The sequence below is a fragment of the Trichocoleus sp. FACHB-40 genome, from assembly GCF_014695915.1.
GTDB lineage: Bacteria > Cyanobacteriota > Cyanobacteriia > Cyanobacteriales > FACHB-T130 > Funiculus > Funiculus sociatus.
Genome location: NZ_JACJPF010000110.1, coordinates 1 through 56,824, shown reverse-complemented (window position 1 = coordinate 56,824; position 56,824 = coordinate 1). Strand labels below are relative to the sequence as shown.

58 protein-coding genes and 2 pseudogenes are annotated in these 56,824 nt (G+C 45.3%); 33 read left to right on the top strand and 27 right to left on the bottom strand.

From position 1 onward, the window contains the following. Positions 1-265: 265 nt before the first annotated feature. From uvrA to H6F63_RS26835, 4 genes are all read right to left on the bottom strand, one after another. Complete coding sequence (gene uvrA, locus H6F63_RS26850) at positions 266-3,268, bottom strand: excinuclease ABC subunit UvrA (protein WP_190640357.1); 3,003 nt, start codon at positions 3,266-3,268, stop codon at positions 266-268. Between the two features lie 109 nt (positions 3,269-3,377). Further along, complete coding sequence (locus H6F63_RS26845; protein WP_190640356.1) at positions 3,378-3,947, bottom strand: Uma2 family endonuclease; 570 nt, start codon at positions 3,945-3,947, stop codon at positions 3,378-3,380. A 94-nt stretch (positions 3,948-4,041) separates the two neighbouring features. Next, positions 4,042-5,493, bottom strand: coding sequence for a serine/threonine-protein kinase (locus tag H6F63_RS26840; RefSeq protein WP_190640355.1), 1,452 nt, complete (start codon positions 5,491-5,493; stop codon positions 4,042-4,044). 138 nt (positions 5,494-5,631) lie between these two features. Next, positions 5,632-7,764, bottom strand: coding sequence for a serine/threonine-protein kinase (locus H6F63_RS26835; protein ID WP_190640354.1), 2,133 nt, complete (start codon positions 7,762-7,764; stop codon positions 5,632-5,634). A 104-nt stretch (positions 7,765-7,868) separates the two neighbouring features. On the opposite strand from H6F63_RS26835, the gene H6F63_RS26830 reads away from it, so the two are divergent. The 4 genes from H6F63_RS26830 (at position 7,869) to H6F63_RS26815 (ending at position 11,238) form a co-directional block, all read left to right on the top strand. Beyond that, a complete protein-coding gene (locus H6F63_RS26830; RefSeq protein WP_190444617.1) occupies positions 7,869-8,051 on the top strand; it encodes a hypothetical protein in 183 nt (60 codons plus the stop codon). 156 nt (positions 8,052-8,207) lie between these two features. Further along, the gene (locus tag H6F63_RS26825) at positions 8,208-10,148 is read left to right on the top strand and encodes a serine/threonine-protein kinase (RefSeq protein ID WP_190640353.1); all 1,941 of its coding nucleotides are present in this window, start codon (positions 8,208-8,210) and stop codon (positions 10,146-10,148) included. Positions 10,149-10,313: 165 nt separating this feature from the next. Continuing rightward, complete coding sequence (smpB, locus tag H6F63_RS26820; protein ID WP_190426023.1) at positions 10,314-10,781, top strand: SsrA-binding protein SmpB; 468 nt, start codon at positions 10,314-10,316, stop codon at positions 10,779-10,781. 151 nt (positions 10,782-10,932) lie between these two features. Next, positions 10,933-11,238: a WGxxGxxG family protein gene (locus H6F63_RS26815; RefSeq protein WP_190640352.1), complete on the top strand. Its 306-nt coding sequence runs from the start codon at positions 10,933-10,935 to the stop codon at positions 11,236-11,238. Positions 11,239-11,317: 79 nt separating this feature from the next. Here H6F63_RS26815 and H6F63_RS26810 read toward each other — a convergent pair whose 3' ends face one another. The 5 genes from H6F63_RS26810 to H6F63_RS26790 form a co-directional block, all read right to left on the bottom strand. Beyond that, on the bottom strand, positions 11,318-12,751 hold the full coding sequence (locus tag H6F63_RS26810) for an IctB family putative bicarbonate transporter (RefSeq protein WP_190640351.1): 1,434 nt from the start codon (positions 12,749-12,751) through the stop codon (positions 11,318-11,320). A 103-nt stretch (positions 12,752-12,854) separates the two neighbouring features. After that, the gene (locus H6F63_RS26805; RefSeq protein ID WP_190640350.1) at positions 12,855-14,459 is read right to left on the bottom strand and encodes a GAF domain-containing sensor histidine kinase; all 1,605 of its coding nucleotides are present in this window, start codon (positions 14,457-14,459) and stop codon (positions 12,855-12,857) included. Between the two features lie 270 nt (positions 14,460-14,729). Next, complete coding sequence (locus H6F63_RS26800) at positions 14,730-15,470, bottom strand: GUN4 domain-containing protein (RefSeq protein WP_190640349.1); 741 nt, start codon at positions 15,468-15,470, stop codon at positions 14,730-14,732. A gap of 124 nt (positions 15,471-15,594) precedes the next feature. Continuing rightward, positions 15,595-16,089 carry an adenylyltransferase/cytidyltransferase family protein gene (locus tag H6F63_RS26795; RefSeq protein WP_190640348.1) on the bottom strand — a complete coding sequence of 165 codons (495 nt, stop codon included), beginning with the start codon at positions 16,087-16,089 and terminating at the stop codon, positions 15,595-15,597. Positions 16,090-16,173: 84 nt separating this feature from the next. Beyond that, positions 16,174-16,860: a response regulator transcription factor gene (locus H6F63_RS26790; protein ID WP_190444623.1), complete on the bottom strand. Its 687-nt coding sequence runs from the start codon at positions 16,858-16,860 to the stop codon at positions 16,174-16,176. 867 nt (positions 16,861-17,727) lie between these two features. On the opposite strand from H6F63_RS26790, the gene H6F63_RS26785 reads away from it, so the two are divergent. Beyond that, on the top strand, positions 17,728-18,465 hold the full coding sequence (locus H6F63_RS26785; RefSeq protein WP_190640347.1) for a PEP-CTERM sorting domain-containing protein: 738 nt from the start codon (positions 17,728-17,730) through the stop codon (positions 18,463-18,465). 100 nt (positions 18,466-18,565) lie between these two features. Then, entirely contained in the window at positions 18,566-19,990 is a 1,425-nt protein-coding gene (locus H6F63_RS26780; RefSeq protein ID WP_190640346.1) for an NADP-dependent isocitrate dehydrogenase, read from the top strand. A gap of 184 nt (positions 19,991-20,174) precedes the next feature. On the opposite strand, the gene H6F63_RS26775 is transcribed toward H6F63_RS26780, so the two are convergent. The 7 genes from H6F63_RS26775 to H6F63_RS26745 all read right to left on the bottom strand — a co-directional run bounded on the left by H6F63_RS26775 (position 20,175) and on the right by H6F63_RS26745 (position 26,527). After that, positions 20,175-21,281 carry a hypothetical protein gene (locus H6F63_RS26775; RefSeq protein ID WP_190640345.1) on the bottom strand — a complete coding sequence of 369 codons (1,107 nt, stop codon included), beginning with the start codon at positions 21,279-21,281 and terminating at the stop codon, positions 20,175-20,177. A gap of 322 nt (positions 21,282-21,603) precedes the next feature. Beyond that, the gene (locus tag H6F63_RS26770) at positions 21,604-22,767 is read right to left on the bottom strand and encodes an LptF/LptG family permease (RefSeq protein ID WP_242017495.1); all 1,164 of its coding nucleotides are present in this window, start codon (positions 22,765-22,767) and stop codon (positions 21,604-21,606) included. Positions 22,768-22,861: 94 nt separating this feature from the next. Then, a complete protein-coding gene (gene lptB / locus H6F63_RS26765; protein WP_190426051.1) occupies positions 22,862-23,590 on the bottom strand; it encodes an LPS export ABC transporter ATP-binding protein in 729 nt (242 codons plus the stop codon). A gap of 80 nt (positions 23,591-23,670) precedes the next feature. Then, entirely contained in the window at positions 23,671-24,207 is a 537-nt protein-coding gene (locus tag H6F63_RS26760; RefSeq protein WP_190640372.1) for an LptA/OstA family protein, read from the bottom strand. Positions 24,208-24,357: 150 nt separating this feature from the next. Further along, positions 24,358-24,777 (bottom strand): DUF309 domain-containing protein, encoded by a 420-nt coding sequence (locus H6F63_RS26755; RefSeq protein ID WP_190426054.1) that lies wholly within the window; start codon positions 24,775-24,777, stop codon positions 24,358-24,360. Between the two features lie 136 nt (positions 24,778-24,913). Further along, positions 24,914-25,276 carry a ferredoxin thioredoxin reductase catalytic beta subunit gene (locus tag H6F63_RS26750; protein ID WP_190426056.1) on the bottom strand — a complete coding sequence of 121 codons (363 nt, stop codon included), beginning with the start codon at positions 25,274-25,276 and terminating at the stop codon, positions 24,914-24,916. A gap of 96 nt (positions 25,277-25,372) precedes the next feature. Next, entirely contained in the window at positions 25,373-26,527 is a 1,155-nt protein-coding gene (locus tag H6F63_RS26745; protein ID WP_190640344.1) for a DUF58 domain-containing protein, read from the bottom strand. A gap of 279 nt (positions 26,528-26,806) precedes the next feature. Between H6F63_RS26745 and H6F63_RS26740 the strand changes: the two genes are divergently transcribed. Continuing rightward, positions 26,807-28,021 carry a PilT/PilU family type 4a pilus ATPase gene (locus H6F63_RS26740; protein ID WP_190640343.1) on the top strand — a complete coding sequence of 405 codons (1,215 nt, stop codon included), beginning with the start codon at positions 26,807-26,809 and terminating at the stop codon, positions 28,019-28,021. Positions 28,022-28,130: 109 nt separating this feature from the next. On the opposite strand, the gene typA is transcribed toward H6F63_RS26740, so the two are convergent. Together typA and H6F63_RS26730 are read right to left on the bottom strand one after the other, a co-directional pair. After that, positions 28,131-29,921: a translational GTPase TypA gene (gene typA, locus H6F63_RS26735; protein ID WP_190640342.1), complete on the bottom strand. Its 1,791-nt coding sequence runs from the start codon at positions 29,919-29,921 to the stop codon at positions 28,131-28,133. A gap of 63 nt (positions 29,922-29,984) precedes the next feature. After that, entirely contained in the window at positions 29,985-30,161 is a 177-nt protein-coding gene (locus tag H6F63_RS26730; protein WP_190640341.1) for a hypothetical protein, read from the bottom strand. Between the two features lie 605 nt (positions 30,162-30,766). Here H6F63_RS26730 and H6F63_RS26725 point away from each other — a divergent pair. After that, positions 30,767-32,311, top strand: coding sequence for an ATP-binding protein (locus H6F63_RS26725; RefSeq protein WP_190640340.1), 1,545 nt, complete (start codon positions 30,767-30,769; stop codon positions 32,309-32,311). Between the two features lie 76 nt (positions 32,312-32,387). Here the strand turns inward: H6F63_RS26725 and H6F63_RS26720 are convergent, their stop codons facing one another. From H6F63_RS26720 to H6F63_RS26710, 3 genes are all read right to left on the bottom strand, one after another. Then, complete coding sequence (locus H6F63_RS26720; RefSeq protein ID WP_190640339.1) at positions 32,388-33,368, bottom strand: aldo/keto reductase; 981 nt, start codon at positions 33,366-33,368, stop codon at positions 32,388-32,390. 22 nt (positions 33,369-33,390) lie between these two features. Then, entirely contained in the window at positions 33,391-33,882 is a 492-nt protein-coding gene (locus H6F63_RS26715) for a DinB family protein (protein WP_190426082.1), read from the bottom strand. A 61-nt stretch (positions 33,883-33,943) separates the two neighbouring features. Then, complete coding sequence (locus H6F63_RS26710) at positions 33,944-34,333, bottom strand: MerR family transcriptional regulator (RefSeq protein WP_347276841.1); 390 nt, start codon at positions 34,331-34,333, stop codon at positions 33,944-33,946. A gap of 267 nt (positions 34,334-34,600) precedes the next feature. Here H6F63_RS26710 and H6F63_RS26705 point away from each other — a divergent pair, with 267 nt between their 5' ends. From H6F63_RS26705 to H6F63_RS26625, 17 genes and pseudogenes are all read left to right on the top strand, one after another. Next, complete coding sequence (locus H6F63_RS26705; protein ID WP_190640338.1) at positions 34,601-35,590, top strand: serine/threonine-protein kinase; 990 nt, start codon at positions 34,601-34,603, stop codon at positions 35,588-35,590. A gap of 98 nt (positions 35,591-35,688) precedes the next feature. Continuing rightward, complete coding sequence (locus tag H6F63_RS26700; RefSeq protein ID WP_190422852.1) at positions 35,689-35,829, top strand: hypothetical protein; 141 nt, start codon at positions 35,689-35,691, stop codon at positions 35,827-35,829. Between the two features lie 20 nt (positions 35,830-35,849). Next, entirely contained in the window at positions 35,850-36,485 is a 636-nt protein-coding gene (locus H6F63_RS26695) for a hypothetical protein (RefSeq protein ID WP_199298305.1), read from the top strand. A gap of 104 nt (positions 36,486-36,589) precedes the next feature. Next, positions 36,590-37,159: an HD domain-containing protein gene (locus tag H6F63_RS26690; RefSeq protein ID WP_190640370.1), complete on the top strand. Its 570-nt coding sequence runs from the start codon at positions 36,590-36,592 to the stop codon at positions 37,157-37,159. A gap of 674 nt (positions 37,160-37,833) precedes the next feature. Further along, complete coding sequence (locus H6F63_RS26685) at positions 37,834-38,082, top strand: hypothetical protein (protein ID WP_190422848.1); 249 nt, start codon at positions 37,834-37,836, stop codon at positions 38,080-38,082. Positions 38,083-38,344: 262 nt separating this feature from the next. Beyond that, positions 38,345-38,728: a DUF2267 domain-containing protein gene (locus H6F63_RS26680; protein WP_190640337.1), complete on the top strand. Its 384-nt coding sequence runs from the start codon at positions 38,345-38,347 to the stop codon at positions 38,726-38,728. 104 nt (positions 38,729-38,832) lie between these two features. After that, positions 38,833-39,933 (top strand): DJ-1/PfpI/YhbO family deglycase/protease, encoded by a 1,101-nt coding sequence (locus tag H6F63_RS26675; protein ID WP_190640336.1) that lies wholly within the window; start codon positions 38,833-38,835, stop codon positions 39,931-39,933. A 95-nt stretch (positions 39,934-40,028) separates the two neighbouring features. Further along, positions 40,029-40,250: pseudogene (locus H6F63_RS26670) on the top strand (SDR family oxidoreductase); the annotation flags it as partial. 93 nt (positions 40,251-40,343) lie between these two features. After that, positions 40,344-41,060, top strand: a complete 717-nt coding sequence (locus H6F63_RS26665; RefSeq protein ID WP_190640335.1) for an SRPBCC family protein — start codon at positions 40,344-40,346, stop codon at positions 41,058-41,060. Between the two features lie 81 nt (positions 41,061-41,141). Further along, the gene (locus tag H6F63_RS26660; protein ID WP_190640334.1) at positions 41,142-41,546 is read left to right on the top strand and encodes a hypothetical protein; all 405 of its coding nucleotides are present in this window, start codon (positions 41,142-41,144) and stop codon (positions 41,544-41,546) included. A 386-nt stretch (positions 41,547-41,932) separates the two neighbouring features. Further along, positions 41,933-43,102: a zinc-dependent alcohol dehydrogenase gene (locus H6F63_RS26655; protein ID WP_190456904.1), complete on the top strand. Its 1,170-nt coding sequence runs from the start codon at positions 41,933-41,935 to the stop codon at positions 43,100-43,102. Between the two features lie 72 nt (positions 43,103-43,174). After that, a complete protein-coding gene (locus H6F63_RS26650; protein WP_190640333.1) occupies positions 43,175-43,603 on the top strand; it encodes a hypothetical protein in 429 nt (142 codons plus the stop codon). Positions 43,604-43,864: 261 nt separating this feature from the next. After that, complete coding sequence (locus tag H6F63_RS26645; RefSeq protein WP_190422834.1) at positions 43,865-45,034, top strand: zinc-dependent alcohol dehydrogenase; 1,170 nt, start codon at positions 43,865-43,867, stop codon at positions 45,032-45,034. A gap of 9 nt (positions 45,035-45,043) precedes the next feature. Next, positions 45,044-45,226: a hypothetical protein gene (locus H6F63_RS26640; RefSeq protein WP_190422832.1), complete on the top strand. Its 183-nt coding sequence runs from the start codon at positions 45,044-45,046 to the stop codon at positions 45,224-45,226. A 154-nt stretch (positions 45,227-45,380) separates the two neighbouring features. Beyond that, on the top strand, positions 45,381-45,722 hold the full coding sequence (locus tag H6F63_RS26635; protein WP_190456909.1) for a cupin domain-containing protein: 342 nt from the start codon (positions 45,381-45,383) through the stop codon (positions 45,720-45,722). A gap of 337 nt (positions 45,723-46,059) precedes the next feature. Further along, positions 46,060-46,935, top strand: a complete 876-nt coding sequence (locus H6F63_RS26630) for a manganese catalase family protein (protein WP_190640332.1) — start codon at positions 46,060-46,062, stop codon at positions 46,933-46,935. Positions 46,936-47,301: 366 nt separating this feature from the next. Then, positions 47,302-47,508, top strand: a complete 207-nt coding sequence (locus tag H6F63_RS26625; protein WP_190422826.1) for a hypothetical protein — start codon at positions 47,302-47,304, stop codon at positions 47,506-47,508. Between the two features lie 24 nt (positions 47,509-47,532). On the opposite strand, the gene H6F63_RS26620 is transcribed toward H6F63_RS26625, so the two are convergent. Further along, entirely contained in the window at positions 47,533-47,700 is a 168-nt protein-coding gene (locus H6F63_RS26620) for a hypothetical protein (RefSeq protein ID WP_190640331.1), read from the bottom strand. A gap of 3 nt (positions 47,701-47,703) precedes the next feature. Between H6F63_RS26620 and H6F63_RS26615 the strand changes: the two genes are divergently transcribed. Beyond that, a complete protein-coding gene (locus H6F63_RS26615) occupies positions 47,704-48,048 on the top strand; it encodes a type II toxin-antitoxin system RelE/ParE family toxin (protein WP_190640330.1) in 345 nt (114 codons plus the stop codon). After that, positions 48,020-48,346: a transcriptional regulator gene (locus H6F63_RS26610; RefSeq protein ID WP_190640329.1), complete on the top strand. Its 327-nt coding sequence runs from the start codon at positions 48,020-48,022 to the stop codon at positions 48,344-48,346. The genes H6F63_RS26615 and H6F63_RS26610 overlap by 29 nt, the downstream gene beginning before the upstream one ends. 104 nt (positions 48,347-48,450) lie before the next feature. Here H6F63_RS26610 and H6F63_RS26605 read toward each other — a convergent pair whose 3' ends face one another. Continuing rightward, positions 48,451-48,717 carry a helix-turn-helix transcriptional regulator gene (locus tag H6F63_RS26605; RefSeq protein ID WP_242019038.1) on the bottom strand — a complete coding sequence of 89 codons (267 nt, stop codon included), beginning with the start codon at positions 48,715-48,717 and terminating at the stop codon, positions 48,451-48,453. A gap of 189 nt (positions 48,718-48,906) precedes the next feature. On the opposite strand from H6F63_RS26605, the gene H6F63_RS26600 reads away from it, so the two are divergent. From H6F63_RS26600 to H6F63_RS26580, 5 genes are all read left to right on the top strand, one after another. After that, a complete protein-coding gene (locus tag H6F63_RS26600) occupies positions 48,907-49,137 on the top strand; it encodes a hypothetical protein (RefSeq protein ID WP_190640328.1) in 231 nt (76 codons plus the stop codon). Positions 49,138-49,144: 7 nt separating this feature from the next. Then, positions 49,145-49,507: a hypothetical protein gene (locus tag H6F63_RS26595; protein WP_199298302.1), complete on the top strand. Its 363-nt coding sequence runs from the start codon at positions 49,145-49,147 to the stop codon at positions 49,505-49,507. 92 nt (positions 49,508-49,599) lie between these two features. Continuing rightward, positions 49,600-49,824 carry a hypothetical protein gene (locus H6F63_RS26590; protein WP_190640327.1) on the top strand — a complete coding sequence of 75 codons (225 nt, stop codon included), beginning with the start codon at positions 49,600-49,602 and terminating at the stop codon, positions 49,822-49,824. After that, positions 49,791-51,803, top strand: coding sequence for a hypothetical protein (locus tag H6F63_RS26585; protein ID WP_190640326.1), 2,013 nt, complete (start codon positions 49,791-49,793; stop codon positions 51,801-51,803). Before H6F63_RS26590 ends, H6F63_RS26585 begins: the two co-directional genes overlap by 34 nt. A 146-nt stretch (positions 51,804-51,949) precedes the next feature. Continuing rightward, a complete protein-coding gene (locus H6F63_RS26580; protein WP_190640325.1) occupies positions 51,950-52,618 on the top strand; it encodes an HAD family hydrolase in 669 nt (222 codons plus the stop codon). A 117-nt stretch (positions 52,619-52,735) separates the two neighbouring features. Here the strand turns inward: H6F63_RS26580 and H6F63_RS26575 are convergent, their stop codons facing one another. The 3 genes from H6F63_RS26575 to pdxH all read right to left on the bottom strand — a co-directional run bounded on the left by H6F63_RS26575 (position 52,736) and on the right by pdxH (position 55,150). Further along, a complete protein-coding gene (locus tag H6F63_RS26575) occupies positions 52,736-53,161 on the bottom strand; it encodes a translation initiation factor (protein ID WP_190640324.1) in 426 nt (141 codons plus the stop codon). 153 nt (positions 53,162-53,314) lie between these two features. Continuing rightward, the gene (locus H6F63_RS26570; RefSeq protein WP_190640323.1) at positions 53,315-53,827 is read right to left on the bottom strand and encodes a hypothetical protein; all 513 of its coding nucleotides are present in this window, start codon (positions 53,825-53,827) and stop codon (positions 53,315-53,317) included. A gap of 678 nt (positions 53,828-54,505) precedes the next feature. Further along, positions 54,506-55,150: a pyridoxamine 5'-phosphate oxidase gene (gene pdxH / locus H6F63_RS26565; protein ID WP_190640322.1), complete on the bottom strand. Its 645-nt coding sequence runs from the start codon at positions 55,148-55,150 to the stop codon at positions 54,506-54,508. Positions 55,151-55,353: 203 nt separating this feature from the next. Between pdxH and H6F63_RS26560 the strand changes: the two genes are divergently transcribed. Continuing rightward, positions 55,354-56,436 carry an AI-2E family transporter gene (locus H6F63_RS26560; RefSeq protein ID WP_190640321.1) on the top strand — a complete coding sequence of 361 codons (1,083 nt, stop codon included), beginning with the start codon at positions 55,354-55,356 and terminating at the stop codon, positions 56,434-56,436. A gap of 290 nt (positions 56,437-56,726) precedes the next feature. Here the strand turns inward: H6F63_RS26560 and H6F63_RS31220 are convergent. Beyond that, positions 56,727-56,824, bottom strand: a pseudogene (locus tag H6F63_RS31220) (IS982 family transposase); the annotation flags it as partial.

The following is a 56,824-nucleotide window of genomic DNA, read 5'->3' as shown; positions in this document are numbered from 1 at the left end:
ACGTTTATAAATTAATGTTACTCGCGTACCCCTTTCTCTTGACGTTCTGGAATTAGTTTATCTAGTAAACTGTGAGTTTATTCAGAGCTAGGGGGTGTAGGGAATGCGATCGCTAATTTTGGAGATAACTTACATTTCAATACTTCTATAGGAGGTATTAGCCCCCCCTCTACAAGAGGGCGGGTTGGGGAAAGGTAAATTTGTATTGCACCGAAGTGGGAATCGCTATAGCTTTCTCAAAACCGGTTATTTTTGTTAAAAACTGTCATTTTGCTGGATGCTGCTGTAACACCTGCTTGATATATTGTCCCGTATAAGACCTTGGATTCTCTGCTACTTTCTCTGGGGTACCTACGGCAATTAATTCTCCACCTTTATTACCACCTTCTGGCCCCAAGTCAATTACCCAGTCAGCGCAACGAATTACATCTAAGTTGTGTTCAATCACCAAAATTGAATTCCCTTTGTCTACTAAACGTTGCAACACATCTAGCAACTTGTGAACATCATAAAAAGATAAACCTGTCGTCGGTTCATCTATTAAATACAGCGTCTTTCCTGTAGCGCGACGAGAAAGTTCTGATGCTAACTTCACCCGCTGCGCTTCACCGCCGGATAATGTGGGTGCGGGTTGTCCTAAGCGAACGTAACCTAGTCCGACATCAAGCAAAGTTTGCAATCGCGTTGCTGCTTTAGGGATGTTTTTAAAAAACTCCAGGCTTTCTTCTACTGTCATGTTGAGAACATCGGAAATAGACTTGCCTTTATACTTTACTTGTAGAGTTTCCCGATTGTAGCGATCGCCTTTGCAAACTTCGCATTGTACATAGACATCCGGCAGGAAGTTCATCTCAATTACGTTCACGCCCTGTCCGCCACAAGCTTCGCAACGTCCACCCTTAACATTGAAAGAAAACTGCCCTGGTTTGTAGCCTCTCGCTTTCGCTTCAATTGTTTGGGCAAAGACATCGCGAATCGCATCAAAAACACCCGTATATGTAGCAGAATTAGAACGGGGAGTTCGTCCGATGGGAGATTGATCGATGACAATCGCTTTATCAATCGAGTTGAGTCCTTTGATAGTATCTAGCTGTTTCGGGAAAGGAACTTTGCGGGTGAGTTGGTGTTGTAATGCTGGGTAAAGTAATTCGTTAACTACGGTTGATTTTCCGGAACCAGAAACGCCAGTGACACAGACAAGTTTACCCAAAGGAATTTCGACATCTATATTCCTTAAGTTGTTACGGTAGGCATTTTTGAGAACAAGCGATCGCCCGTTTCCATTTCTCCTCTGTGCTGGCGTTTCAATTACCTGTCTTCCTGATAAATATGCACCAGTCAGAGACTCTTCTGCTGTTAATAATGTCTCCAAATCGCCTTGGGCAATAACTCTTCCGCCATGAACGCCTGCACCGGGGCCAATATCAACAAGATGGTCAGCAGCACGTATAGTTTCTTCATCATGCTCTACCACAATTAATGTATTACCCAAGTCGCGTAGTTTGGTCAAAGTTTGCAGCAATCTTCCATTATCTCTTTGATGCAGTCCGATACTTGGTTCATCCAAAACGTAGAGTACCCCCGTGAGTCCAGAACCAATCTGAGTAGCGAGACGAATTCGTTGTGCTTCTCCCCCAGAAAGTGTCATCGCCGGACGGTCGAGGGTGAGGTAATCTAAACCAACATCAAGGAGAAATTGCAATCTAGCTCTGATTTCTTTTAAAACTAAATCGGCGATTTGGGTTTGGCGATCGCTTAACTTTAAATTATCAACTCGTTCCCGACATTGCCCAATATCAACACTCGTTAAATCGGTAACTCTATATTGTCCCAATCGCACAGAAAGCGCTTCTGGTTTCAATCGCTTTCCTTGACATACTTCGCAAAGCTGATCTACTAAATATGGCTCCAGCTTTTGTTTAACCAGTTCCGAATTGGTTTCGTCATACTGTCTCTGAAGCATCGGAATTACTCCAGCGTATCGTCTATATTCGTTACGGTCTTCTATCTTGATAGATTTATCAGAACCGTACAAAATGATGTGTTGCTGTTCTGAATTTAACTTGTTCCAGGGTGCTTGGATTTCAAAACCATAAGCTTGTCCAACGCTGTACAGTAGCGAAAGATAGTAAGAGTTATCTTTTTCTGACCAAGGTGCAATAGCTGCATACACTGGCGAATTAGGATCTGGTACTAATAATTCTGGTGAAAATGTCCGCAAGTTACCCAAACCGTGACACTTAGGACAAGCACCGTAAGGCGAGTTAAATGAGAACAATCGCGGGGAAAGTTCATCCATCACCGCACCATGTTCTGGACATGCAAAGTTTTCTGAGAATACTATTTCGTTGCTTGGTTGCTGATAGGAATTCTCCCCATTTGTAGAAGTATCTTGCACATTTTCGCTTTTTGGGGTATTTTCAGCATAAGAAGTATTTGTTTGCTCGGATTGTTTAGGTACCGATGTATCATTTAGAAGGTCGATAACCGCAATTCCACTGGCATGACGCAGACAGGTTGCCAGAGAATCGACTAAACGCTCCTGAATACCAGGTTTTTTAATCAACCTGTCAATGACAATCTCAATGGTATGAGTATAATTTTTATCAAGTTCAATAGAATCGGAAAGTTGAAAAACCTCGCCATCGACGCGGACGCGAGCAAATCCTTCAGAAACTAGACTGGAGAGCAATTTTTGATGAGTGCCTTTCTTACCGCGCACCACGGGCGCTAGAATTTGGAAGCGGGTGCCGTCGGGCAGTTCCATGATGCGATCGCATATCTCATCAATCGTCTGCGGTGCAATTGAGCGATCGCATATCGGACAATGCGGTTCGCCAGCGCGTCCAAACAACAGTCGCAGGTAGTCGTAAATCTCCGTCACCGTGCCAACTGTGGAACGTGGGTTGTGAGAAGTCGATTTTTGGTCAATGGAAATTGCCGGACTTAAGCCTTCAATCGCATCTACATCGGGTTTATCTAACTGCCCTAAAAATTGCCGTGCATAGGCACTTAGAGACTCAACGTAACGCCGCTGCCCTTCCGCAAAGATGGTATCAAAGGCAAGGGAAGACTTACCACTCCCGGAGACACCAGTAAAGACAATCAAGCGATCGCGCGGCAATTCCAAATCAATATTTTTCAGATTGTGCTGCCTAGCGCCGCGAATGCGAATTTTATTTTGGTTTTCCTGATTTACGCCCTTGGGATGATGCCCATTTGGGGAATGGGTTGGTAGAGCATCTGAAAGATTTACACGGTCAGACATGAGGGCAGGGGGAAACAGTGCTTAACGATCTTAACGCTGTCTTTTGCAAAACTTTGATGACTTATCCGATTCCTGAAATGATGGGTAACTGAAAGTCAGTAGTAAGCCATCAACTAAGTTCTAAGACATCCTCATACAGCGCGGCAATGAGACAGCTAAAATTAACACTAGCCAATTCAACTTCTTCGTCTTTGCCGTAGGGATAGAGAACCCAACGCCCTTCCGAATTGCGACGAAAACAATCTACACTTACCTTTTCTTGATTTATTAACACATATTCTTGGAGCGTTTCCAACGTTCGATAGTCGGCAAATTTATCACTTCTATCAAAAGCTTGTGTTGTTGGAGACAGCACTTCAACAATTAAGCAAGGGTATCGCTTGAAATCATCAGGATTCCTATCCCGCTCATCACAAGTTACCATCACATCGGGATAATAAAAAATATTGGCTTGTTCAATGCGGGCTTTCATGTTCCCTGCATAAATACAGCAGCCTCTACCTCGAACATGGCTTGTTAGCCGATTTACCAAATTTATACAAATTGTCTCATGTGCATCGCTTGCACCTGCCATTGCATAAATTTCCCCTTGCCTATACTCATGTCTGATTGGACTTATCTTCTCACCTTCCAAATAATCTTCTGGGGAAACGTAGATATCGCTTTTACTAACGGTCATATTTTATAGCTTCTTTATGATGCTTTTATTTTAAGCGATCGCTTTTAAAATTACTTGGCAAGGAGAAGCTATCGCCTTTACATCTGCAAAAATTTTATCTATGTTTAGTGCCATCAGGCATAATTGCACCCTTGAAATTTGCATTCCGTAGCTTGGTATCTAACTTGGCACCCTTCAAGTTAGCACCCTCCAGGTTAGTACCCTCTAGGTAAGCATCTTTCAAGTTAGCACTACCCAAGTTGGCACTTCCCAAGTTGGCACTTCCCAAGTTGACTCCCCGCAGGTTAGCAAACTCTAGGTTGGCACCCTGCAAGTGTCCACTCGCCAAGAACGCACCACGCAGGTTCGCACTACCCAAATTGGCACTTCCCAAGTCAGCACTTCCTAATTTGGCAAACTCCAGGTTGGCACTTCCCAAGTTGGCACTTCCCAGTTTGGCATTATCCAAATACGCTTCCTGTAAGTTAGCATTTCCCAGGTTGGCAAACTCTAAGTTGGCACCTTGTAAGTTGGCATCTCGCAAGTTAGCATTCCCCAGGTTTGCACCCTTCAAATTGACACCGTGGAGATCGCACTTTTCACATTCTTTAGTTTCCAATAACCGCTTAACCAAAGTTTCCTGCCGGGGAGTTGTCAAAGCTGGGTAAATCATCATAACCCCCAAACCGGCGATAATACCGATGCTGGCTAACCCCAATACAGCGGCTTTTTTTCTACTTTTTATGCTACTGCCGACAACATCAATAGGCTTAAGTGCGGTCATCGCAACAATAGCATCATCGAAGCGATTATTCAGGTTTGGTTCCACCATTTTTGTTAGCCATTCCACAAAGCTTGAACTTAGCTGAGGAACCAATTTCTTAAAATCAAAACGATAGTCATCATCAATTAAGTTACCAATAGCAACCGAACGGGTGCCAGTAAGTAAGCAGATTAGCGTTACACCTAAACTATAGAGGTCTGATGCCTTTGTGAGAGGACGACCAAACTGTTCTTCCGGCGGCATAAAACCGGGAGTTCCTGCTGCCACACTGCTCATTGCCACTTCCCCACCCCGAATTCTCGCCAAACCAAAATCAACTAGGTAAGCATTTAATTGCTGGTCAACCAAGATATTTTCAGGTTTGATATCTCGATGAATAATTGGCGGGGTTCGCCTTTGCAGGTAAGCCAAAATTTCTAATACGGAGAGAGCAATTTGCTTAATTTCTTCAGGATTAAAGCTGCATCTTTCTGCTAAAGATGGCGCGTTTTTATATTCCTGCACCAGGCAAAAACCCACTGAAGTTTCAAAGGAATTTAGGTATTGAGGAATGCGGGAATGCTGCATCTGTTGCAGCACTTCAATCTCGCGCTGATAAGCTTTAAAACTCGACCAGTCACCAGCTGCATCTGCAAAACGAAACTCTTTGATTACTACCTGTTGATCCGAGTTGAGGGCGGTAGCTTGATAGGTAATACGTCCTGCTTCCCGGTTGCGCCCCAATTCTCTGATGACTTGATAACCTAGCTGGGAAAAGTCTGGATAGTTACTCATTTGATTCATCGCTGTCTCTCAATCTCGGCGCAGCAAATTAATACTGATGGAGTGCATCTCAATTTTGTAAAAACGCCTAACAAGTAACCTCGCGCGAGGCTTGAGCCTGTGGGAAATTTATTTGAGATGCTCCTCTATTGCTTCCTGTCAAGAGTCAGCTTTTCCGGATTTATCTGACTTTTTACCTGCTTTTGGAGTCAACTTTTCTGGCTTCATTTGACTCTCCACCTGCTGTTTAGCTTCTATTGCTTGCTGGTAATCTGGCTTGTATCGAATTGCCTTCTCATAGGAAGACAGCGCTTCTTCGTATTTTTGTAAATTAAATAGCGCATTGCCGCGACTGAACCAGCTTTCGTAGTGTTCTGATCTAATACCAACAGCTCGGTTATAAGACGCGATCGCATCCTCGTATTTTTTCAAATTATACAATAGATTCCCTAGATTGTACCAAACTATATAATCATTATTATTTAATCTAAGCGCTTTTTGATAAAAGCCTAATGCTTCTTCGTAACGTTCCAATTGATGCAGCGCCCAACCTCTCGCGTACCAGCCTTTGTAGTAGCTTGGTTGAATTTTATTCACTTGTTTATATGAATCAATCGCTTCTTTATATTGCTGCAAATTAACTAAAGCGTTGCCACGACTGTACCAAGCATTGTAATTATTCGGCTGAAATTTAACAGCTTTCTCATAAGACTCAACAGCATCTTGGTAGCGTTGCAAGCTGATGAGCGAATTCCCGCGATTGTGCCAAGCTTGCGCGTAGTCAGATTTGAAATCAATCGCTTTGTCGTAAGACGCGATCGCATCCTCATACTTCTGCAAATTATGCTCTGCCCATCCTTTACTATACCAAGCTTGATAATAATCTTGCTTAAATTTAACTGCTTTATCAAAAGAGTCTATCGCTTCTTCGTATTGCTGTAAATTAGTCTGTGCTTCTCCTTTACCATTCCAGACTTCAGGCGAGTTCTGCTTAACTTCCAAAGCCTTGTCAAAAGAATAAATTGCTTCTTTGTATCGCTGCAAGTTATCCAAGACATAACCTCTACCAGCCCAAGCTTCAAAAGAAACTGGATTCAGTTGAATTGCTTTATCATAGGCATCAAGTGCCTCTTTGTACTTCTTTAAATTTAACAGAGATTTACCGCGGCCATTCCAAGCCTCAAAGTAATCTGGACTAATTTTAAGAGCTTTGTTGTAAAGCGCGATCGCTTCTTCATTCCGGTTTAACTCAGATAGCGTCTTGCCTCGATTATATAAATCAGTTGCATTAGAAGAATTAACAAAATTTACCAAATAAAATCCGCCCACTGTCCCCAATCCAAGCAGAACAGTTAATATTAAAACATTTCTCCAAACCGAGACTGATTTTTTAGCTTTCTTCTGAGTTGTTGGACGAACTGGCGTTTTAGCAACTGGCGAAACCATCATCGTGACACCAGTAGGAATCTTCAAATCTTTAAGTGCTTGCAATCCTTCAGATGCTGATTGGTAGCGCTGCCGAAAATCATAACGCACCATCTTGTCTAAAACATTCCCCAGAGCATTGCTAACTGATGAATGATTACGCCAGATGATTTCCCCAGTATCCAGATCGGTTTTTAACTGATTAGGAAATATCCCAGTGAGAGCTTGAATCCCAATCATTCCCACAGCGTAAATATCGCTAGTTAATTTAGGGTGTCCGTTAGCTTGTTCGCTGGGTAGATACCCTTGCGTACCAATAGCTACAGTCAAGTTACTCTGTATACCATTAATTATCTGAGTGCTGATTTGTTTTACTGCACCAAAATCAATTAAAACTAACTTATCGTCTTCCTGACGACGGATTAAGTTACGGGGATTAATATCACGGTGAATTACATTTTGTTGATGGACAAATTCTAAAATTTCTAAAATATCTTGTAAAAGGGAAACAACTTCATCTTCACTCAACTGTTTACCGGGAGTGAGTTCCTCGCTGAGGTTATAGCCTTCAATAAATTCTTGAATTAGATAAAACTCTTGATTTTCCTCAAAGTAAGCAAAAAGGCGGGGAATTTGAGCGTGATTTCCTAATTGATACAAAACTTTGGCTTCAGTATCGAATAAACGCCTTGCTATTTCTAAAGTCTGCGGATTGGTTGACTGAGGCTTAAGTTGCTTAACAACGCACGGAGGATTGCCAGGGAGATACATATCTTTAGCAAGGTAAGTTTTACCAAACCCACCTCCTCCCAAGGAGTTGATGATTTGGTAGTGTCCTCCTAGTATTTGTCCTAAAGTTAAGTTCATGCAGTTTCGTGACAGTTGGCGTTAAAGAAGGGTCTTGCAAAAAATCGCGCAACGGCTGAAAACGATTTTGGCACAGAACAACGCGCCTAACTCCACCTACACGGGTGAAAACAATTAATCAGACACCGCAAGTAAGCTTTGCGCTTTCATCCGCCCTAATTATTGGATGTTACAGCTTATTGGAAAAAAGTGCTGAGTGGGAGGACGTGAGAGAAGGTTTACGCAAGCGATCGCGTCTTACCGAAAAAATACTAACCCAGCTTGCGAGGGCATTGTACGGCGTTTAGGGCGATTTCCTTGCTGTTGCTGGGGTTCTGGGTATGCAACCCGCAAGCGATCGCTTTCCACAAGATCCGGAAAGACAGGGAAATTCCCGAAAAAATATATATATATTCTAGATGTGCGTTTAAAAGCCACTGTATAAGGAGCTGGCAATCCACCCAATGATCGGCAAAATAGTAAAAAGTCGTTACCAAATTGTCCAGCTCCTGATCTCTGGGGTTTTTGGGCAAACCTATATTGCTGAAGACCTTCACCAAACAGGCAACCCCAGATGTGTTCTCAAACACTTCAATTTTGCCACTCCAGTCCCCAACCTCTCTTCAATTACAAAGCGTAGGTTTATCTGTGAAACCGAAACTTTAAAGAAACTAAAAGATAACGAGCATATTCCCCAACTATTAGACTACTTTGAAGAAAACCAAGAATTTTTCTTAGTGCAAGAATTCATTCAAGGTCATCCGCTGAGTGCGGAACTGCCAATCAGCAAAGGCTGTGTCAAACGGTGGACTCAAAGTCAAGTTGTACAGATGCTGCAAGATATCTTGTGCATTCTTGACTTTGTTCACTCTCAAGGTATCATTTATTGCGATATTAAACCGAACAATATCATTAGACGCTCCGGAGATGGCAAGTTATTTCTAACAGATTTTAGCGCAGTTCAATCGCAGCATTTTACTATAGATAAAGCCCAGAGTAACACTACCCTGGCTATTAGTGGGTTGGGGTATATTCCCGCCGAGCAACTGATAGGACATCCCCACCCAAATAGCGATATTTATGCTCTGGGAATGATTGCCATCCAAGCACTGATAGGTGTGGAACCAGCCCAACTAACAGAAGATCCGGTTACGGGGGAGGTGATTTGGGAGCATCATTTGCCGCTAGAAGCAATGTATGAATCACCTCTAAATGAGTTAATTTCGGTGCTAAAAAAAATGGTACGCTATCACTTTCGCACCCGCTACCAATCAGCATTTGAAACATTACAGGCGCTGCAACCGTTAACCGTAAAGATTTCGGAGCCAGAAGTCCTAGAGGCGGACTGTATCCGAATGTCGGCTGGTAGGCAAGAAGTGTTGAGCCGAGCCGTAATTGTGGAAGCGGGTTTACGCCGCCTCTTACCCTTCTCGAAAGTATGGGGCGGGGAAACGGCGAGTATACAAGAAGTGTTAACAAACCCGCCCGTAGAGAACTCTGAAGCACTTGTTAGGCAAAATTTATTTAACCCAAATGTAAAAAAAATTCCTACTTCTCCTGTTCTTACTGGAGTTACTATAGGTATTGCAGCTAATAGTTTAGTAATTGCGGGTGGAGTATATTCTTTGCTGCAAGCGTTTCCCTCAGAATCAACATCAGGAACTTTAGTAACGGCGCAGGAAAAATATCAAAATGGAGATTTCAAAGGCGCGATCGCGCTGGCTAAGTCCATTCCTTCAAAAAGTACCGTCTATCCAGAAGCTCAAGCCGCTATCCAAGAGTGGAGCCAAGATTGGCATACCGCCGCTACTCAATTTAAAGCCGCTGAACAAGCATTTAAGGAAAGCCGATGGTTAGATGTCGTAGTTGCCGCTCGTAAGATTCCTGATGTTCCTTTTTGGGAAAAGAAAGCCGAGCCAATCCTCCAAAAAGCGCAACCCAAAATAGAAGCAGAAGCAAAACAATTAATTCAAAAAGCCTATGAAAAAGCTTCAGAAAAAGACTTTACCAGCGCTGTTAACTATCTGAAATTAATTCCTAAAGATACGGCAGATGTAACAATTCAACAAAAATTGGTAGAATATACTGAGAAAGAGCGGATTAAATCTGAATATTTGTTACAACAAGCATACGAAAGAGCCGCCCAAACAAATTTTGCTGGTGCCTTAAACTATCTCCAACAGATTCCTCAAGACACTCCCACCTACGCTCAAGCTCAAGCCAAAATTGCTGAGTACACCAAAAAGCAGCACATCCAGACTGAGGCTCAAAAGGCTGCAATATCAACCGCCAAGTCTTCTTCAGCCAACAAAGTGTCATCCAGCAGCAACACCAAGGAGAAGTATCAAGATATTAACCCTGGTAGCCGCCTCCAAGAAGTTACTATTAAAGTCCGTTCCCGATAGTTATGCAAAGCAGGGACTGGCGACTGAGGAAATTATTCTCGTTCCTAGTTATAGACTGAAAACCGAGATAATCAGGAGAATTTGCCTGTCTCCCTCTTCTGGGTTGTTGCGATCGCTTGCATTTTAAGGCTACGTTAAGACAAGTTTTTCCACAGCTGGGTTGCGATGAGTGAAAAGAACGAAGGTATTAAAATTATTAGCGATAACCGACAAGCCCGTTTCCTCTATGAAATTTTGGAAACCTATGAGGCTGGAATTGAGTTAACTGGTACAGAAGTTAAATCGATTCGCCAAGGTCAGGTTAATCTGCGAGATGGCTATGCTTTGATTCGCAATAGTGAAGTATGGCTGATAAACGTCCACATTTCGCCGTACAAGGGTATCGGCGAATTTTTCAACCACGACCCCAGGCGCACGCGCAAACTGCTGCTGCACCGACAGGAAATCCGCAAACTGATTGGCAAGGTGGAACAGCAGGGCTTAACTTTAGTTCCTTTGAAAATGTATTTAAAGCGGGGTTGGGTGAAGCTAACAATTGGGCTTGGCAAAGGGAAAAAGCTGCACGATAAGCGCGAAGACATCAAGAAACGTGAAGATAAACGCGATATGGAACGAGCCATGAAAAATTACTAAACTCAGAAAGTGGGGAAAAAGTGCATCTTCTATATCTATAGTTAGAGGGAACAACCAGCTAACTTTATAGCCACAGATTGATTCTATTTTTGGGGAAGAAGTCTACCTTTATAAGTTAGGAACTCACAAAGCACTTTACTTAATTTAACTTATGAAGCGTTCTAATTTGTCGAAAGTTGTTGGAGCTGGCGTTCTCACCGTGAGTATGGCACTTCTCCCCTTAACTATGCCCGCCTCTGCTCAAACAAATCCCGATAATACAACTACTGTAGACCCCGCTACTTCGGGCCAAGATGTTGCTGTTGAGAACGAAGATGATGGTTTCGATTGGGGCTGGCTGGGCTTACTTGGTCTGGCTGGTTTAGCTGGGCTGGCTGGCCGCAAGAACCATGAGCCGACAGCATACCGCGACCCCGATCCAGCAAGTCGCACTGGTAGTACTGGATATAGAGAGTAAAAAGATTAAAATTAAAAAAAAAAGCAGAAAGACGAAAAAATCTTTCTGCTTTTTTTTTCATAAGAGAAGGAGAAAATTATCAAACGCGATCGCTATATCCCGAACTCCTGGGCAAAGTGCGATCGCTTGCAGGGGAGACAATGTAATAACTAGCAATTAACGCCACCATCATCCACCAGAGAGTATTAACTTCCGGTCGGTACCAGACTGTATCTACCAACCCGTGTCCCAGCAAACCCAACATAGCCGCAATCGCCGCCATCAGCCAAAACCCGTCGCGTCTTTGTACTTCCCGCAACCGAGTGAGTTGTAACCATCCCTGGTTAAAGGTGACAATTAGCAGCCACATAAAACTGGTAAATCCGATAAAACCAGTTTCTACAAGCAATTCCAGAAAGATAGAATAGGCACTCAAAGCGTTATAACGAGGAAGCTGATACACCGGATAGATTTTATTGAAGACAACATTACCAGGGCCAATACCCAGAATCGGGTAATCCCAGATCATTTCTTTCACCGCACTCCAGACATTGAGCCGAAAATTATTGCTGCTATCCTTGCGACCACTAAACATACTGAAAACGCGATCGCGTAATGGTTCCACAAATAGTAACGCCAACAATACTACAACCGCCGAACTTCCCAATAACAACGGTAGCGACCAAGTTCGCCAGAAAGGAGACATCTGGATACTCCACCAGAAAACCACCATCATCCCAAACGCGCCCAGCAAAAATATTAAGGCAATCCAACCGCCGCGGCTAAAAGTTAAAACCAGACAGGCAGAGTTTACCACAAACATCGTCAACGCTAAGGCTTTGGGAACCCAACCACGCCAAACGAAAACAGCTGCCAAAGATAAAGCGATCGCAGGCAACAGATAAGCTGCCAGTAAATTAGGATTACCCAGGTAACTGTAAACTCGCGTAGTTTGAGACATGGGAGACGTGGGATCTGTCCAAGTTGCCAAAGCTTCTGCCCCAAAAAACCACTGCCGCAACCCATATACACTGACAATCAACGCCACGTGCAAGTAGACGGTAATAAGTATTGAGCGCAGACGAGGCGATCGCAACACCCGCGCCATCAGCGCAAAAAACAGCAAATATAGCGTTAGCTTCGACCATCCCTTAAAAGCTGCTTCCTTCTCCGGAGACAAAGCCGTTGCTATCGTAGCAATACCCCAGTACAGCAAAACCAGCCAGTGAATAGGTGTCACCTTTGGGGAGCCTTGGACGTACCCCCGATCATCCGAGAGTGTCAGCAGCGCCCAAAAACCAGCACCAGCAGCCATTAACACGCCGATCAGTACATTTGACACGAAAGGAGCTAAAACAAACACTAAAGCTACCAACACAGCTCCTATCGCTTGCTCCCACTGCATCAGCCAGCTACTTTGCCGCCAAGATCGCAGGATACCAACCAACCGATGTAAATAGCTGGTGCTTTGCCACTGATAAAGCGGCAAATTGGACATGGTAAATCGTTGCCAAAGAGTTATGTAATTGGTCATTTGCTAATTGCTAATTGTTTAAGCGCTAATTGCCATTAGCCATTAGCCGTTAGCAATTAGCCATTACCTATTCCCAAGTACATAGTCTATAGCCCATTGTCAGTCAATCGTCAAATGTTTCTTCACTCTCCATTGGCGGCAAGCTGACAACATAGCGATAACCTGCGTCTGGAGAGCCTTGAACAGAAATTTGTCCGCCATGAATTTCCGCCAACAGACAGCTGAGTAAAAGTCCAAGATTTTCGCGAGAGTTGCTATTGCTCTGTTGCTGCCCAGATACTGGTTCCGGACTGGGAGGATTAGCGGTACCAGTACCATTCAGCAGCATTGGATTAGCTGCTTGGAGGCACGACATAGATGATTGCGATTGCTGAGTGTGGGTGATGCTGGCTTGCAGCGACGCTTCTGAGCGCTCCGAGAGCGTCGAAACTTCTGAATGCGAGTAAAACTCAATCTGAGGCAGACCATCTCCTAACCAAGGGTGAGAAACCCAGACAGAAATGTTCAGCCTTTCGCCTTTGCGAGAGACATGAATGCGAACCACACCACCCGCACTGCCTGAGTTAATTAAATTAAAAATCAGGTAGTAGAGAATTTGCCGCACCTTATCCTTATCCAGCAACCAGATGCGCTTACCAGGTTCTATTGATAAACGAATCTGTTGCTGCCGCCCAGACGCAAACTGTTCCAAGCTATTAATTGCCTGCTGACAGAGCATTTCAATGTCCACAGACGTAAAATCGAGTTTTTGGCTACCTTCATCTAGCCCTCCCAGAGACAAAATTTCATCCACTAGCGAAACTAAGTGGCGTCCGCTGTGGTGGATAATTTCCAGATACTCCTTCTGCTTAGTTGTTAATGGCCCGTAAACTTCGCGACCCAAAACACTCGCCATCCCCATCACCGAAGTTAGTGGGGTTCGCAGTTCCTGGGACAGCTGAGATAGCAGTTTAGCTTTAACAGAGGTAGTTGCAGATGGGTTGGGGGCTGAACGGGTCAGGGAAAGCAAATCGCTCGAATTCAGGGGAGTAGCGGCGTTGTATCCTAAGTGATCGTATGAGTCTGGTGGGGCGTGTAGCGACGATTTAGCAAACCATTGACTGCTGGAGCTGATACGCTGTGGCGAATCCACTTGCCGCGTTCCCAGAAGCAGAAGGTTTCGCTCATATTCGCTCAGGCTCCAGCGTGCCATGAGTGCCAAGAATTCAATATCTTTGCTGGTAAAACTACGAGGCACTAAATCCATTACTGCCAGCGTACCCAGACAAATTCCATCAGATGTCAGCAGTGGGGTGCCTAAGTAGGAACGGATGCCGTAGTGCTGCACCAGCAAACTCTCAGCAAATATTGGCTGGCAAAGCTTGTCATTAGTATCGTAAATTGCCAATACCTGATGACTATCTACTACATAAGCGCAGAAGGTTTCATTGCGTGGGATTTGCCGCGAAGTCGCTAGCTCGTTCATCAGTCCCACTCGCGATAAACCCACAGCTGACTTGAGCCACTGGGTTTCTTGTGCTATTAAACCCAAAAAGCAGATTGGCGCTTCCAAAAAGCGGGCTGCTGTTTGTGTAGCTTCCTCAAAAACTGGAATTATTTCTGTTTCCAGTAGCCCCAACTCTCGCAAAGCCTTGAGTCTTTGTTGTTCTCTAACTTGTGGTGTCAAACCATCCAAACGGCAAAAAAGTCTACTTTCTGGGCCTACCATTACTATCCCTACCCCCATACACGTTGCTTGTATGACATCATTAATAATTTCCAGCTATATTTAGCGTTCCCGAATCAAGCCAATAATCAACACGTTCAGGAAAGATTGCCTAAAAAGCTGAACAAGCAAGGATGAAGATAGGTAGGATGCGTTAGGTTAAAGAGCGATCGCAACATTGCTAACTTAGTCGGTCTTCGAGAGCGCTGCTATCGGTTGACGCGAACCACATAATAGCGTTAACGCTGACGAAATGCGATCGCTCTTTAACACTCAAGATTCAGGACTTTTATTCAACCAGGCGGGATGAGATAGCAATGAGGCAATTACCCGGACACCTCGCAGCTGATTGGACAGAGGCAGATGACCTTTAGGAGCGGACAGATCCCAGGTAAACCCGTTGGGGTATCGAGTCCAGTTGTTTCCGTTCTTCCAGCCGATTTTCGGCCAGAATTTTAAGAAGTTTTTGCCGACACCCAACCAAATTTCGTGCTGCACTCCAAAGCCAAATTTCCCTTCTGAGTAGACGAACCACAGGTTATTGATGGTTTGCAAATCCTTAATGGGGAAGTTTTCTACTTCAGTAAAGTACAACCATTTTCTCTGCACGGCATCAACGCCTGCTAATTCACACATTTTTTGCAGGGTGATCCGGTCAGCTGAAAGAAAGTCCTGTTTTTTGAGCAGCTGTTGCAGGGGTGTGTAGTCGATGCCGCGTTCTGAGTTTAGCGGTACGATCCCGTTAGGGAAATGGGTTTGCAGAAATTCATCTGCGACTTTTGAGTTGGCGCTCTCAAGGGTCTGGTAGGCTTTGAAAGCAACCAAAGTGGCAGGGTTTGACTTGCTTTGAAGTAAAAATTCCATCAGTACCTCTAAACCGGATTCTCCAGCTTTTATGAGTTCCGGAATGAGTTGTAGTTGCCCTGCTGGAGAACCCGACTCGAACTTGAAGCGGAGGGCGGCGATGTCGTTAGAGGTGGTGTCTGGTAGATCGGCAGTCTTTGGGTCAATCATGAAGCAAGTTTCAGTCTGTTGTCTTTTTTCCGTAAGCGTTTGAACGTTTGAAGATTGGAGACGCTGGAGGCGTCGTGAGAACGAGAATCCCTACCCAACGTTTCAAAGTTTCAATGACCTATAACTATTGACTTGAGTGCAGGATGCGGTCAATAAGTGCTGTGGTCGAGGTAGGAATTTCCACTTTGACTAATTCTATCCGCCCCCCGTATGCCAAAACAGCTGGTGCTTCTGGCAGGGTTTGTGTGCTGTAGTCGCCTCCTTTGACATAAATATCAGGTTTGAGTGCTTCAATTAAGCTAGTGGCGGTTAAGGTGTCGAAAATCACTACCCCATCGACGGACTTTAGGGCAGCGAGAACTTCTGCGCGCTGCTGTTGGGGAACTATAGGTCGAGGAGGCAATCCCTGTTTGTGCGGTTTGATGGCACTGACTGAGCGATCGCTATTTAACCCCACCACAAGCGATCGCCCGAAGGACTTTGCTATTTGTAAATATCTCACATGACCTGCATGGAGTATATCAAAGCACCCGTTAGTAAATACTAACGGTCTCCATTGCGACTGATCCTTCGCGATCGCTTGACTTATTTTACTCAATGTGTAAACGCTGGTAATCATGGCTAATAGTTAATAGCTAATAGCTAATGGGTAATGGCTCATGGCTTTTAACAATAAGCAATGAACAAGCAACTAGCATTTCCTCTATAGTTGCTCCTCATTGCTGGGACGGCGGTATCCGCGTTCAAAGGCAAAGCGAACCAGTTGAGAGCGATTGTCTAGCTCCAGCTTACCGAGGATGTTACTCAGATGGGTTTGAACTGTGCGGGGACTGATGAACAAGCGATCGCTAATTTGTTTGTTGGTAAAACCTTGAATTACCTCCCAAAAAACTCTTTGCTCTGCTGGGGTTAAGGGCAGTGACATCACTGGGGGAACATCTGAGTATTGTGATTTCTCTTCAGCAGGGGCAGCGCTGGTAGCCAGCTGCTGCATTAACCGTACCATTTCTGCATTGATGCGGCGCGATCGCTCTAGCTGTGCCTCAATTTTTGCAACTAATTCCCGTGGATCGAAAGGTTTTGTCAGATAATCATCTGCTCCTATTGTGTGTCCTTGAATTCGGTCTTCTAATTCTCCTTTTCCTGATAGAAATATAAACGGCACTAATTGTCCTGAAGGTATCCCTCGCAGACGGCGGCAAAATTCCAGACCGTCCATTTCTGGCATCATGACATCACTAACCACTACATCCGGTGCATCTTGTTCAAAAACAGTTAATGCCTCCATACCAGAACTTACATCCTGAACCTGATACCCTTGGGTTTGCAGGTAGCGTGTCAAGACGGTTCGCAGGGTTCTGTCATCATCAACGACTAATATTTTTTTCATCGTTATTCTAGAGGGCCCTTACCATCCATATCAGCCATGCTCTGCAAACTGGATTATCCCGCTTTATCGTGAGTTGTGTTATTGGAAAGTACAGAGGCTGGTTGTGCAGCATATATCTTTTTTATATCAGCTTGTAAATAATCGGCAGCGTTAGCAGTGTCTCAACCAGTGGTAGTGAAACTGGGGTATAAAGAGGTATCGCACGGGGGCGATCGCGCTCGATCTACCCTACTTCAGCATAATGGCTGATGTCTGACTGCGCTCAATGCTGCATCGAAAACCATTCGACAGCAAAAAATGGCTGTTATGAGCTATAATATTTTTCCTACTTTGTCAGCGCTTTCTGGCTTTAAGTTGATAAAAATGAAGCAGGCGCGATGTTCTAGCTGAAATACTCGCAGAAAACCACTGAGTATTTTTGCTTAAGCATTTGGTTGAAAGCGCAGTAGCTTAAGCAACCACTACCAAATTGTTCTCTAAAACTAATGCTGATATTGCAGCATTAACCCCATATTTTTTAACATTTAAACTTTCCCCACTTCACCAAAATGGCGGAAATTATCAAATATATCTTAGATTACCTCTCCAAATTCGCTCGGATATTTATGCCCCAAAACTTCCCAATAAATACTTAAAGTAAGTATTTATAACTTCCGCAGAATTACTTAGTTTTTTAAAGCAACCTTGTTTTACTTTATTGCCCTTTGCCACATAGCTGATTTCTACTCTGATTTACTAAATAGTTAAAATAAATAAATAAAACATATTTTTTGGGAGAAAAATCCCCAATATGCACTTGTAAAATGCGCCTAAAAAGTGGCATAATTTTTGTAGCAAAGACTACAAAAAATCAAGTTAACAAAGTATATGACAACCTGCCATACATTTGTCACCCTGTCCCTTGCCGCACTGGGACTAATAGCATCGCCTCATGCAGCTAGTGCTTACAGCCTCAGCCATTTGGACACAGATACAGACTATAATGCGCTGATCGATCAACTTTCCTTTGTTCCCGAAGGTCGAATAGGGTCTAACTCAATCGGTGGAACGACTTACGAACTCGATATCCATGACATTGTTAATAATAATTTTGTCATTTTGGATCGGGATGAATTTGTCTGGTCAAATGGCACAGCAACACCTTTTACCCTTGCGTACCAAGCAGCTACCCAAAATGTCAGCTACACCGTAGGAGGTAAAACCTTAACCTCGACCGCCACCGGCCCCTTTACAGACATTTTAATCCGCACCAGAGCTACCAAGCCCAACTCCAAAATTGAAGTTAACAATTTATTCCTAAACGGACTTGCCCTGAATAATTCTTCTGTTGCGGATGCAAATGGAGACAGCTTAGACTATCTGCGAATTAGAGGTCTATCTGATAAAACAGATTTTCTCCTCACTGGACAATCAATTATGAGTTGGTTAGGAGCAACCCCCTCTCAATCCCAGCTTGCCTATCAAATCAAAGTTGGCACGACAGTAGAGGGGCCATTGTCAGAATCAGAGTCAGTTCCAGAGCCAGCCTCTATGTCCCTATTTTCCTTGATTGTCGGTGGCATTGCCTGGATGAGGAGCGGGCGGCGTAGCAAACAAAAAGCTTAAAATTCAAAAAAGCTTGACTTGAGCGATCGCAAGCTTTGATGATCTGGTAGCCTTCAAAAAAGCATTGTCTGGCTCAGACTAGACTCAACAAGAGTGTAATATGTACGAAAAGATCGCTCCCCCCGAAACAGGCTCCAAGATTACCTTTAAAAATGGGGAACCCATTGTCCCAGATAACCCAATCATCCCCTTCATTCGCGGCGACGGCACGGGAATAGACCTCTGGCCCGCATCTCAAAAAGTCTTTGATGCCGCCGTCAAAGAAGCCTACGGCGGTAAACGGCAAATTAGCTGGTTTAAAGTCTACGCAGGTGATGAAGCCTGCGAAAAGTACGGCACATACCAGTATTTGCCCCAAGACACCCTCGACGCGATTAAAGAGTATGGGATTGCCATCAAAGGGCCACTGACAACGCCAATTGGAGGAGGCATTCGGTCGCTGAATGTGGCATTGCGTCAAATTTTCGACCTCTACTCCTGCGTTCGCCCCTGCAAGTATTACGCAGGTACGCCCTCTCCCCACAAAACTCCAGAAAAACTAGATGTCATCATCTACCGAGAAAACACAGAAGACATCTATCTAGGAATTGAGTGGCGACAGGGCAGCGAAATTGGCGACAAACTGATTAAACTGCTCAATACTGAGTTAATCCCCGCGACACCCGAACACGGGAAAAAGCAAATTCCCCTCGACTCTGGCATCGGCATCAAACCAATTAGCAAAACGGGTTCCCAACGTTTGGTGCGCCGTGCCATGAAAAATGCCCTGCGACTCCCCAAGAACAAGCAGCAGGTGACGCTGGTGCATAAGGGCAATATCATGAAGTACACTGAGGGCGCTTTCCGCGACTGGGGCTATGAACTGGTAACTACAGAGTTTCGCGGCGAGTGCGTTACTGAACGGGAATCTTGGATTCTGAGCAACAAAGAGCGTAACCCAGATATTAGTTTAGAAGAAAACGCCCGTCAGATCGATCCTGGGTACGATGCCCTTACGGAGGAGAAAAAAGCCCAAATCTGTCAGGAAGTTGAAGATGTCCTCAACTCCATCTGGCAAACTCACGGTAACGGTCAGTGGAAAAACTTGGTGATGGTAAATGACCGAATTGCGGACAGCATTTTTCAACAAATTCAGACGCGACCGGATGAATATTCCATTCTCGCCACGATGAATTTGAATGGGGATTATCTCTCTGACGCAGCTGCTGCGATTGTCGGCGGGTTGGGGATGGGGCCTGGAGCCAATATTGGCGATCAATGTGCCATCTTTGAGGCTACTCACGGTACTGCTCCTAAACACGCTGGTTTAGACCGGGTAAACCCTGGTTCGGTGATTTTGTCGGGGGTGATGATGCTGGAATTTATGGGCTGGCAAGAGGCAGCGGATTTGATTAAGAAAGGGCTTGGTGAAGCTATTTCTAACCGCGAAGTGACTTATGATTTAGCGCGGTTGATGGAACCACCAGTAGAGCCACCTCTGAAATGTTCTGAGTTTGCAGAGGCGATTATCAAACATTTCAATTGATAGTTGTCAGCTGTCCTGATTAATTGAAAGAGTTTTGAGTTATTAATTTTAAATTAGTAACTCAAAACTGGAATTTCACTGACTTAAGAGTTATTTATTGGGTACTGAGTAAGCGTTACCTAACGTCTTCCTAATATTTGTTTGGGCTAGGTGCCTCAACCCATCCTTCCCCAATTATTCCTTTTTAAGGATTGGTAAAAGTGTTTATCCGGCCCCCACCAAGGGATCTCCCTGTAACCGGACGGGGAAAGTTGCTAGTAGGCTGAGTTACCGGATTCGGTTGCACTCCCGAATTACCAACGTTGGAATTATTACCCACGTTGGAACTAAATCCAGAGTTGGTGCCAATGTTGCTTCCCTGATTGGGCAAACCAGATGGGTATTGTCCGTAATTATTGGTGGTTATGGGGGCGGGTGGCGCTACGGGTATGGGTGCGACTGGCACTACTGGCGCTGGCTGGGGTTGGGTAAAAGAGGTGTAAGCATTCGGATTAGGATTAGTTGTTGTGGTTGGGGGAACGCTATAGCCTGTTGTGGTAGGTAAGGTAGTTGTTGTCGTTGGCGGTGCCATCTGTCCACTGTAGGTAGATGTCGGGGTTGCCTGCGCGGACTCAGATACATTTGCAGGTGGCTGACTCGTAGACAATAAAGGTGTTGATGTTTGGTTTAAACCTTGTTGCAGCGGGCTTCCAGGCATCGCAGCTTGGGATGGTTTATCACCATTGAGCGCTTTAAACCCAGCTGCTGGGCTAGAAGTTGCGGATGTTGCGGATGTTTCAGTTTGCTGGTTGCTGGGTGTTGCTCCTAAAAGGGGGCCACTATTGGAAAGGGGGCCAGCATTTAGTAGCTCTTGGGCTGATGTAGCAAAAGGATTGGTGGAGTTTTGCGGATCTTTGGGTGCTATTTTGAGCAATTTAGATGTTGATTCTGTATTAGGCGCAGCAGTTTTGTTACGAGTTAACTGTTCAAATAAACCTTCTTCCTTGGGAGTTTGCGGTTTCTGCTTTTGCTTGCCTGCTCCTTGGGGATTGGTCGGGTTAAATTCTTGAATTAATACAGGTAAACTATCAATATCAGCGCCGATAGCACTACTTTCTTCTGAAAGGCTTTGTTCATTCTCGGTTGCTTCATCGCCACTGCCAGTTAGCCACTCTGGGTGTTGCCAGTACTGCCATCCGCCAAAGAGTACCATTGAGATCGCGATCGCGCTACCCCAAAACGCCGGACGCAGCACTGTCCGGAACCGTGCTTTGAAATAGCGGATGGAGGCAGGAACTTGTTTGGATGGCATAGGTGTAGTGCAGCTCGGCTCTGCACGGTGGGTATAAATTGATTCTATACGCTATTTAACTTAAGGTAGTTGCCGTAAGGTAATCTTTTTTTAAAGATGGCAGTATCTTGTGTAAAAGTTTCTCTAGCAACTCCTTTATCGGCTGTAACCCGTCAGACAGGGATACAATCTGCAAACGAAAAAATGTTTCACAATTTATTTAGAACTGTTATATAAGCAGTTAGCCATTAGTTAGTAGCGATCGTTAATGATTCAGGACGTAGGCCATTAACGATCGCTTATTGGTTCGCGGTATACACAGCCCAAACAACTAATGACTAATTTACCGGGCAGCTTTAAGCAAAAACCAGACACCTGCTGCTAAGCCAAACAGATTTGGCATCCAAGCAGCAACAAAGGGAGGCAGGAAGTTGCCCAGTCCCAGCGCATCCCCAAAGGACATTAATAAATAGTAAGTAAAAATCACCAAGACGCTAATACCAAAACCTGTGGCTTTACTGGTGCGAGTAGGTCTAGTTGCCAAAGCAGCACCCACTATAGCAAACACTACACAAGCAAAGGGTAAAGCTATTTTTTGGTGAATGCGGATCAGCAGCTTGCGAATTTTCTGCTCATTGCCACTTAAACGTTCTATTTTCAGACGTTCTGTGGATTGTGCAAGGTTCATTTCTCCATAGTCGCGCCCAGAACTTGCCAAATCTAAGGCTGTTCGAGGCAGTTGCAGCTGTTGATGTTCAAACCGCAAAATGTTGCGATAGGAAGCATCGGGAGAAATTAGATAAATGGTGCCTTTAAAAAAATCCCAGGTATTTTGTGCTGGGTTCCAAGACGCGGCTTGTGAGGTAACAATTTGGTTTAGTCCTTCTTGTGACCAATCCAAAATTGTCAAGCCTTGCATTTTTTCACCATCAAACTTTTCTGCATAAAACAGGCGCTTTAGCACTTGTTCTTTTTCGCCATTGGGCAGTTTGACTTTAGTATATTCTGGATAGAAAATATTTCGCTCTTGGAAAGACGGCTTTTCTTTATTCAGCGCTCGATCTAGGGTAACTTTAGCTTGATAATTTGCTGCTGGTACTACATATTCATTAAAGGTAAAAGCAATACCAGTGATGAAAAATCCCAAGATAATTGCTGGTGTTACCAGACGATAAACGCTTATGCCGCAGCTACGCAAAGCTACCAATTCGCTATCGCTAGAAAGACGACTATAGGTTAATAAGGTAGCTAGTAGTGTTGAGGCAGCAAAGGCGTATGCCATAAATTGCGGTAGACTCAACAGCAACACTTTCAAAACCAGCATGGCTGGTAGCCCTACGTCCACACTTCTCCGCATCAGGTCGAATAAGCTGCCAATCGTTACTCCCAAAGAAGAAAAGAAACCCATCCCAAACAGGAAAGGTGCGAATAGTTCGCTGGCAATGTAGCGATCCATGACCGAGATGCGGGAAATCAAGGGGTAGAGCGGATTGAAAAATTTGGGCATTGCTAATGGCTAATGGCTAATTGCTAGTTGCTAATGGCTAATCGCTAATTGTTTTTAAGAAATTGGGCATTAGCTGTTAGCAAAGGACTAGGGGCTACCTTTTGAAGTCATCGCCTAAGTAATATTGGCGTACTAAAGGGTTATTGTATAGTTCTTCAGCGCTGCCTGCGGCGAGGATTTGTCCGTCGCGCATGATGTAGGCTCGATCTGTGATAGCGAGGGTTTCGCGGACGTTGTGATCGGTAATCAAGATGCCCATGCTGCGATCGCGTAGTTCGGCTATTATTTTTTGAATCTCCGATACGGCAATTGGATCGACACCCGCAAATGGTTCATCTAAAAACAAAAATTTCGGCCCTTCGGGGCCAGATGCTAAGGATCTCGCCAACTCGGTGCGCCGCCGTTCTCCCCCAGAGACACGAATTCCGTGTGTATAAGCAACTTTTTCTAGACGAAAGTCTTGAAGTAAGTAATCTAGACGCTGCTGCCACTGACGGCGCGGGACACCTGTTTGCTCTAAAACCAGTAAAATGTTATCTCGGACGCTGAGGTTGCGGAAAATACTTGCTTCCTGGGCGAGGTAGCCAATGCCCAATGTAGCTCGTTTATGAATGGGCAAGGCGGTGATGTCGGTGTTATCCAACCAAACAGTACCTTGATCAGGTTTTTCTAAGCCAGTAGCAATGTAAAAGGTGGTGGTTTTACCAGCACCATTGGGACCGAGCAATCCCACGATTTCCCCTTGGGCTACTGAAAGGTTGACACGATTGACAATCGTGCGCTTGCTATAAGACTTGTGAATATTTTCCAGTACGATTTTCATTGAATTGTGGCTGATGGCTAATGGCTAAAAGAATAAGTGCATTCTTTTTTTGCCTTTTGCATGAGAGCCTTTTGCCTTTATTACCTTTGGGGGGTTGTTGATGGGCTATTCGGTGTTTTGAAGGCTGGCTTAGGATTAACGGGGGGAGTTGTTACAGGCGCTGCGGGTTGAGTTGGGGCGCTGGGATCGGAAACTAGATAAATTGATTCTACCTGTCGGTTGCCTTGAGGCAGGGCAACAAAGCGCCCTTCATCGATCAGGTATGTGATTGTCTCGCCTCGGAGACTATTACCTTGTTGTAGGACGTAGACGTTGCCAGTGAGAACAATGCGGCGCTCTTTGCTGAAATACTGAGCTTGGGCAGCTGTTGCCTGAATCTGTCGTGATGGATAGTACATTTGCACGTTACCGCGTGCGGTTACGACCCCTGTTTTCGAGTTGGCTTCTTGGACATCAGAACGGACGGTGAGGGCTCGTCCGTCGCCTGGAGTTTGGGCTTGGGCGTTTTGTTGCATCTGGGTGGGGAATGCGATCGCTCCCACCAAGGCAGCTGGAAGCATTAATACTAATCCCAGGCGACGCATGAAAGATTGAGTTTGTTGAGAGGATTGCATCATGGGTTTTGCGGAAACATCAATTTTAGTCATTGGCAACAGGCTAAGGACGCGCTGAATGCGTTAATCAGCTACTGTGCCTAGTTTACTCTTTCTATAGACTCGATCCGGATCTACTTCAGCGATGACCAAGCACTAAAATCCTGACGATGCCTAGCTTGCAGAAGTTTCTTGAGCGTCTACTCGCTGTATTTTTGGTAATTGTACAATGTCGCCTTGGTGCTGCATCTGTTCAACAAATTCAGCGATGTTTTCCGCACCAGCTTCTTGCAGTGCTGTCAACAGTTCAGCACTCTGATCTATGAGTTGGCTAACATCAATACCGCTGTATCGGGGTTCGTAAGCTTTGATGCGTCCGATTCCCTCTCCTAGTAATATCGCCGCACCGCGCCAGTTGAGATTCCCCAGATGATAGCAGGCAACTGCTATTTGCAGGACTCCCTGATAAAACCTTTTTTGCGGTTCGCTGGCTTCCATCCACAGGGCTTCTAAGGTGTCGTGACAAGGGTAAAATTCCTGCTGATTAAACTGCTCTACTCCTTGCCAAAATTCAGTCGGTATTTCTTCAGACATTATATATAGCAATACCTACCCTACTAAAAAGTTTCTTTTTATCAGGTTTTATGGAAATCTTAAGGCTATAACTTAAAAGCATTCAAGTTGTTTGAAGGATAAAAAAATAGCGAGGCTGATTGCCTCGCGCACATTGTTACATACTATCTCGCACGGCGTGAATTTCTTCAATAGAGATGTCTTGCATTTCACCACGAAACTCGTTATCTTCGGTGAGAAATAACATACAATGGCATTCTTTGCGTTCGCGCATTGGTACGCAGGGACAATTCCAGAAAGCAGCAGCTACTTCTGCTTCTTTATCTTCGTAGTGGCGACAGGGACACAAAGGCGCACCAAGGTCATCTTTGTGCTTGGCGAGTCCTTCAATCACGACGGCTGTTACTGAAGGATCGACACAAAAGTATGTACCTGTGCGTTTGGCGTAAGTTTGAGAAAACTGACGCATTGCCTCTAGGTTTTTATCGCTGGATTTTGATTGAGTTTCTGATGATTGCATGATATGTAATGACAGGATGTAGGCAGGTATTAAAGCATTGTATCCTAAGGCTTTTCCTTAAGAGAATCGGTTGGTAAAAAATGTCAGTGAAGAAATCTATCGCAGGGGCGATTGTAGCTGAACTTGTAGTGGTTGCTCGGTGTTGATGATTATTCCAGGGGAATTGCGATTTACGGGTGTTGCAGGTTCAGTTGATGATGGCATCCATAGCACCCAGCGGCTAGCAGGAGGTAAGACAGTTAGTGTTACTGGGTTCTGAGTCAGCCAAATTAAGGGAAGATTTGGCTGACTCACAGCGATCGCATCTTCTCCAGCATATGTTGCGGCTAAGGTTTCTAATACTACGCGATGACCTTGCACTAATCCAGTTAAGGCTGTCCAAAGTTTCACATTTAACTGCCGTCCACTGGCATAGAAGTACAGGGATGCAGCAGCAATTACGGCTTGTTCAAAATCTTCCGGGTTCCAAACGCTGGCACTGTCAAGGCATATAATTACTTCTTGCCCTCCGGTGAAGGTCTCCAACTCGCGGACTTGGAATTGTCCTAACCGGGCGCTGGTTCGCCAGTGAATTAAGCGGGTGGGATCGCCGACTCGGTAAGGACGCAGGGTTCGCGTTACTCCTTCTGTTGCTGCCTGGGAACGGCGATCTATGCTGAGAAATTGAGGACTGGTATCTTCCCCAATTTCATCGATTAAAGGGCAATTGATCAGGGGTAAAACTGTAGGATAGACGAAGGCTGTAGCTGGAACTTGGCGATCGCGCCGACACCAAAACAATCCCAGAGGGGCAGCTGTCTTAAGTTGCACTGTCATCCACCGATAAACACCGCGTTTTTGGGCTGGTTGGTAGTAAATCCAGTGGTGAACGCTTTTCGGGGGAATACTTTCTATCGGTGTGTGTACAGGTTTTCCCAGGACGAAGGGGAGATCGTCTTGGATTTGTAGCAGGTTTTGGGATTTGTCAACTGGATTTTCTATATCCAATTCGATTGTTAACTCGTCACCAACACTCACTGGTTGGATGGGACGGCGGTTGACTCGCAACGACTTGAGACTTCGGGCTGGTAAAATAGCCGAGAGTCCCACTATTGCTAACATTACACCACTGATAACATACAGCCACCCTGCCATAGTGTTAGTAGCGGCTCCAAAAAAGCAGATAGCGATCGCTAAGAGTATCCCACCCCCATACGCTGGCTTTACCCAACGAGTTTCCAACCATTCCGCCATTCGATCAACGTTTTTCATCAAAAGCGCCCAATTGCTATATCACAAGCAATTTAACAAAAATCAGATTACGAATAAATAAAATTTTTTGCGCCTATCCGGGAATTTTTTACAATATTTAAGTAAATTCACGCTTTACTTAAAAAACAATTTATAGGCTAGATCCATTAAACTGTGGTTTTACCGATACCAACTGACCAAGATTAGGAATTGGGAATTGGGAATTGAAAAAAAGTCTTACCCAGCCCCCAGTCCCCAGTCCCCCTTCAACCTAGTTAACACCTCGCGAAAACCGGAAAAATGACACAAATCCATGATGCTGGCAAATTGAAGCCTCAGGCTCCTCCACATATGCCACCACCGCCACCCCCTCCTCAGATGCAGACAGGGCGACTACCAGAGGTCAGCAACGTTAATACTTCCATTAAACAATTGGTTAAGGAAGCGTTTCATCACAAAGCCTCTGACATTCACATTAGAGTGGGGCAAGTTACCAGATTTAGGGTTCGAGGTCAGATTACCTCATCTGAAAGTCAGATTAGGGTGACACCAGAAATCTTTGAAAGATACCTGGCAGAGATTCTGAGTCCAGTTCAGCGAAAGCAATTCGCTGAGAAAAAAGAGTTGGATACAGCGATTTTCTATCCAGGTTTCGTGCGCTGTCGGGTGAACTGCTTTGAGACTCTGATGGGCGGAGCGATGGTGCTGCGCTTAATCACTCTGGATGTCCCTTCTATTGATAGTTTAAACTTACCACAAGTCCTCAAAGACATTGTGTCAAAACCCCAAGGACTAATCCTAGTTACAGGGCCTACGGGATCGGGGAAATCAACTACACTTGCAGCAATGATTCGTCATCTGAACGAGACGATGAATAAGCACATTGTGACAATTGAAGACCCGATTGAATTTGTTCACTCTTCGCAAAATTGCCTACTTAGTCAGCGGGAAGTTGGTTTGCATACCAATGACTTTCACGAGGCGCTACGGGCAGTTTTGCGGGAAGACCCGGATGTGATTCTGATTGGGGAAATGCGCGATCGCATTACCATTGAAACAGCTTTGCAAGCATCCCAAACGGGTCACTTAGTTTTGGGGACTCTGCACACCAGAAGCGCTATCGGTGCTGTGGATCGTTTGTTAAACCTCTATAAAGCAGATGAACAGCCAGTGATGCGGATACAGATTACTCAATCTCTGATAGCTGTAGTAGCCCAACTCCTACTTCCTACCACAGATAGTCGGCGCACAGCAGTTCACGATATTTTAATTAATACACCTGCAATGCAAGATTACCTGCTCAAAGGTGAAAATGAGGAGGCATTCCGGTTAATGGAAAACGACCAGTACGACGGTATGCAGGTGATGAATCAGGCTCTCTACAATGAAATGCTGGAGGGTCGGATTACCCTTGAGGAAGCCTTGAACGCTTCCCCAGATCCCAACGATCTAGATCGCCGTATTCGTACAGGTGGGGTTGATGCTTCTAACTCCTCGACTCGCAGCTGGATGTAATCTCAGATCCCATCAACCGAAGATGATGTGACACCCCAAATAAAAAAGCCCGCGCAGGCGGGCTTTTTTGTGTAGCCACAGGTTTCAACCTGCGTGCTACCTGGGATAATTAGCGCTTCGCCAGCTTCTTCGCCAGCTTCCGCAGACGAATTGACTTGGGCGTTACTTCTACCAATTCATCTGATCCGATGTATTCCAAAGCCCGCTCTAAGCTCATATCTATTGGCGCTTGCAACTGCACTAACTCATCACCGCCAGAGGCACGGTGGTTGGTCAGCTGCTTCGCCTTGCAGACATTGAGTTCCAAGTCTTGTTGACGGTTGTGTTCCCCGACAATCATACCTTTGTAAACTTTGGTACCCGGAGTGATAAAGAACGCACCCCGATCCTCAGCATTCTTCATCGCGTAGAAGGTAGCAACGCCTTCTTCAAATGAAATTAAGACACCGTTGCGGCGAGTTTCCATATCGCTGGTGATGGGGCGATAGTCTAGGAAACTGTGGTTCATAATCCCTTCGCCACGGGTGAGGCGCATGAATTCACCCCGGAAGCCGATTAAACCACGGGCAGGAATTACAAATTCTAGTTGAGTGCGACCAGTGGTACTGATCTGCATATCTTGCATTTCGCCCTTGCGCTGTCCCAAACGCTCGATACAGCCACCGCTAGCTTCTTGCGGGACATCCAACACCAAACATTCGTAAGGTTCGCAGGGTTGACCGCTGACTTCGCGGAAAATCACCTGCGGCTGGGAAACTTGAAATTCATAGCCTTCCCGACGCATGGTTTCAATCAAGATGCCGAGGTGAAGTTCGCCTCGACCGGAAACGAGTAATTTATCGGGAGAGTCGGTATCTTCGACACGCAGGGCGACGTTTGTTTCGAGTTCGCGGAACAGGCGATCGCGTACTTGTCTTGATGTCACCATTGTCCCTTCCTGTCCGGCAAACGGCGAATCGTTCACCGAGAAGGTCATTTGTAAGGTAGGCTCATCCACCTTAATCAGTGGCAAAGCTTGCGGTTCGTTCGGGCAAGTAATTGTCTCGCCAATATTCGCATCCGCAAAACCAGCCACCGCCACAATATTTCCCGCAGAGGCTTCTTCCAAATCAATTCGCTTTAAGCCTTCAAAACCCATCAACTTCGAGATTTTGCCTTTCACAATGGCACTGGTTTCCGTCACCAAAGCCACTTGTTGCCCCATTCGGATTGTGCCGTTATGGATTTTCCCAATCACAATCCGACCCAGATATTCGGAATAATCCAGGGTTGTCACTTGCAGTTGTAAAGGCTTATTCGGATCGCCTACAGGTGGCGCGACATGGTGCAGAATTGCCTCAAACATGGGCTGCATATCCATGTTGTCGGATTCCAGGTTGTTTCTGGCATAACCATTGATACCGGAAGCAAACAGATAAGGGAAATCGCACTGATCGTCATCTGCGCCCAGTTCCAAAAACAGATCCAATACTTTATCAATTGCGCCGTGGGGATCAGCTTGAGGACGGTCGATTTTATTTACGACAACGATAGGGCGCAATCCCTTTTCTAGGGCTTTTTTCAGCACAAATCGTGTCTGCGGCATGGGGCCTTCATTGGCATCCACAATCAGGATACAACCATCGACCATGCCTAACACCCGTTCGACTTCGCCGCCAAAATCGGCGTGTCCGGGGGTATCGATAATATTGATTAGGGTTTCTTTGTATCTGACGGCGGTGTTTTTCGACAAAATTGTGATGCCCCGCTCCCTCTCTAGGGCGTTGGAATCCATGACGCAATCAGGAACGTCTTCCCCTTCGCGGAAGATGCCAGATTGTTTGAGGAGGGCATCAACAAGGGTGGTTTTGCCGTGATCGACGTGGGCAATGATTGCGACGTTGCGAATGGGGAGACTCATAGGAGCGTTCCAGAGTTGGTACTGCGACTCAGTTAAATTTAAGAAGCTCTTTAACAGAATTTGTCATCTAAGAGGAATGCTGTAAAGAAGCCGTAACAATTCTAGCTTAATTGCCTCAAATATTGCTAAATAGGTTTCGGTGCAGCTCAAAGGCAGAATTCCCAAGAGGGGGTGGAGGTAGCGATCGCTCCCAAGAAGCTTTGCAGCGATCGCGTATCGGTTGAAAGCGAGGTAGAACATGGCTCAACCTACTGCACGCTCTTTCGGGGGGGAAATTACAACTTTGCCAACTAGGTAGACATAATTGAACTAAATATCTAACGTAGGCTGGAACATTGGAAACCCACGCAACATTAATATGCTTTGATGGGTAATGCTACTCTACCTATCCTAACAAATAACTATATCTATCTACTTAATAAAAAAAAGATATTGTTAAAAACCTATTCTAGGTAAAAAAATTAACTTAACTGGCTTTTAATTGAAGCAGTATTACCTATGAGTTGATAGTACCTGGCAATCGGGTAAAGGTATTTGATTAGTAGTTGAGCCTTTTTCCGTCTAGCCGTGGCACGCACAGCCAACCCCAGTTTTTTCCCAGATTCAAAGCTGCATAAAATTAAAACTTATTAAGTTTAGGCCCTGCTACATGCTAACGGCTGCAAAAAACTTTGTCCGGCAGTTACTCGTCACCAAAGCAAGCAAGTAGTAGTACCTAATCAAAGGTTACAGCTTTTTGTCATGTTTGTATTGTCAATGTATATTATGTACAATTTATACCAGCCGTCAAGCACTCAGCAATCTGCTGACGGCCTTTAAGCGAACAGCCACTGTGAGGAATGCAGATGAAGTTACAGCTGCGTGTTCTAATAGTTGAAGATTTAGAAGAAGATGCTGAACTGCTAATATATGAACTAAAGCGCGGTGATTACCATCCTATATACGAACGGGTGGACACAGCAGATGCTTTCATAGCAGCGCTTGATAAACAGCATTGGGATATTGTCATTGCTGATTACTCTATGCCTTGCTTTAGCGCTCCTGCTGCTTTGAGTTTGTTGCAGGAGAAGAAACTGGATATACCATTCATTATTGTGTCAGGAACCATCGGTGAGGAGATGGCTGTTGATGCTATGAAAGCTGGAGCTTCTGACTACATCACGAAAGGCAACTTGGCGCGACTTATCCCTGCTGTTGAGCGCGAGTTACGTGAAGCCCTCCAGCGGCGAAAACGAAGGGAAGCGGAACAAGCTTTACGCGAGAAAGAAGAACGATTTCGCTCTCTCATTGAAAATGCTTTAGATATTATTACAGTTCTGAGTCCTGATGGCAATGTGTGTTATATAAGCCCCTCTGTTCATAGAGTTTTGGGTTACGAATCAGAAGAATTACTTGAAAAAAACCTCTTTGTTTACATTCACCCTGAGGATGTAAATGAAGTTATTAATAACCTATATCAAGCACTTAATGATCCCAGCAGTAGGTTATTTATCAAATTTAGATTTCAGCATCAAAATGGTTATTGGCGTGTGCTTGAAGCTGTTTGTAAAAAGATTATTTATTTGCCAGAACTAGCAAGTATTGTTGTTAACTGTCGCGATATTACAGAGCGTCAGCAAGCTGAAGAGATTCGCCGGGAGCTGGAGAAACAAAAAGAATTAAATGAAAGTAAATTCAACTTTGTTTCTATAATGTCGCACGAGTTCCGCAATCCGCTCAATATTATTACAATATCTGCTGAATTGCTGGAAAAGTATAGCGATGTTGCCAGTAAAGAGCAAAAAAACTTGTACTTTCAGCGGATTCGATTTGCTGCTCGAAATATGACGCAGTTGTTAGAGGATATTCTGACAATCAGTAAAGCGGAAGTTGGAAAATTAGAGATGAATCCAGCTACCCTAGATTTAGCAAAGTTTTGCTTGGACTTGGTGGAAGAGATGCAGTTTAGTAATGCAGGTAAGGCGGTCAATTTTGTTTTTAAAGGCGGAGACGTTGATGAACAAAGTCAGGAATCGGAAGCAGGTTCGACAACAAATTGTTGTACCTTAGCTTATATGGATGAAAAACTGCTGCGGCATATTTTTATTAATTTGCTTTCAAATGCTATTAAGTATTCACCCGCAGGAGGTGAGGTATTTTTTGAACTTTCTTGTCGAAATCACGAGGCAATTATCCAAGTTAAGGATCAAGGTATTGGGATTCCTGTAAATGACCAAAAACGACTGTTTGAAGTGTTTCATCGAGCGGGAAATGTGGGTAAGATTCCTGGTACGGGGCTGGGATTATCCATTGTCAAAAAGTTCGTGGAATTGCACGGTGGCAATATTGAAGTAAGTAGTGAAGTTGGAGTGGGTAGCACGTTTACAGTTAAGCTGCCATTGCAAAGTTAGAGATTAACAGAATCGCACCACACCTACTCCTGTGGCGCGAACTAAAATTTTTGGTATTCTCGTTAAGGGCAATTCCTTAACGATTTACGGAACTCATATCCGCGTAGCGATCGCCCGCTGCAACGTTCTTGGGTGCTACTTCGTCAAGGCGCGATCGCTCTTGTTGAGTTAAGGTAATGGCAGCTGCTGCCACATTCTCCTCCAAGTAGGCGCGGCGTTTGGTTCCGGGGATCGGTACGATATCGTCTCCCTGCGCGAGCAACCACGCTAAAGCTAGTTGTCCCGGCGTGACACCCTTTTCGCTGGCAATTTCCTTCACCCGTTCAACGAGTTGCAGATTCTTTTGAAAATTCTCGCCTTGGAAGCGTGGCAAATGCTGGCGGTAATCATCGGGAGCAAAATTATCGGGACTGGTAATTTGTCCTGAAAGAAACCCCCGTCCAAGTGGACTATATGCCACAAAGCCAATTCCCAATTCCCGTACTGTGGGTAAAATCTCATCTTCAGGCTCGCGCTGCCAAAGCGAGTATTCTGATTGCAAAGCAGTAATCGGGTGAACTGCATGGGCGCGTCGAATCGTCGCCGGAGCAGCTTCAGAAAGCCCCAGGAAGCGGACTTTGCCTTGCTTGACTAATTCTGCCATTGCGCCGAGTGTTTCCTCAATGGGAACGTTGGGATCGACGCGGTGCTGGTAGTAGAGGTCAATGTAATCAAGTCCAAGCCGTTGCAGCGAAGCATCGCACGCCTGCTGCACGTATTCCGGACTGCCATTAATACCTCGGAAACTACTATCCTCGCCACGTTGGATGCCGAATTTTGTGGCTAGTACGACCGCATCGCGACGGTCTTTAATAGCTTTTCCTACCAGCTTTTCATTCTCCCCTGTTCCGTACATATCAGCCGTATCGAGCAGAGTGACACCGAGATCGAGTGCGCGGTGAATGGTATCAATTGATTGGGCTTCATCGCCTGCGCCGTAGAACTCGGACATTCCCATACATCCCAGTCCCAGTTCCGAAACCATCAATCCTTGGCTTCCGAGTTTGCGTACTTTCATTGTTCCTTTTCTCCTTATCAAGTTACGGTCGAACAATCCGGTGCATATCCAGAACTGGGGGGGCGATTTCTGTCTGGGTTATCATGTCGTGAATTTGCCCCCGGTGGTGTGTCTGGTGATTGAAAAAGTGGGCGACTAACAAATTAACGGGATCGGTATAAATTTTTCCGGCGTTATTTCGGTACTGAATCGTACCCGCCAAAAATTCTTCGGTTAAACCAGAGGCAAAGCTTTCAATCCGCTCATCTTCTGCTACACGCGCTTGGTTGAGTTGGTCGAAGTCTTCATAAAGGATGGCGTTGAGTCCGGTGGATGGGATTTCTTGGCCCTGGAAACGTGTCAACCAGATGCGATCGCCCACCATAATATGATTTAGTGTCCCGTGGATACTTTTGAAAAAGGCTGGCCTAATCTTCTGGCGTTCTGCATCCGAAAGCAAAGCGCAAGTTTCATAAAGTTTGCGATTTGAGAGTCTGTTGTATCGTGCCAGCATCTGGAAATGCTGTATAAGCATACTGGTTTCCACCTCCTAACTATATTACCTTAACGTTAACGTTAGATTAATTGTAAAAAAATTACTGGTTGCTGACCTCCTCGATATATTGCTGTATCCTGGCGATATTAGCTTGCAAATCCTCGCGAAACTGCTCTAAAGCGGCGATTTTTTCGTCAGTCTCCTGAAGATGAGTTTGCAGAATTTCCAGTAGTTTCTGCTTACCCCGTAACATCGTCGGTTCTTCAAAAAACAGGTCGATGATACTGCTAATCTCTTCCAGGCTTAATCCCAATCCTTTGAGCGCATCAATTTTGCGGAGTCTGGCTAGTTCAAGCTCCGTGTAGTAGCGAAAGCCTTTGCCTTGCCGCTCAGCAGGGCCAAGTAACCCCAGATCCTCGTAGTAGCGAATTGTTCGCGGAGTCACGCCTGCTTTGAGGGCAAGCTCTCCGATTCGCATTTTTTCAGTCACGCTCTAGTTGATCCGCAGACATTGACGTTAACGTTAAATTTAGTCTAGCGATTCTCTAGCGCAGTGTCAATCACGTTGCAATAGCTCTCGTTCCCAGGCACAGCCTGGGAAGGCAAATAAACAGGCTCTGCTTTGTATTAACTTCCTCTTTCTGGCTGGGAAGAAAAATTGCTTGTATTTACGCCTTAAGTATGGTACAAATGTACTAAACAAGGCATCGCTTCAGCCTATCTCATAAACCGATGCAAGCGTCTTGGAGGCTTGAAAATGGCTTGGAATCCTGGGCAAAAGTTGCAGAACGGCAAGTACACTATCGAAAAAGTGCTAGGGCAAGGTGGTTTTGGGATTACCTATCTGGTGAAGAACAAAAAAGGTAATCTGCTGGTAGTTAAAACCCTAAATAGTTGGGTGCAACGCTGGTGCGACTTTGCCAAACTTCAGCAGGATTTCCTGAATGAGGCGCTGCGACTGTCCAAATTTAATCATCCTCATATCGTGAAAATTGATGAGGTGGTTCAGGAGGCTGGGCTATGGTGCATTGTGATGGAATATATCGATGGGGAAAGTCTAGCTTCTCACGTTTGGAATCAAGGGATTTTGCCCGAAACCGAAGCATTACGGTACATTCAACAGATTGGTGATGCGCTGACGGTTGTTCATGAGCGTGGTTTACTGCACCGGGATGTGAAGCCCCTGAATATCATGTTGCGAAAGGGTAAGACTGAAGCTGTGCTGATAGACTTTGGCATCGCCCGCGAGTTTACCCCAAATTTGACGCAGACACAGACGGAATTTTGCTCTAGTGGCTTTGCGCCAATTGAGCAGTATGATTGGCGGGGGAAAAGGGGTGCTTATACTGATGTTTATTCTTTGGCGGCGACGCTGTATACTTTGTTAACTGCACAAGTGCCGCTGCCTTCACCAATGAGAGCTTATGGAATGCGACTGGAGCCACCCAAGCAGATAAATTCGCTGCTGAGCGATCACATAAATCGCGCTATTCTCAAAGGTATAGCATTAAAGCCAGAGGAGCGATCGCAGTCGGTACAGGAATGGCTGGGATTGTTGGGCATGGGCGCACCAAGAATTGCCAACGACAGCCCCCTGAGAGAGTGGCAAGAGCGATTGCGTAAAGCGCAGGAAGATAAATTAAAAGATAATGGTGATTGGCGGGAGCGATTTCGGAAAGCGCAGGAAGATAACTTAAAAGATAATGATGATTGGCGTGAGAAATGGCGAAAAGCCTGTGAAAAGTGATGCACTCTTCATGGGTTATGCAAGCATAATTATGAATTGGTTTGCATTTGAGTGCAAGCTGAGTCGGAGTTTTTCGTTTCCCTAGGAAACGAGAAAATATGCGATCGCATCTCTTATCTGGGGAACCAAGAGCGATCGCTCTTGCGTCAAATCTGAATATGGTTGGTGCTGCTGATTTATATCCTTTCAGCATTTTCTGGGGTAGAAACAGCAGCTTTTTATGGCTAAATACGTGTTGATATAAAAATAGTAAAAAAATATGGTGAAAAGGTTTCACCGCATAATTTTGACTAATGCGTGTATAGCTGCCAGTTTTCTTCTGGCTAAACCAACACACGCATCGCCGTTCTCGGTACCATTACCAGAATTATTTCTCAGCGCCGATCCTTCTAATCTACCGGCTCGGATTTTAGATCTACCACCTGGGTTAAGGACTGAGCCGATCCTAGAGGAATTTGACTTTGATATATGTAAAGATATTCCCTTGGGTGTAGGCATACCAGGATTCCAACCAGGAGTACATAATAGCGTTGTCCAAAACATTCTGGGCGCTCCTAGCGGAAATCTCCGAGGCTACTGGCCCAATACTCGTGCCATATTCTATCAATTAGTACCAGACGAAGTTAGCCTCGGTTTTCTACTTGACAAAGCTTCAGGAATGGTACGTCAAACTGAGGCAGCTTTCGCCCAAGAAGTAGACCATCAGGTAATGTTGGTGACGTTGAATAGTATGTTGGGTTGCCAAATCAACGATGAAATCAAGCAGGGGTTACAACAAGTAAAGCAGCGTCAGTCTCGCAAGTATTCTTTTTCTGTTAAAGCCCTTAAAGGTGTGATTGAGAGAGATAGGAGCGATCGCGTCTACATTGGAATTTGGCAGGCAGGATTACACTGAAAATGGGGATTGGGGATTGGGGATTGGGGATTGGGGATTGGGGATTGGGGAAGAGGAAAAAGTCTTACCTAGTCCCCAGTCCCCATCACCCTATTACAGAAATTATGCTTTCAGAACGCTTTACCGAAGCCCTAACCTTTGCTACTCATCTGCACGCGAACCAAACTCGCAAAGGTTCAGGTGTCCCATACATTGCTCATTTACTTGCAGTTGCCAGTATTGTGCTAGAGCATGGTGCTAATGAAGAGGAAGCGATCGCAGCCTTACTCCATGATGCTATCGAAGATCAAGGCGGTGCCGCTACGCGGGAAGAAATTCGCCGCAGGTTCGGGGATACCGTCACAGAAATTGTAGACGGTTGCACTGATTCTGACATTACACCCAAACCGCCTTGGCGACAGCGTAAAGAAGCTTATATCGCCCACCTTCCCACAGCTTCCCAAAGCATACTTCTTGTTTCTGCTGCCGATAAACTGCACAACGCTCGCTCAATTTTAAATGATTACCGTGTTGTGGGCGAGTCGCTTTGGGAACGTTTCAAAGGAGGCAAAGAAGGAACGCTTTGGTATTATCGTTCTCTGGTTAAGGCATTTCGTAAAGCTAGTTCAATACAATTAATTGACGAGTTAGATCGGGTAGTTTGCGAGATAGAAGAAATTAGCAAAGACTCCTAACTGTTAATAGAATAATTGTAAGTTTAACTTGTACAATTAAGCGAAACAGCCTGCACTCTAATTGACTGCAATTTAAAATGCTATAGCAGTCCTAAATAATTTGTGAAAGCGAGATGCCCGACTTCTCGGAGAAGTCGCGCATCTGAAGGGCTGGCTCACAACTCAAATAGAATTGCTATATTAAGTCGAAATTAGTTCTTAACTGCAAAAAACGCGATCGCTTCCTAAAAGAATCTTCCTCTGGGCAACAGATATTGTTTTATTCAACTACAAAAATGCCCCTGTTGATGTATACTCCCGGTTTTTTGGGAACACCAATCCCATAGGATACGGTAATTTCCTGCGGTAGCGCCATAATTTTTTATACATAATATCTCGCCTAGAGATTCCTGTGAATCCTCAAATAGGAGGAAAAAGTGGCGCGTTTAGATAAATGCCTAAGTAATTACTCCTAAAACTTTAATTTTTTGAAGATTTTAGGGAAATTTAAAGTCATTAAATGTAAGGATAGCTATTTGTAGTGAAAAATACGTATTACTTTGGAGCGAATTTGCAACCTTGCATATCTATCACTTAGGAGCGAAGCAGACTCTTGGAGTGAATACATAGGCTTAAAGGCAAGACGCAGCCCAACGGGCTGGATTGTCAGCGCTTATTGATTGGAGGGAAAAAATATGTCTGATCACGATAATGAACAATACACCGGAACCGCAGACGAACACTATAACCTGATCAGCGTACTATACCACGCTCTAGAGGGTGCCAGCACCTATGAAATCTACGTCCAAGACGCTGAGGAAGCTGGAGATGATGAACTGATAGAGTTTTTCCAACAACTGCAAGACGAAGAGTACCAACGCGCTGAACGAGCCAAAGAATTGCTGGCAAAGCGGATTGCAGCACCGCAGCCTGTAGGTAGATAGTTATTGATTGAGATAGCCGCACCTGACGGTGTGGCGCAAGCTTGCTGAGAGGGGATAATGCTTCTTTTGGGAAAAAATCCTTTCTTTTGGGCGAGTGAGTGTGCAAAGCGTGAAAGCGGAAATTAGTTAAGAAATATCAAGCGATCGCACTCACAATTAAAGTATAAAAATTCATTTTTGCCCTTTGTTTAAGACGCAATAACTTGGTGTCTCAAGAAAACTCCCTCTCAGCCCTCAGTCTGATTTTTGTAGGAGGTTGCAAGTGAATTACAACCAATTTGTTAAACAGGTTCAGAGCGTTGCTCAGCTAAACTATAGTCAGGAAGCGGAACGTGCCACTCGCGCCACAATGGAAGTTTTGAGAGAACCTATCGTGGGAGACGAGGCAAAAGATTTGGCTTCACATCTGCCTGTGGAGTTAAAAGATTGTTTGCATGGACGAGAAGGTCAAAACGGGCAATACTTTTCTTTAAAAGAGTTTTATCAGCGTGTCGGTGAAAGAGAAGGTGTAAATTCTACCGATGCCGCAATTCATGCGAGAGCAGTATTTACCGTGTTGCAAGCAGCGGTGACACCAAGTGTTGAAGATATCCGCGCTAATTTTCCGGACGATTACCAGGAGCTATTCGTAGCATGCAGGGAATAAAAAATTTTAAGTGAAAGTTAGGTAAAATTGGAACTTTTGCTTGTTTGGTTTCTGGGAATAGCCCAATTTTTTTCAAAATAACTTAAGATATTGGAGGAAAAAGCATGACAGTTAGCAATAATAACACCAACAAGAAAAAAGTAGCTATCCTCATCGAAAACGGTGTGGAAGATTCTGAGTTTCAAGTGCCTTATAAAGCGCTACAAATGGCGGGAATGGAAGTGGTTGTACTCGGTTCTCGGATGAACGAGAACTATATGGGTAAACAAGGCAAATTGTCAATGAAACCGGATGGCACGACAACAGAAGCGATCGCGCTTGATTTCGATGCTGTGATTATCCCCGGTGGGATGGCTCCCGACACAATGCGGACAAACCCGAATACAGTCCGCTTCGTACAAGACGCAATGGAAGCAGGAAAGCTGGTAGCTGCTGTTTGTCACGGGCCACAAGTTTTAATTGAAGGCGACTTGCTCAAAGGTAAACAAGCTACTGGCTTCTTTTCCATCCGCAAAGACATAATCAATGCGGGTGCAAATTATGTAGATGAACCAGTGGTAATTGATGGCAACTTGATTACTTCTCGTCAACCTGGAGATTTGCCAATTTTCACCACAGCAATTCTCAGCCGTCTGGGTTACGGTGGAAAAGAAGCGGCTTTACCAAATGAGAACGATATAACTGCGGAATGGTGGAAACTAGCCGATTCTTGGGGTGGCTCTACCAAGGGCGATATTGTTAAAGGTTTGAATACAGCTTTGACGGGTGAGCGTTATTCGCAAGAAACATTTGAGCAGTATGCGGAAAAAACTTCAGATCCGGAGTTGCGATCGCTTCTGCAAGACATGATTCAAAATAAACAGCGTCACATCCTGATGCTGGAATCTCGCATCAAAGAACTGGGCGAAAACCTCTCGATCCCGGCGCAAGCTGCTGATAAATATGCCAAATTGAAAACTGCCCTCCAAGGTAGTGACGATACCGATTTGTTGCGTCGGACAATGGGCGATCTCCAAACTGGTGTTGTGGATGTCAATAACCTGCGGGTGAAATTTACCGATCCAGTTACAACGGCAATTTTGACGCAGATTGAAGTGGAACTTTCAAAGTATGAGCAGTGTTTAGCAGCCCTCTACAAAGCACGCATGGCAAGTGGAGAAGTGAAGCCTGCCAAGCCGACAAGCGCTCCTGCTGTCAAGATGTAAGTTTGGAGTTTGTAGGGTGAATAATACCTACCCTACAACCCTAATTTTTAGTGTTTTTCCCCTTTTCAAGGGAATGCTTCAGGGGAGCTTTTCCAGGTACAGGGGAAGAAATGGCAAATGTCTATGCTTTTATCGCCTCGGATGAAGCAAGTTATGTTACGGGTGCTTTGTGGTTAGCTGATGGTGGTGTCACAGTCGCCAAAGGAGGTGTAGGCGAAGAAACTCCAGAAGAATTGCGTGCTGAACCGCAAGGAGAACTCCGTCTAGATCATTCTAAGGAAGGGCTAGAAAATAAAGAAGTTCAAATTGTTAGTTAGGGGTTGGAGACTGGGGACTAGGTACTATGTACTGGGCAAGATTCTTCCAATCCCAATCCCCACTTTTCTATTACCAATTGAGGAAATTAAGAAATGGCATCAAGTCAAGATATCGTACCCAGTAATCAGCCGGAAAATAGTGGCAGTAGCAATGTCTCAGATGTCGAACGTTGGGGTTCGCTAATTAGCGGCGGCGCGATGGTGCTAATGGGTTTAAGGCAACGTTCTCTGAGGGGAGCCTTGATGGCGATCGCAGGCGGGAGTTTAGTTTATCACGGCGCAAAAGCAGATAAAAGCATTCAAGACACCATACAGGAAAAAGCAGGCATGAGTGACACCATTAAAGTTGAAAAAACTGTAACTATAAATAAACCAGCAGACGAACTTTATCGCTTTTGGCATAACTTTGAGAACCTGCCCAACTTTATGAAGCATCTCAAGTCTGTGACGGTTTACAATGAGACGCGATCGCACTGGATAGCTAATGCACCCCTGGGCGCAAGTGTGGAGTGGGATGCAGACATAATTAACCAGAAAGAAAACGAGTTTATTGCGTGGGCTTCTGCTGAAGACGCAGATATTGATAACTCTGGTTTTGTTCGTTTTACGCCTGCACCAAACAATCGCGGTACAGAAGTAAAAGTTGTCATTGAGTATAACCCGCCTGGCGGTGCAGTTGGGGTAGCGATCGCTAAACTTTTCGGTGAAGCACCACAACAGCAAATCGGAGACGATCTCCGCCGCTTCAAAATGCTCATGGAAGCTGGCGAAATTGCCACCACAGAAGGTCAACCTTCCGGAAGAAGTTAAGAATTTTATCCTATGGGATTCTTAAAAAAGGGCAGCTGAATTGCTGCCTTCAAACTTTAAAACTCGTAATGGAGAAACCAAATGAATCAAACAATTAAGCGACTACAGAATATTGGCTTACGCCTGGTTACAGTTTTTTTTGCAGCGCTCGCATTCTTAGTCATTCCGGCTTTTAGCAACAGCGTGTCGGTGCAAGCGCAAGCAGCAGAAACCCGCTTTGATCCCGCCGATCCTTACGCAATCGACAGCGAAACGATTGAGAAAGTCAAAGACATGGCTGAAGACCATGTAGGCGACAGAGGGAGTATTGGCAATACTGGCTTGAAGAATCTCAAAAAGTTGGGAGAAAATATTTCCGAAACAACTGACGTTATCCGCAGCCAAAGGTTTGATAACGATCGAGGCGCTGATATGGGCGATCCTCGTGTTGTTCAAGACAAAAATTATGAGGGAATATCCGTAACTAAAGACCGCGCACCCAGGTAATTTGACTTGTACAACACTGGTTGTGAAATTAACTGAGAAACCTAATACACTTCATTTAGGGCTAAAAAGCTAAAGCCCTTGTAGGTTGGGCCTTTGGAGTAAACCTCAATCGTGAGCAGCATTTGTTGAGGTTCCCCTAGAATTCAACCCAACCTACAATTATCCCTTAACTGAACGTTATTCAGAGCTGACAGAAGACGCTTTGGTCAGACAATCAGAAGAAAAAAACCGGATTTCAAGGGAATAAATGGGCAACTGAGTTATCAGGAAAACTAAGAAACCGGATTTCTTCCTTAAAAGTGCTGAGTGTTTCGGCTAAGGGTGCTGAGTAGTTACAAGCAGATCGAAACGTTTGCACAATGCAAAATCTCAAATCCAAAATAGATATGAAAGCTGTTTGTTGGTACGGTGCAAATGATGTGCGGGTCGAAAACGTACCCGATCCGAGAATTCTCAACCCACGCGATGCCATCCTCAAAATTACATCAGCAACCATCTGTGGTTCTGACTTGCACATTTATGATGGCTATATCCCGACGATGAAACAGGGTGACATTCTAGGTCACGAATTCATGGGGGAAGTCGTCGAAATTGGCAGTCAAGTCAAAACGTTGAAAAAAGGCGATCGCGTAGTCGTCTCTTCCATCATCGGCTGCGGTCAATGCAACTATTGCAATCAGCAAAAGTGGTCATTGTGCGACAACTCTAACCCCAACGCTTGGATGCAAGAGAAAGTATTCGGCTTTGGCACATCCGGAATCTTCGGCTACTCCCACTTATTCGGTGGCTACGCAGGTGCCTTTGCTGAATACGTGCGCGTTCCCTTCGCCGATCATGGTGCAGTCAAAGTTCCTCAAGACATCCCCGATGAAAAAATCCTGCCCATCTCCGACGCTTTCCCCACAGGCTACATGGGTGCAGAATTCTGCAACATTCAGCCCGGAGATATCGTAGCAATCTGGGGTTGCGGCCCGGTCGGATTATTCGCCATGCGAAGCGCCTATATGCTTGGTGCCGAGAGAGTTATCGCCATCGACCGCGTTCCCGAACGCCTCCAAATGGCTAGAGACTTCGGCAAAGCCGAGACTATCAATTACGAGGAAGTTGATGCCGGCGAAGCACTTAAAGAAATGACCGGAGGACGCGGCCCGGATTCCTGTCTTGATGCTGTGGGACTAGAAGCACACGGCATGGGTCTTGAGGGATTTTTCGACGAAGCCAAACAGTCGGTACGCCTGGAAACCGACCGCCCCTCAGTGCTGCGGCAAATGATGGTGGCTTGTCGCAAAGGCGGCACCCTGTCAATTATGGGCGTTTATAGTGGCTTTGTGGACAAAATGCCCATGGGTGCAGCCTTTAACAAAGGCTTGACCTTCAGAATGGGGCAAATGTTCGGTCAGAAGTATATGCCGATGTTGTTGGATCGAGTTATGAATGGCGAAATCGATCCATCTGTCGTGTTTACCCATCGCTTACCTCTTGAAGAAACGAAGCAAGGCTTTGAAATTTTCAAGCACAAAAAAGACAACTGCATCAAAGTGCTGCTAAAGCCTTGAAATAGCTAAGAGTAATCCACAATTAGCAATTAGTCATTAGCAGCATTCACATTATCAAATGGAGTTTTTTCGATGAACAAAGTAATCTCTTTTCTACAAAATGTTCGCTTGCGCCAGATTGTAAGTGCTTTTCTGCTCGCAGTAGCACTTTTGGTTGGCAGCGCTTTCGGCTACGGCAACCAAATTCAAGCGCAAGCTAATTCCACTACATTGACACCAGAGGCTGATTCTTACAAAGTTAAAGGTGCTGATAGTTCGCTACGTACTGACATTGGAAATGCCACTAACCAGGCTGAAGATACGGGCAGCAGCATAATTGATAAAATTGAAGATGTTGCTGAAAATATCAAAGAGAAGCTGAATCTTGACGAACCGCTTCCCCCCAGCACTAAGAAGTTTATCAATCAAGTTGAAGACGCTACGGGAGTAGATGACGGCTTAGAGCAAGGTATCAATGATGCTGCTAATAACGTTACCAGCAGCAAACCTTATTACAAGTAATTCGCACTCATTAGCCAGAACTATAGCAATCCTAATCGATTTTAAAAACTTTCTTCTTTTTCTCTTTCCTTCGTGTACTTCGCGCCTTTGCGGTTCGTAAAAAAAAGAAAATTTAACAAACCGCGTTTGCGGAGCCTGCGCGTTAGCGCTTAGACGCGCAGGACGCAAAAGTAAGAGAAAAAAAAGAAAATTGTATGAATCATTTAGGGCTGCTATACCTAGCTAATGATTAATAACTAATGATTTAAGGAGAAAAATTTAATGAAAGCAGTTTGCTGGCATGGTGCAAATGATGTGCGGGTGGATACAGTACCCGATCCAAAAATTCTCAACCCACGTGATGCAATTATTAAAATTACATCTACGGCGATTTGCGGTTCCGATTTGCACCTTTATGACGGCTACATCCCTACGATGCAGGCCGGAGATATTCTCGGTCACGAGTTCATGGGGGAAGTCGTTGAACTTGGGAGTGCGGTAAAAAATGTAAAAGTAGGCGATCGCGTAGTCGTCCCCTTCACCATCGCCTGCGGCAGCTGCTTCTTCTGCAACCGCGACTTGTGGTCTTTGTGTGACAACTCCAACCCCAACGCTTGGATGGCAGAACAAATGATGGGTCATTCGCCATCAGGACTCTTCGGCTACTCCCACTTGTTCGGCGGTTACGCTGGAGGTCAGGCAGAATATGCGCGGGTGCCATTTGCCGATGTCGGCTTGTTCAAAATTCCCGACGGTTTAACAGACGATCAGGTGCTTTTCCTCACCGACATCTTCCCTACCGGATACATGGCGGCGGAAAATTGCAATATTCAACCCGGTGATACCGTAGCCGTATGGGGTTGCGGCCCTGTAGGACAGTTTGCTATCAAAAGTGCCTTTATGCTAGGTGCAGAGCGCGTCATCGCTATTGACCGCGTTCCCGAACGCCTACAAATGGCGAAAGAGCAATGTGGGGCGGAAGTTCTCAACTATGAAGAAATTGAGGTTGGCGACGCACTTAAAGAAATGACAGGCGGACGCGGGCCTGATTCTTGTCTGGATGCAGTCGGGATGGAGGCTCACGGTACAGGGCCTATGGCATTATACGACCAGGTAAAGCAAGCCGTGCGTCTGGAAACCGACCGACCTACCGCCCTGCGCCAAGTAATGCTTGCTTGCAGCAAAGGCGGTCATGTATCGCTGGCGGGTGTTTACGGTGGCTTCCTTGACAAAATCCCAATGGGTGCAGCTTTTAACAAAGGCTTGACATTCAAAATGGGGCAAACCCATGTCCATAGATACTTAAAACCATTGCTGGAACGTGTGCAGAACGGCGAAATCGATCCGTCTTTCGTAATCACACATCGTTTGCCTTTAGATGAAGCAAAGCACGGTTACGAGATTTTTAAGCATAAAAAAGACAATTGCATCAAGGTTGTACTAAAACCGTGAGGTGAGAGGGTGGATATCGACCAAGGCATAAAGCTTGAAAAAAAGGTGATGATCGAAAAATCCCTCCTTGAAATTTATCGCTTTATCGAAGAACTAGAACAGCAAGCAAAAGCCAATCAGCAAAGATTTAAAGAAGCGATACAAGCAGCCGAAATTCTCACCACTGAAAGTCAATCTTCAGGGCTTAAGTAAGCTGCTAATATCCTTTAATTTGCACAGTGGAGCGGGCATTTTGTCCTCTCCACCATAAAACTTTTTATTTGGTGTAGGCTGTAAAGCTGATGATGGCGATTTACACCGCCCGATCTGGCAAAAAAATCAAAGTTTAAATAAGGAGCGACGAAACATGAGCGATACAACTGTAATGAAGGTAGACTCTACTAATTCCCCTAAAGGTGAGATGGGACAAAAATATCTCGCATCAGGCAAAACTGTCTCAATGCGCCTTTGGGAGGATGAGCAACCAGGTGAACCCAAAGAACCAGCCGCACGCGATTATGAAACTGTCGGCTACGTAATCAAAGGTCGCGCCGAGTTGCACCTTGAGAGCCAGATGGTCTTACTTGAATCAGGCGATTCTTGGGTAGTTCCCAAAGGTACATCCCACACCTACCGGATTCTCGAACCCTTCACAGCAGTTGAAGCAACCAGTCCACCCGCTCAAGTTCACGGACGCGACGAGAATTAAGCCAACGCTTGTATATAAGCTCACTTGAAAAATTAACAATAAAAAACCCGGTTTCTTCCAGAAGACGGGTTTTTTTATGTCATTGAGAATTGGGTTGTCACTCTAGTTAAATATTTAAATAATTCAACAATAAATATGTACATATTGCTGAAAAAATAAAAAAATATTAGTTTAAACTTGTCCTCCTACAGGCTGATGTACGGGCATAAAATCGATAGTTAACTAAAAGGCATAAAGGACACAATTTTTGAGTTTTGAGCGGTGAGATATCTTGGGAAATGACTAATTTGTAACCTTAGATATTGTCCTAAGGCTCAGTTTAACTAGGGAGATTTGAATGTTTTATCACAAGAAGCAACTACAGTATTTCAAACCACCGGAAAAGCCGGATGCACTTTACGCAAAGAAGATCCAAGAACTCATCGGCGGCACCTTTGGCGAGATGACCGTGATGATGCAGTATCTGTTTCAGGGTTGGAACTGCCGAGGGCCTGCTAAGTACCGCGATATGCTGCTTGACATCGGTACCGAAGAAATCGGTCACGTAGAGATGTTAGCCACAATGATCGCCCACCTGTTAGATAAAGCGCCTCTATCAGTCCAAGAAGAAGGTGCCGCAGATCGGTTAGTGGGTGCGGTTATGGGCGGTAGTAACGTCCGCGAAGAGATTATGGCGGCGGCGATGAACCCACAGCACGCCATTGTTTCCGGTTTAGGTGCAATGCCCTCTGACAGCGTTGGTTTCCCTTGGAACGGTCGCTTTATCGTCGCCAGTGGCAACCTGTTGGCAGATTTCCGCTCTAATCTTCATGCGGAGTCACAGGGACGCTTGCAGGCGGTGCGGATGTATGAAATGTCAGACGATCCGGGTGTGAAAGATACGCTCTCTTTTATGATCGCCCGCGATACGATGCACCAAAATCAGTGGATGGCAGCAATTAAGGATCTGGAAGATTCTGGGCTTGAAACTTCACCTGTTCCAAGTTCCTTCCCTCTGGAATTGGAGAAGCGGGAATATGCCTACCAGTTCTGGAATCACTCTGAAGGTACCGAAAGTGCTGAAGGGCGCTGGGCGAAGGGTGAATCGATGGACGGCAAAGGGCAGTTTGAGTACATTGCGAATCCGCAACCGTTAGGCCCAGAACCTACACCTCCACCCGCTGAACCTAAGTTGCATGGGACACCAGGTTTTGAAAAGGCAAAACATACATAGATGAAACTTGAGAATTAGCGATTAGCTTGTCAGAGTGTTAGCTAATTCTCAACGTAAATCTAACGAATGTTATTGCGGCTAAGACTTCTCAACACACCTGTAGTTTTGCAGGTGTGTATTTTTTTTGTAAGGTGATTTCCTTGCTGAGTTGCTAGGCGATCGCTCTAAACAGATAAACGAGCAAAAAGCGCGATCGCGTTGTGAATACTCTTAACTGATGGCTTGCTCCCGTGTGGTATAGAATTAAGGCGCAAAGACAGCATACTGTCACGGATGCTACTTAGGAAATAAGCAGGGAGGGGGACGTAAGTTTATCCTAAATTTTGCTTTCCTTAAAATGGATGGGTATTTAGGAGAAACTTTTAAATGAAAGAAAATTCGATTACTCGAAAGCATCTTGTTTATAGTCTGCTGACGGGTCTACTGATCGGCGCGATCGCTGGTACACCGATAGGCTGGTTTACTCATCGCGCCTATGCTGAGCAACGTTTGGCTAAGAATTTAATTTGCCGAGAGCAACATAGAAATCAGCCTGAAGCTGCTGTTCAATCTATCTGCGGCTCAAGATTCTAAAGTTTTCTAATAGTAATTGCCCTCCTATGCGATCGCGCCTTTTTTATTGCATCTGGTAAGGATGCGATCGCCGTACAGGTTATTTTGGCAGATTTGGATTTTTGCGGAGGATGCGATCGCTCGAAATAGAAAAACGAGCAAAAAGCGCGATCGCTTTCTGTGTAAATTAAGCCATAACGTGTTTACAATCAAATAGTGGAAGCCCAACCAAGAGAAATTCAGAACTACCTGACACCAGAGGGGAGAAGCCCTTTTGAAGAATGGCTTGATTCTCTCAGGGATATCAAAGCTAGAGTCAAAATTGAGAAGAGGCTCAAGAGAGTTGCATTAGGTAATTTGGGAGACTATCGCTCAGTAGGAGAAGGAGTTTGTGAACTGAGAATTGACTATGGTCCTGGTTTCCGGATATATTTTGGGCAAATAGGATCAACAATCATATTTCTCCTCTGTGGCGGAGATAAAAGCAGCCAAGAACAAGACATCCTGAGAGCTAAAGAATATTGGAGAGATTATGAAAGACGTGAAAACGCCAACAACTAGGAGCTACCACGACTATCTGATTTCTTCTCTCCAAGACTCCGAACACGCTGCTGCTTATATTGAGGTGGCGTTGGAATTAGAAGAAGGCGAATCTGAACCAGAATTGCTCAGAGCAATGCTTAAAGATATTGTGGATGCTCGCTTAAAGCTCAATAATCTCTCGGAAGAAGCGAAATTTCGCTATCAAAAATTAGACAAGATTCTGTGTGAAACTGGCGGTGCTGAAATTTACACTTTGGTTGAGTTGCTGGATGCACTGGGGTTTCGGATTGCGATCGCTCCCAAGTTGATTAATTGATAATGGCATCGTCAAACCGATCGCCGTACAGTAATTTTTGGCAGATTTATATTTTTGGACAACAGGCGATCGCATTCTCCGCTTCACCACTACAAAGCGATCGCCTAATCTTCTTCTGAGTGCGATCGCTGCGTTATCAACGAGTTAGGCAAATCGTCCAAACTCTTGTTAACTGCGCTACAAAAAGCCTTCATTTGGTAAACCGTCATCGTCGGTTCTGCCAATCCCCGTTCCCAGCGGCGAATGGTTGAAACTGACACACCCATCAGTCTTACCAAGTCTTCTTGAGACAGTCCAGCGGCCAAACGCAGTTTTTTAAACGGAGAATCAGTCTCCTCTGGTTGACTTTTCTTTGGTCTTGCCATTACCATGATAAAACCGCTCAAATTAAGCGGTTTATTTAAGCGTCAGTTTAAACAGAACAACGGACAGACAGCCTAAAAAGCCATCGTTTGGCTAGTTAGCTGCCCGGAATAGTTGTTTCTCAGAACAAAAAGTGTAACAGCCTATGCGACCAAGTCGTTCGCCTTGGCAATCTTTGTCGTGTCCATAAAAGATTTATGACCTACTTTAACCAGCTGCATCCCTGGTGCATCATCCGCCCACTGCCTAACTTACAGTCAGTTGTCGTTGCCCGTTTTCGTCGTCGCAGCGACGCGCAAGCACATCTGCAAATCCTCCAGCGCATGGTTGCAGGCGCGACCTACGAAATCATCTTCGACGTGACACCAGAACCCGCAGACCAGACTAACGAGATGGAGTTAGCCCAACCCAATTCTCACCTCAACTGAAGCGATTATGACCATTTTGTTTCGCCGGATTAAACCTTTCAAGTTTCGGATCACTTTTGACCTAATTGCCAAATTTTTAGGCATTCCTCAATCCCAGATTGTACGTGCTGAATGCTGGCGTTATATCTTGTTTGTTCATCGTAGCGATCGCGGCGGGCAATTCATTAGTTACCGCAAACTTGTTTTGTGGATACAAGCCATCGCGTCTTTAATTCAAACTTGCACAACCCTGGAAGACTTGTGGCAAATGGGCTTGTGGGTTCGCCAGGAGTGCCAGAAATTTGACTATGACCAGCGTATTATTGATTACCTGCGCCGAATCTGGATTAAACGCAGAGACGCTCTCAGAAGCCCTGAACTAAAGCCCTGAACTAAAGTTCGAGGCTCAAAGCTCAAGTCCGTTGAAACGGACTAAAATGCTTGCTGTATATGAAATTTAACCTGTTTTAACAGGTTTTAGCTTTGAGTCCGAACTTTAGTTCAGGACTCCTTGTGCCAGCGCCATTCCACCCTAGCCAGCCTGCTCAAAATCAAGAAAATCGGGCATTTCTACCGTATATAACCCTACAATCAGAGCTTCAACCTCCAGACAGACGAAAGATGGCGTTTTTACCTTTAAAGTGCGTACTGGTGACTGCTATCTGTGAGGCATCATGCGATCGCGCCCAATTCTTCTACTTAGTTTAGTTCTTCTGGTGATAGGCTTCTTTGCTTACCAAATTGAGATAGGCATTCCTGCCACACCCAGCATCTACAACACTTTTACACCCCTCACGAAGCCTGCACCGCAACAGATTGGCTCGTATGATGTCTTGGGATATGTAATTGACAAAGAAGAGGCAGATAAGCTGCTGGAGACAGAGGAAGGGCGCAAGCAACTTTTACCAGAAAATGGGGCTGTTGCGGTCACAGAAGACTTAATTAACCTGGGACGCAAGGCTTTTTACGCAGAAACTTTTAAAGATCAAATCTTTCAGACGGATGTTGTCGGGGCGCTGAATGGGCCAATCAATCTCGTGACGATGACGAAAGCGATCGCGCGGCTGGGAGGAAAACATACCACTAACCTCCAGATTCCAATCGATAAAGATGTCACCATCGGTGGTAGAACTTTTAGAGCAGGCACCTTACTGAACACCGGGATGGACGTACCCACAGGTTCAATTCTGCCCCTAGGAATGCGTACCAGCATCGAGAAGGGTAAAGTGCGAGTGGGGATAACCTGCGCCTTGTGTCATACAGCAATAGATGGTAAAAGTGGGCGCGTTATCGAAGGTGCGCCAAACAACGATCTCAACACTGGCTTAGTGTTGGCTATGGCTACCAACTCAGCCGCGATGTTTCGCCAGACGGGTGTAAATCCTACCAAAATGCCAGTAGGCGATCGCATTTACATTAATGCTGATGGAGAAAAAGCACGTCTGCCAGATGCCAAAGCCTTAGAAGATGCCGTCGATGCCGATTTACTAACTTGGCCTCCCGGCAACTTTGATTCCACGGGCAGCATGACCAACAATCCCTCCCAGATTCCATCCTCCTATACCCACGATGCTTGGCCCTATGGCTGGAGTGGACACTCTGCTGTTGGCTGGTTTCACGGGCTGACCAGCCTCAATAGCAACGTCCATGCTACCAACTCAGACCCCACAACCGGAGCTGATGGCAGTAAGCCCCTATTGGGTATTGACAAAGAGACTTATTTAGGGATTATTTTCCAAAATTCAGCAAATAAAGCTTTCCGGTTGCCAAAAGGGGCGAAACCATCCCAATTCTTTAACAAGATCGATCCGACGCCGGGGGAACCGGGAATGAACGAGACAATTCGGATGCCAGAATATCCAAAAGGTTCCCTGTTTATGCTGGACGGGTTAATGGCAAACTCACCAGGATACCCAGTAGGCGAACAACTCAACGGAATGTCAGCTTTTCAGAACACCTTGGCACCGCCACCCCTTCAAACTGCCAGCACAGAAACTTTAAAGCGGGGTGCGGCGATTTTCTCAAAAGCTAGTTGCGTTGAATGTCATAGCGGGCGCTACTTCACTAACCATCAGGTAATTGCAGAGCAAGAGATTCGCACTCAGCCCTCACGAGGCCCGGCGCAGGCTCCCTTTGCCCGCATCTTAGTACCACCCAAAACTTATCCGAGTAATGTCCCTGTACCCTTGCCAACCGATCCGCCTGTGTTACCAGTGCCAACTGATATTACACCGCAGCGAAGTATTGAACTAGCCTTTGCCATCAACAACCCCAAAGGCGGTTACAAGGTGCCTAGTTTAATTGGTCTTGCCGTCACCGCGCCTTATCTGCACGATGGAGGTGTAGCAGCTTCTTCCCAAGCACTGAAGCAAGATAAAAAAGGGTTTAGAATCGTCAAGCGTGACGAAATAGGTATGGCAGGCACGTTGCTTAAAGGCATTCAACCCGATCCTAGTGCAAGTTTGCGAGTGCTGTTAGATCGCAAATTGCGTAAGCAAACAGTTGCAGCTAACCGGGCTAATTCCGACTTAAAACACTCGAATGTAGATGGTAGCGGACACAATTATTGGGTAGACAAAAGTGGTGGCTTTAATGCTCAAGATCAGACCGATTTAATTCAATTCCTGCTGTCGTTAGATGACGAGCCGGAAGTTCTGCCTGCCGACGTTACTGTAGCGTCAAATTAGCTATTTTCCGCTCTCCTTCCCAGTCTCCGGCTGGGAATGCCTACATGAGGCGATCGCGGATCGCTTCATGTTATTCCACACTTTGACCGACGAGAGAGCCTCCGCGAATGCGTTCCCAAACAGAGTTTTAAATAGGAGTTTTCACAATGAAATTGCAAGGCGTAATTCTAGATGTTGATGGTACGCTGGTTCTGAGCAATGATGCCCACGCCCAAGCTTGGGTTGAGGGATTTGCCGCGTATGGTTATGAAGTACCATTTGAGAAAGTTCGACCCCTGATTGGTATGGGTGGCGATCACGTCATCCCGGCAATGGTGCCGGAATTAAATGACGAAGACGGAGATGGGAAAGCCGTTTCCCAGAAGCGTAGAGAACTGATCGTCAACCGCTTTGCACCAACACTGTCTCCTACACAGGGCGCAAGAGACCTAATCTTGAAAATGCAGGAGGCTGGATTAAAGCTGGTTATCGCTACCTCTGCATCAAGTCAAGAACTCTCCCCGTTGTTGAAAGCGGCACAAGTTGACGATCTACTTGATGAAGCGACAACCTCTAGCGACGCTAATGCCTCTAAACCAGCACCAGACATCGTGGAAGCAGCATTGAAGAAGATGCAAATGGAACCCAATCAAGTAGTGATGATTGCCGATACACCCTACGATATAGAATCTGCGAATAAAGCTGGCGTGGGTGTAATTGCAGTGCGTTCTGGTGGCTTTGACGATAATCAACTCAAGGATGCGATCGCTATCTACGATCACCCAGCCGATTTGTTGGCAAATTATGACACTTCTCCCTTAAGCCAAACTGCTTAAAGTCTATTTTCTTGTCAAAGGTTCCCATGAAAAAAGGCAGTAACGCGATCGCGCTACTGCCTTTTTTTTTACCTACACTGCCTCATCAAAACCAACGTCTCAAATAGCGGCAAAGCTTTACCATCCGGTGTATTCTTGGTCAGCCGGATCGCCATAGGGATCTTCGCTGGCGGGGCGAACATTGCCAAACTGCCCGTAGGGATCTTGATCCGCCGGATCGCCATAAGGATCTTGGCTGGCTGGGATAACATTGCCAAACTGTCCGTAGGGATCTTGATCTGCTGGATCGCCATAAGGATCTTGGCTGGCTGGGATAACGTTGCCAAACTGTCCGTAGGGATCTTGATCTGCTGGATCGCCATAAGGATCTTGGCTGGCTGGGATAACATTGCCAAACTGATCCTGATAACTATCTTGATATGCCGGATCGCCGTAGGGATCTTCGCTAGCTGGACGTACCCGTTGATCGTAGTTTTCTACGTTTTGCTCATCGTTCGAGTCAGTAAAGACCTCGGTCAGCTTTCGGAAAAATCCATCTACCATGATCTATCTCCTTTATCAACTTGTTGTGGAACGGGTGTGTAGAGGATATAAACCTATTCCACAACGCCGTTATGTTTCTGAATGTTTCTCGTTACCTTTGGGGCATTAGGCGCGACTTTGGGAGCGCACTTTCCAATCCCAAAGTATTAGGGTTTACTGTGCTGGGGCTGGAATTGGTGGTGCTGAACCTGCACCCGCCAGATCCGTGAGATCCCGGCCTGTGGCGCTGCCGTTATAGCCTTGGAAGTCACGGTACTGTCGCGCCTCCGCCTCCGGAACTTGAATCCCTTCAGGTGGCGGTGTTACCCAGTGAGCGCGATTTTGGGCATCGCGGTAGTAAATGCGCCCGTTCTTGGAAAGGTAATATTGCCCCTCTGGCCCTTGCTCTTGCCTGTTCTTATGCTTGTTGTAGAGATAGTAGAGTGCAGCTGCTCCCGCCAAAATCGCCACTTTCTGACCCGTTGACAATCCTTTTTTCTTCGCTTGGGGTTGGTTTGCAGGAGGAGGATTGTTAACAGTGCCAACACGGGTATCGTCAATAGGTGGAGGTGGGGCAGAACTCTGCGATTGTCCGCAGGCACCTATAAACGGAACCATGAGCAGCACTGAAAGCAGCAGCGCCATTGAACGGGAAAATCTTTTACGCTGTCGGTCAATTTTATTCATTGAATTCCTGTCCTCCCTCTGTTACAGGACGTTTTTTCCTAAAGTGATTTACGAACCTGCGCTGTTGTCAAAGCACTTTGTTATTTAATTAATTTCCACAAGCGCCTTGGAAACAATGGTTTTGTAAATGATGTAGAACACCACAATTACAGTCTTGTTGTTTTCATTTAATAATGAGCAAATTTCTAAATAATTCCCTACAGCTTCAGATAGAAGTTTTATCAATTACTTCATTCCAGAGGAATACTCACAAAGATGAGTCATAAATTATGGAAATATTTAATAGGTAGCAATACAAATAAAAGCCTTAGCTTATCTTCGAGGTGAGAGCTGAGTTTATTTAAAAGATGCGATCGCTATCTATAAAACAATACAGATCAATTAAGAATAGTTACAAGCTTTAGATTTTTAACTTGTTCGTGAACCGTATTGATATATAGGGTTTCTGTGTGACCTTCAGGCGACCTTGGTAGGGACATGGCATTCCAATGTCCTTACAGATGTATCGCACCCAATAGAGAATTGCTATATAGCAGCCCTAAATGATTTGTGAAGGCGAGATACCCGACTTCTTTAAGAAGTCGGGTATCTCAAAGGCTGGCATCTCGTCTATTGTTAACTAACCGCCCAGACACAGAGCAAGAAGGAAAATCCCTCTGCGCCCTCTGTGGCTCATTTCTAAGGCGACAGGCGCTCAATTACCCAGGTACCATCATCGCGAAGCTGGTAAAACAAGCGATCGTGCAGGCGACTCGGACGACCCTGCCAAAATTCGATCCCAGTCGGGATAACTCGGTAGCCTCCCCAGTGCTGCGGTCTCGGAATCTCCTGGTTTTCAAATTTCCCTTTCAATTCCTCTAACCGTTGCTCAAGCACCTCGCGGCTGTCGATGACTTGACTTTGGTGCGAAGCCCAAGCACCCAGCTGGCTTAAGAGCGGACGGCTGTGAAAATAGGTATCTGACTCTTCATCTGAAACCTTCTCCACCCGCCCTTCAATCCGCACCTGGCGTTCCAGTTCCGCCCACCAAAAAACTAACGATGCCCACGGATTTTCCTGAAGTTGCTGTGCTTTGTGACTCTCGTAATTACTGTAAAAGACGAAGCCTCGTTCGTCGAAGTCCTTGAGTAACACCATTCTGGCGCTTGGGTTGCCAACAGCCGTAGCCGTGGCAAGAGTCATCGCATTGGGTTCAGGAAGTTGGGCTTCTCGTGCCTGGTCAAACCACTTGCGAAATTGTTTGAAGGGATTGGGGTCAGCATCAGCCCGCTCAAGCCCGGATCTTTTGTAATCTTTACGCAGATCGGCTACACTTATATCCATTTTGGTTTCTCAATTAACTTCTTTTCCTAATAGGTATTTTCTCGCAGCCCTTGACTCCAATTTTTTACCTTTTAAAAAAAATACCAATTTGCCGATATGTCTATAGACTATAGGCTTTAGACTGTCCATAGTTGAGAGTCTAATATTTAGGCAGCTCTGGTGATAAAAGTGCCTCAGTGTGCAAATGCTACAGGTTTTTCACGATGCGCCGTTCAGCCAATCTTCAACGTCTCCTAATTTTGGGTCTGAGCGGCCCAATCATTGCCCTAAATATCTGGGTTCTGTCCCAGCTATTTCGCTATTTTGAACATTTATTCGCGGTGCTAACCATCGCGGCGATTTTAGCGTTTTTACTCAACTATGCAGTCCGGATTTTCGAGCGGTTTCGGCTCAGTCGCGCTCAAGCCGTCATAGTCGTTTTGCTTTTGACTTTAACATTTTTGGCTGTCGTGGGCGTAACGCTGGTGCCAATTTTGGTTGATCAAAGCGTCCAACTGCTAAAAAATATACCAGATTGGTTACAGGAAAGTAATCAGAATCTAGATTATTTGGACACATGGGCAAAAAATCGGCGTTTGCCACTGGATCTCAAAGGATTTAGCCATCGCGTCAGCGTTCGCGTTGAAAATCAAGTGCAAGCATTAGCTGGTCAGGCCTTTGGAGTTGCCTTGGGGACGGTGTCGGGATTAATAGATGTGGTGTTCGTGGTGGTTCTGGCATTTTATATGCTGCTTTATGGCGATCGCTTATGGTTCGGTCTGATTAATCTATTACCATCTCAAATCGGGCTACCCTTAAGTGAATCTCTGCGGCTGAATTTTCAGAACTATTTTCTTACCCAACTCATTCTAGGGTTATTCATGGTGGCAACACTGACCCCAATTTTTTTGATTTTGAAGATACCATATGCCCTATTGTTTGGCTTGCTAATTGGCGTTGCCGAATTGATTCCTTTTATCGGTGCTACCTTGGGAATTGGTTTAGTAACAATTCTGGTCATGCTGCAAGATTTTTGGTTAGCCATTCGTGTATTGAGTGCAGCTATCTTCATGCAGCAGATAAAAGATAATTTCTTGGCTCCTAAATTAATGGGCGATTTTACCGGACTTAATCCGATTTGGATTTTCATTGCTTTATTGATGGGAGGACAGATAGCGGGACTATTAGGTGTAATTTTATCAGTACCTCTTGCTGGAACTATTAAAGACACTATTGATACTATTCGCAGATTGCGTCAGCCCCCAGTTGTAACCACCGAGGCATACCGCGAACCCCAGGATACTTAAATGATGAGGAAGGGGATAAAAAATAATTCCAATATAGTAACCTTAATCATTTATAAAAATCGCTTTCTTCTTGTTCTGTGTGTCTGTGCGTTTGTTTCAAAAAAGGTATATAGCAATCCTATTTGAGCTGTGAGATGCCAGCCCTTCAGATACCCGACTTCTTAAAGAAGTCGGGTATCTCGCCTTCACGAATCATTTAGGGCTTTCACAAAACGTTGCGTTTCGTTACCGCAAACGCTACTCCCCTCAACTGAAATTTTGAAATTTCATATTTTTAACCTCAGTTCGGGTTAAGCTGATTGAACCAAAGCCCACTCTAAACGGAGTGATGGTTTCTTGGGTTGATGACAGTAAGCAATTAAACCACACAAGATATTGACCATAAAAT

What these genes read in the sequence shown, in the direction of transcription:
- uvrA (WP_190640357.1), bottom strand. Translation starts at nt 3,268, where the DNA reads ATGTCTGACCGTGTAAATCTTTCAGATGCTCTACCAACCCATTCCCCA.
- H6F63_RS26845 (WP_190640356.1), bottom strand. Translation starts at nt 3,947, where the DNA reads ATGACCGTTAGTAAAAGCGATATCTACGTTTCCCCAGAAGATTATTTG.
- H6F63_RS26840 (WP_190640355.1), bottom strand. Translation starts at nt 5,493, where the DNA reads ATGAATCAAATGAGTAACTATCCAGACTTTTCCCAGCTAGGTTATCAA.
- H6F63_RS26835 (WP_190640354.1), bottom strand. Translation starts at nt 7,764, where the DNA reads ATGAACTTAACTTTAGGACAAATACTAGGAGGACACTACCAAATCATC.
- H6F63_RS26825 (WP_190640353.1), top strand. Translation starts at nt 8,208, where the DNA reads ATGATCGGCAAAATAGTAAAAAGTCGTTACCAAATTGTCCAGCTCCTG.
- smpB (WP_190426023.1), top strand. Translation starts at nt 10,314, where the DNA reads ATGAGTGAAAAGAACGAAGGTATTAAAATTATTAGCGATAACCGACAA.
- H6F63_RS26815 (WP_190640352.1), top strand. Translation starts at nt 10,933, where the DNA reads ATGAAGCGTTCTAATTTGTCGAAAGTTGTTGGAGCTGGCGTTCTCACC.
- H6F63_RS26810 (WP_190640351.1), bottom strand. Translation starts at nt 12,751, where the DNA reads ATGACCAATTACATAACTCTTTGGCAACGATTTACCATGTCCAATTTG.
- H6F63_RS26805 (WP_190640350.1), bottom strand. Translation starts at nt 14,459, where the DNA reads ATGGTAGGCCCAGAAAGTAGACTTTTTTGCCGTTTGGATGGTTTGACA.
- H6F63_RS26800 (WP_190640349.1), bottom strand. Translation starts at nt 15,470, where the DNA reads ATGATTGACCCAAAGACTGCCGATCTACCAGACACCACCTCTAACGAC.
- H6F63_RS26795 (WP_190640348.1), bottom strand. Translation starts at nt 16,089, where the DNA reads ATGATTACCAGCGTTTACACATTGAGTAAAATAAGTCAAGCGATCGCG.
- H6F63_RS26790 (WP_190444623.1), bottom strand. Translation starts at nt 16,860, where the DNA reads ATGAAAAAAATATTAGTCGTTGATGATGACAGAACCCTGCGAACCGTC.
- H6F63_RS26785 (WP_190640347.1), top strand. Translation starts at nt 17,728, where the DNA reads ATGACAACCTGCCATACATTTGTCACCCTGTCCCTTGCCGCACTGGGA.
- H6F63_RS26780 (WP_190640346.1), top strand. Translation starts at nt 18,566, where the DNA reads ATGTACGAAAAGATCGCTCCCCCCGAAACAGGCTCCAAGATTACCTTT.
- H6F63_RS26775 (WP_190640345.1), bottom strand. Translation starts at nt 21,281, where the DNA reads ATGCCATCCAAACAAGTTCCTGCCTCCATCCGCTATTTCAAAGCACGG.
- H6F63_RS26770 (WP_242017495.1), bottom strand. Translation starts at nt 22,767, where the DNA reads ATGCCCAAATTTTTCAATCCGCTCTACCCCTTGATTTCCCGCATCTCG.
- lptB (WP_190426051.1), bottom strand. Translation starts at nt 23,590, where the DNA reads ATGAAAATCGTACTGGAAAATATTCACAAGTCTTATAGCAAGCGCACG.
- H6F63_RS26760 (WP_190640372.1), bottom strand. Translation starts at nt 24,207, where the DNA reads ATGATGCAATCCTCTCAACAAACTCAATCTTTCATGCGTCGCCTGGGA.
- H6F63_RS26755 (WP_190426054.1), bottom strand. Translation starts at nt 24,777, where the DNA reads ATGTCTGAAGAAATACCGACTGAATTTTGGCAAGGAGTAGAGCAGTTT.
- H6F63_RS26750 (WP_190426056.1), bottom strand. Translation starts at nt 25,276, where the DNA reads ATGCAATCATCAGAAACTCAATCAAAATCCAGCGATAAAAACCTAGAG.
- H6F63_RS26745 (WP_190640344.1), bottom strand. Translation starts at nt 26,527, where the DNA reads ATGAAAAACGTTGATCGAATGGCGGAATGGTTGGAAACTCGTTGGGTA.
- H6F63_RS26740 (WP_190640343.1), top strand. Translation starts at nt 26,807, where the DNA reads ATGACACAAATCCATGATGCTGGCAAATTGAAGCCTCAGGCTCCTCCA.
- typA (WP_190640342.1), bottom strand. Translation starts at nt 29,921, where the DNA reads ATGAGTCTCCCCATTCGCAACGTCGCAATCATTGCCCACGTCGATCAC.
- H6F63_RS26730 (WP_190640341.1), bottom strand. Translation starts at nt 30,161, where the DNA reads ATGTTCTACCTCGCTTTCAACCGATACGCGATCGCTGCAAAGCTTCTT.
- H6F63_RS26725 (WP_190640340.1), top strand. Translation starts at nt 30,767, where the DNA reads ATGAAGTTACAGCTGCGTGTTCTAATAGTTGAAGATTTAGAAGAAGAT.
- H6F63_RS26720 (WP_190640339.1), bottom strand. Translation starts at nt 33,368, where the DNA reads ATGAAAGTACGCAAACTCGGAAGCCAAGGATTGATGGTTTCGGAACTG.
- H6F63_RS26715 (WP_190426082.1), bottom strand. Translation starts at nt 33,882, where the DNA reads ATGCTTATACAGCATTTCCAGATGCTGGCACGATACAACAGACTCTCA.
- H6F63_RS26705 (WP_190640338.1), top strand. Translation starts at nt 34,601, where the DNA reads ATGGCTTGGAATCCTGGGCAAAAGTTGCAGAACGGCAAGTACACTATC.
- H6F63_RS26700 (WP_190422852.1), top strand. Translation starts at nt 35,689, where the DNA reads ATGCGATCGCATCTCTTATCTGGGGAACCAAGAGCGATCGCTCTTGCG.
- H6F63_RS26695 (WP_199298305.1), top strand. Translation starts at nt 35,850, where the DNA reads ATGGTGAAAAGGTTTCACCGCATAATTTTGACTAATGCGTGTATAGCT.
- H6F63_RS26690 (WP_190640370.1), top strand. Translation starts at nt 36,590, where the DNA reads ATGCTTTCAGAACGCTTTACCGAAGCCCTAACCTTTGCTACTCATCTG.
- H6F63_RS26685 (WP_190422848.1), top strand. Translation starts at nt 37,834, where the DNA reads ATGTCTGATCACGATAATGAACAATACACCGGAACCGCAGACGAACAC.
- H6F63_RS26675 (WP_190640336.1), top strand. Translation starts at nt 38,833, where the DNA reads ATGACAGTTAGCAATAATAACACCAACAAGAAAAAAGTAGCTATCCTC.
- H6F63_RS26665 (WP_190640335.1), top strand. Translation starts at nt 40,344, where the DNA reads ATGGCATCAAGTCAAGATATCGTACCCAGTAATCAGCCGGAAAATAGT.
- H6F63_RS26660 (WP_190640334.1), top strand. Translation starts at nt 41,142, where the DNA reads ATGAATCAAACAATTAAGCGACTACAGAATATTGGCTTACGCCTGGTT.
- H6F63_RS26655 (WP_190456904.1), top strand. Translation starts at nt 41,933, where the DNA reads ATGAAAGCTGTTTGTTGGTACGGTGCAAATGATGTGCGGGTCGAAAAC.
- H6F63_RS26650 (WP_190640333.1), top strand. Translation starts at nt 43,175, where the DNA reads ATGAACAAAGTAATCTCTTTTCTACAAAATGTTCGCTTGCGCCAGATT.
- H6F63_RS26645 (WP_190422834.1), top strand. Translation starts at nt 43,865, where the DNA reads ATGAAAGCAGTTTGCTGGCATGGTGCAAATGATGTGCGGGTGGATACA.
- H6F63_RS26635 (WP_190456909.1), top strand. Translation starts at nt 45,381, where the DNA reads ATGAGCGATACAACTGTAATGAAGGTAGACTCTACTAATTCCCCTAAA.
- H6F63_RS26630 (WP_190640332.1), top strand. Translation starts at nt 46,060, where the DNA reads ATGTTTTATCACAAGAAGCAACTACAGTATTTCAAACCACCGGAAAAG.
- H6F63_RS26625 (WP_190422826.1), top strand. Translation starts at nt 47,302, where the DNA reads ATGAAAGAAAATTCGATTACTCGAAAGCATCTTGTTTATAGTCTGCTG.
- H6F63_RS26610 (WP_190640329.1), top strand. Translation starts at nt 48,020, where the DNA reads ATGAAAGACGTGAAAACGCCAACAACTAGGAGCTACCACGACTATCTG.
- H6F63_RS26605 (WP_242019038.1), bottom strand. Translation starts at nt 48,717, where the DNA reads ATGGTAATGGCAAGACCAAAGAAAAGTCAACCAGAGGAGACTGATTCT.
- H6F63_RS26600 (WP_190640328.1), top strand. Translation starts at nt 48,907, where the DNA reads ATGACCTACTTTAACCAGCTGCATCCCTGGTGCATCATCCGCCCACTG.
- H6F63_RS26595 (WP_199298302.1), top strand. Translation starts at nt 49,145, where the DNA reads ATGACCATTTTGTTTCGCCGGATTAAACCTTTCAAGTTTCGGATCACT.
- H6F63_RS26585 (WP_190640326.1), top strand. Translation starts at nt 49,791, where the DNA reads ATGCGATCGCGCCCAATTCTTCTACTTAGTTTAGTTCTTCTGGTGATA.
- H6F63_RS26580 (WP_190640325.1), top strand. Translation starts at nt 51,950, where the DNA reads ATGAAATTGCAAGGCGTAATTCTAGATGTTGATGGTACGCTGGTTCTG.
- H6F63_RS26575 (WP_190640324.1), bottom strand. Translation starts at nt 53,161, where the DNA reads ATGGTAGATGGATTTTTCCGAAAGCTGACCGAGGTCTTTACTGACTCG.
- H6F63_RS26570 (WP_190640323.1), bottom strand. Translation starts at nt 53,827, where the DNA reads ATGAATAAAATTGACCGACAGCGTAAAAGATTTTCCCGTTCAATGGCG.
- pdxH (WP_190640322.1), bottom strand. Translation starts at nt 55,150, where the DNA reads ATGGATATAAGTGTAGCCGATCTGCGTAAAGATTACAAAAGATCCGGG.
- H6F63_RS26560 (WP_190640321.1), top strand. Translation starts at nt 55,354, where the DNA reads ATGCGCCGTTCAGCCAATCTTCAACGTCTCCTAATTTTGGGTCTGAGC.